This is a genomic window from Streptomyces sp. NPDC096176 (assembly GCF_044763255.1).
GTDB lineage: Bacteria > Actinomycetota > Actinomycetes > Streptomycetales > Streptomycetaceae > Streptomyces.
This window is the reverse complement of record NZ_JBIWFV010000022.1, coordinates 1-46,620: the sequence shown is the minus strand read 5'-3', so window position 1 is coordinate 46,620 and position 46,620 is coordinate 1. Positions and strand designations below refer to the sequence as shown.

The 46,620-nt window shown below is 69.7% G+C and carries 44 protein-coding genes; 12 read left to right on the top strand and 32 right to left on the bottom strand.

Features of this window, described 5'->3' with window-relative positions:
- Positions 1–149: 149 nt before the first annotated feature.
- Entirely contained in the window at positions 150–287 is a 138-nt protein-coding gene (locus tag ACIQ7Q_RS34045; protein WP_403871042.1) for a hypothetical protein, read from the top strand.
- Between the two features lie 22 nt (positions 288–309).
- On the opposite strand, the gene ACIQ7Q_RS34040 is transcribed toward ACIQ7Q_RS34045, so the two are convergent.
- From ACIQ7Q_RS34040 to ACIQ7Q_RS34020, 5 genes are all read right to left on the bottom strand, one after another.
- Positions 310–846 (bottom strand): GNAT family N-acetyltransferase, encoded by a 537-nt coding sequence (locus tag ACIQ7Q_RS34040; RefSeq protein ID WP_403871039.1) that lies wholly within the window; start codon positions 844–846, stop codon positions 310–312.
- Positions 847–1,045: 199 nt separating this feature from the next.
- Positions 1,046–2,035 (bottom strand): DUF2510 domain-containing protein, encoded by a 990-nt coding sequence (locus ACIQ7Q_RS34035; protein ID WP_403871036.1) that lies wholly within the window; start codon positions 2,033–2,035, stop codon positions 1,046–1,048.
- 31 nt (positions 2,036–2,066) lie between these two features.
- Positions 2,067–2,849, bottom strand: coding sequence for a 3-oxoacyl-ACP reductase (locus ACIQ7Q_RS34030; protein ID WP_403871033.1), 783 nt, complete (start codon positions 2,847–2,849; stop codon positions 2,067–2,069).
- 6 nt (positions 2,850–2,855) lie between these two features.
- Positions 2,856–4,262 carry an aldehyde dehydrogenase family protein gene (locus tag ACIQ7Q_RS34025; protein WP_403871060.1) on the bottom strand — a complete coding sequence of 469 codons (1,407 nt, stop codon included), beginning with the start codon at positions 4,260–4,262 and terminating at the stop codon, positions 2,856–2,858.
- Positions 4,229–5,593 (bottom strand): glutamine synthetase family protein, encoded by a 1,365-nt coding sequence (locus ACIQ7Q_RS34020; RefSeq protein WP_403871030.1) that lies wholly within the window; start codon positions 5,591–5,593, stop codon positions 4,229–4,231. The genes ACIQ7Q_RS34025 and ACIQ7Q_RS34020 overlap by 34 nt, the downstream gene beginning before the upstream one ends.
- A 43-nt stretch (positions 5,594–5,636) precedes the next feature.
- Here ACIQ7Q_RS34020 and ACIQ7Q_RS34015 point away from each other — a divergent pair, with 43 nt between their 5' ends.
- The 3 genes from ACIQ7Q_RS34015 to ACIQ7Q_RS34005 all read left to right on the top strand — a co-directional run bounded on the left by ACIQ7Q_RS34015 (position 5,637) and on the right by ACIQ7Q_RS34005 (position 8,859).
- Positions 5,637–6,416, top strand: coding sequence for a FadR/GntR family transcriptional regulator (locus ACIQ7Q_RS34015; protein ID WP_403871027.1), 780 nt, complete (start codon positions 5,637–5,639; stop codon positions 6,414–6,416).
- A gap of 257 nt (positions 6,417–6,673) precedes the next feature.
- Positions 6,674–8,143, top strand: coding sequence for an ethanolamine permease (gene eat / locus ACIQ7Q_RS34010; RefSeq protein ID WP_403871024.1), 1,470 nt, complete (start codon positions 6,674–6,676; stop codon positions 8,141–8,143).
- A 35-nt stretch (positions 8,144–8,178) separates the two neighbouring features.
- On the top strand, positions 8,179–8,859 hold the full coding sequence (locus tag ACIQ7Q_RS34005) for a gamma-glutamyl-gamma-aminobutyrate hydrolase family protein (protein ID WP_403871057.1): 681 nt from the start codon (positions 8,179–8,181) through the stop codon (positions 8,857–8,859).
- A 332-nt stretch (positions 8,860–9,191) separates the two neighbouring features.
- Here ACIQ7Q_RS34005 and ACIQ7Q_RS34000 read toward each other — a convergent pair whose 3' ends face one another.
- On the bottom strand, positions 9,192–10,112 hold the full coding sequence (locus ACIQ7Q_RS34000; RefSeq protein ID WP_403871021.1) for a LysR family transcriptional regulator: 921 nt from the start codon (positions 10,110–10,112) through the stop codon (positions 9,192–9,194).
- 70 nt (positions 10,113–10,182) lie between these two features.
- Between ACIQ7Q_RS34000 and ACIQ7Q_RS33995 the strand changes: the two genes are divergently transcribed.
- Positions 10,183–11,340 (top strand): TDT family transporter, encoded by a 1,158-nt coding sequence (locus ACIQ7Q_RS33995; protein ID WP_403871055.1) that lies wholly within the window; start codon positions 10,183–10,185, stop codon positions 11,338–11,340.
- On the opposite strand, the gene ACIQ7Q_RS33990 is transcribed toward ACIQ7Q_RS33995, so the two are convergent.
- The 4 genes from ACIQ7Q_RS33990 to ACIQ7Q_RS33975 all read right to left on the bottom strand — a co-directional run bounded on the left by ACIQ7Q_RS33990 (position 11,291) and on the right by ACIQ7Q_RS33975 (position 16,591).
- Entirely contained in the window at positions 11,291–12,025 is a 735-nt protein-coding gene (locus tag ACIQ7Q_RS33990) for a helical backbone metal receptor (RefSeq protein WP_403871018.1), read from the bottom strand. The genes ACIQ7Q_RS33995 and ACIQ7Q_RS33990 overlap by 50 nt on opposite strands.
- An 8-nt stretch (positions 12,026–12,033) precedes the next feature.
- The gene (locus tag ACIQ7Q_RS33985; RefSeq protein WP_403871015.1) at positions 12,034–12,627 is read right to left on the bottom strand and encodes a helix-turn-helix domain-containing protein; all 594 of its coding nucleotides are present in this window, start codon (positions 12,625–12,627) and stop codon (positions 12,034–12,036) included.
- A 192-nt stretch (positions 12,628–12,819) separates the two neighbouring features.
- On the bottom strand, positions 12,820–15,444 hold the full coding sequence (locus ACIQ7Q_RS33980; RefSeq protein ID WP_403871012.1) for an ABC transporter permease/substrate binding protein: 2,625 nt from the start codon (positions 15,442–15,444) through the stop codon (positions 12,820–12,822).
- Entirely contained in the window at positions 15,437–16,591 is a 1,155-nt protein-coding gene (locus tag ACIQ7Q_RS33975) for a glycine betaine/L-proline ABC transporter ATP-binding protein (RefSeq protein ID WP_403871052.1), read from the bottom strand. Before ACIQ7Q_RS33975 ends, ACIQ7Q_RS33980 begins: the two co-directional genes overlap by 8 nt.
- Positions 16,592–16,846: 255 nt before the next feature.
- Here ACIQ7Q_RS33975 and ACIQ7Q_RS33970 point away from each other — a divergent pair, with 255 nt between their 5' ends.
- From ACIQ7Q_RS33970 to ACIQ7Q_RS33960, 3 genes are all read left to right on the top strand, one after another.
- Positions 16,847–17,752 (top strand): 5'-3' exonuclease H3TH domain-containing protein, encoded by a 906-nt coding sequence (locus ACIQ7Q_RS33970; protein WP_403871049.1) that lies wholly within the window; start codon positions 16,847–16,849, stop codon positions 17,750–17,752.
- Between the two features lie 70 nt (positions 17,753–17,822).
- A complete protein-coding gene (locus ACIQ7Q_RS33965; RefSeq protein ID WP_403871009.1) occupies positions 17,823–18,674 on the top strand; it encodes a siderophore-interacting protein in 852 nt (283 codons plus the stop codon).
- A gap of 117 nt (positions 18,675–18,791) precedes the next feature.
- Positions 18,792–19,187 carry a nuclear transport factor 2 family protein gene (locus ACIQ7Q_RS33960; protein WP_403871006.1) on the top strand — a complete coding sequence of 132 codons (396 nt, stop codon included), beginning with the start codon at positions 18,792–18,794 and terminating at the stop codon, positions 19,185–19,187.
- 100 nt (positions 19,188–19,287) lie between these two features.
- Here the strand turns inward: ACIQ7Q_RS33960 and ACIQ7Q_RS33955 are convergent, their stop codons facing one another.
- From ACIQ7Q_RS33955 to ACIQ7Q_RS33905, 11 genes are all read right to left on the bottom strand, one after another.
- Entirely contained in the window at positions 19,288–22,116 is a 2,829-nt protein-coding gene (locus ACIQ7Q_RS33955; RefSeq protein ID WP_403871047.1) for a DEAD/DEAH box helicase, read from the bottom strand.
- 157 nt (positions 22,117–22,273) lie between these two features.
- Positions 22,274–23,179, bottom strand: a complete 906-nt coding sequence (gene tatC, locus ACIQ7Q_RS33950; protein WP_403871045.1) for a twin-arginine translocase subunit TatC — start codon at positions 23,177–23,179, stop codon at positions 22,274–22,276.
- Between the two features lie 101 nt (positions 23,180–23,280).
- Positions 23,281–23,571 carry a Sec-independent protein translocase subunit TatA gene (tatA, locus tag ACIQ7Q_RS33945; protein WP_356637611.1) on the bottom strand — a complete coding sequence of 97 codons (291 nt, stop codon included), beginning with the start codon at positions 23,569–23,571 and terminating at the stop codon, positions 23,281–23,283.
- Positions 23,572–23,819: 248 nt separating this feature from the next.
- Positions 23,820–24,017 (bottom strand): hypothetical protein, encoded by a 198-nt coding sequence (locus tag ACIQ7Q_RS33940; protein WP_403871001.1) that lies wholly within the window; start codon positions 24,015–24,017, stop codon positions 23,820–23,822.
- Positions 24,018–24,062: 45 nt separating this feature from the next.
- The gene (locus tag ACIQ7Q_RS33935; protein ID WP_403870998.1) at positions 24,063–24,335 is read right to left on the bottom strand and encodes a hypothetical protein; all 273 of its coding nucleotides are present in this window, start codon (positions 24,333–24,335) and stop codon (positions 24,063–24,065) included.
- On the bottom strand, positions 24,332–25,405 hold the full coding sequence (locus tag ACIQ7Q_RS33930; RefSeq protein WP_403870995.1) for a helix-turn-helix transcriptional regulator: 1,074 nt from the start codon (positions 25,403–25,405) through the stop codon (positions 24,332–24,334). The genes ACIQ7Q_RS33935 and ACIQ7Q_RS33930 overlap by 4 nt, the downstream gene beginning before the upstream one ends.
- Before the next feature lie 15 nt (positions 25,406–25,420).
- Positions 25,421–26,377, bottom strand: coding sequence for a helix-turn-helix transcriptional regulator (locus ACIQ7Q_RS33925; RefSeq protein ID WP_403870992.1), 957 nt, complete (start codon positions 26,375–26,377; stop codon positions 25,421–25,423).
- Positions 26,378–26,503: 126 nt separating this feature from the next.
- Positions 26,504–26,875 carry an FKBP-type peptidyl-prolyl cis-trans isomerase gene (locus ACIQ7Q_RS33920; protein WP_403870989.1) on the bottom strand — a complete coding sequence of 124 codons (372 nt, stop codon included), beginning with the start codon at positions 26,873–26,875 and terminating at the stop codon, positions 26,504–26,506.
- Positions 26,876–26,939: 64 nt separating this feature from the next.
- On the bottom strand, positions 26,940–27,881 hold the full coding sequence (locus ACIQ7Q_RS33915; protein WP_403870986.1) for an FKBP-type peptidyl-prolyl cis-trans isomerase: 942 nt from the start codon (positions 27,879–27,881) through the stop codon (positions 26,940–26,942).
- Between the two features lie 132 nt (positions 27,882–28,013).
- A complete protein-coding gene (gene pafA, locus ACIQ7Q_RS33910) occupies positions 28,014–29,375 on the bottom strand; it encodes a Pup--protein ligase (protein WP_356637603.1) in 1,362 nt (453 codons plus the stop codon).
- Between the two features lie 9 nt (positions 29,376–29,384).
- Positions 29,385–30,656: an MFS transporter gene (locus ACIQ7Q_RS33905; protein WP_403870982.1), complete on the bottom strand. Its 1,272-nt coding sequence runs from the start codon at positions 30,654–30,656 to the stop codon at positions 29,385–29,387.
- Between the two features lie 144 nt (positions 30,657–30,800).
- Here ACIQ7Q_RS33905 and ACIQ7Q_RS33900 point away from each other — a divergent pair, with 144 nt between their 5' ends.
- Entirely contained in the window at positions 30,801–31,850 is a 1,050-nt protein-coding gene (locus ACIQ7Q_RS33900; protein ID WP_403870979.1) for a LacI family DNA-binding transcriptional regulator, read from the top strand.
- A 96-nt stretch (positions 31,851–31,946) separates the two neighbouring features.
- On the opposite strand, the gene prcA is transcribed toward ACIQ7Q_RS33900, so the two are convergent.
- The 5 genes from prcA to arc all read right to left on the bottom strand — a co-directional run bounded on the left by prcA (position 31,947) and on the right by arc (position 37,624).
- Positions 31,947–32,717: a proteasome subunit alpha gene (prcA, locus tag ACIQ7Q_RS33895; RefSeq protein ID WP_403870976.1), complete on the bottom strand. Its 771-nt coding sequence runs from the start codon at positions 32,715–32,717 to the stop codon at positions 31,947–31,949.
- Positions 32,718–32,760: 43 nt separating this feature from the next.
- Positions 32,761–33,606, bottom strand: a complete 846-nt coding sequence (gene prcB, locus ACIQ7Q_RS33890; protein WP_403870973.1) for a proteasome subunit beta — start codon at positions 33,604–33,606, stop codon at positions 32,761–32,763.
- A gap of 142 nt (positions 33,607–33,748) precedes the next feature.
- The gene (locus ACIQ7Q_RS33885) at positions 33,749–33,967 is read right to left on the bottom strand and encodes a ubiquitin-like protein Pup (protein ID WP_037777052.1); all 219 of its coding nucleotides are present in this window, start codon (positions 33,965–33,967) and stop codon (positions 33,749–33,751) included.
- A 120-nt stretch (positions 33,968–34,087) separates the two neighbouring features.
- Entirely contained in the window at positions 34,088–35,599 is a 1,512-nt protein-coding gene (dop, locus tag ACIQ7Q_RS33880; protein WP_403870970.1) for a depupylase/deamidase Dop, read from the bottom strand.
- 258 nt (positions 35,600–35,857) lie between these two features.
- Positions 35,858–37,624 carry a proteasome ATPase gene (arc, locus tag ACIQ7Q_RS33875; RefSeq protein ID WP_403870967.1) on the bottom strand — a complete coding sequence of 589 codons (1,767 nt, stop codon included), beginning with the start codon at positions 37,622–37,624 and terminating at the stop codon, positions 35,858–35,860.
- Between the two features lie 264 nt (positions 37,625–37,888).
- Here arc and ACIQ7Q_RS33870 point away from each other — a divergent pair, with 264 nt between their 5' ends.
- Positions 37,889–38,200, top strand: a complete 312-nt coding sequence (locus ACIQ7Q_RS33870) for a ferredoxin (protein ID WP_403870964.1) — start codon at positions 37,889–37,891, stop codon at positions 38,198–38,200.
- A gap of 4 nt (positions 38,201–38,204) precedes the next feature.
- Here the strand turns inward: ACIQ7Q_RS33870 and ACIQ7Q_RS33865 are convergent, their stop codons facing one another.
- From ACIQ7Q_RS33865 to ACIQ7Q_RS33855, 3 genes are all read right to left on the bottom strand, one after another.
- A complete protein-coding gene (locus ACIQ7Q_RS33865; RefSeq protein WP_403870961.1) occupies positions 38,205–38,786 on the bottom strand; it encodes a hypothetical protein in 582 nt (193 codons plus the stop codon).
- A gap of 219 nt (positions 38,787–39,005) precedes the next feature.
- Positions 39,006–39,893 (bottom strand): tRNA (adenine-N1)-methyltransferase, encoded by an 888-nt coding sequence (locus ACIQ7Q_RS33860; RefSeq protein WP_403870958.1) that lies wholly within the window; start codon positions 39,891–39,893, stop codon positions 39,006–39,008.
- 18 nt (positions 39,894–39,911) lie between these two features.
- Positions 39,912–41,144 (bottom strand): site-2 protease family protein, encoded by a 1,233-nt coding sequence (locus ACIQ7Q_RS33855; protein ID WP_403870955.1) that lies wholly within the window; start codon positions 41,142–41,144, stop codon positions 39,912–39,914.
- Positions 41,145–41,268: 124 nt separating this feature from the next.
- Here ACIQ7Q_RS33855 and ACIQ7Q_RS33850 point away from each other — a divergent pair, with 124 nt between their 5' ends.
- Together ACIQ7Q_RS33850 and ACIQ7Q_RS33845 are read left to right on the top strand one after the other, a co-directional pair.
- Complete coding sequence (locus ACIQ7Q_RS33850; protein ID WP_403870952.1) at positions 41,269–42,291, top strand: RecB family exonuclease; 1,023 nt, start codon at positions 41,269–41,271, stop codon at positions 42,289–42,291.
- A 13-nt stretch (positions 42,292–42,304) separates the two neighbouring features.
- A complete protein-coding gene (locus ACIQ7Q_RS33845; RefSeq protein ID WP_356638780.1) occupies positions 42,305–42,976 on the top strand; it encodes a response regulator transcription factor in 672 nt (223 codons plus the stop codon).
- 89 nt (positions 42,977–43,065) lie between these two features.
- Here ACIQ7Q_RS33845 and ACIQ7Q_RS33840 read toward each other — a convergent pair whose 3' ends face one another.
- The 3 genes from ACIQ7Q_RS33840 to ACIQ7Q_RS33830 all read right to left on the bottom strand — a co-directional run.
- On the bottom strand, positions 43,066–44,664 hold the full coding sequence (locus ACIQ7Q_RS33840; RefSeq protein ID WP_403870947.1) for an ABC transporter substrate-binding protein: 1,599 nt from the start codon (positions 44,662–44,664) through the stop codon (positions 43,066–43,068).
- A gap of 503 nt (positions 44,665–45,167) precedes the next feature.
- The gene (locus tag ACIQ7Q_RS33835; RefSeq protein WP_403870945.1) at positions 45,168–45,869 is read right to left on the bottom strand and encodes an HAD family hydrolase; all 702 of its coding nucleotides are present in this window, start codon (positions 45,867–45,869) and stop codon (positions 45,168–45,170) included.
- Between the two features lie 109 nt (positions 45,870–45,978).
- Positions 45,979–46,620 (bottom strand): vitamin B12 dependent-methionine synthase activation domain-containing protein (locus ACIQ7Q_RS33830; protein WP_403870942.1); only part of this gene is annotated, 642 nt, incomplete at its 5' end.

Below are 46,620 nucleotides of genomic sequence, written 5' to 3'. Positions count from 1 at the left end.
CAAGAATCAACGCGCATCTCCAGCAGCACGAGCACCACAACCCGGCGGTCTGAAAATCGCTGGATACACGGGCAGTCCAGGCGAAAACGACCTCTGAGTAGGTGTTTTTGATCCCTGGCCGTGAGGTGGGTACGGCTGGATGATCTCTCATGGCCGACGTGGCCGACCGGACCCAGCACACCGAAGCCCACCTGAACTGGGCACTCATCACCACGATGACCCGACGCCTCACCCGCAAGAGCCCCCGCACCGACAACTGGACCAAGAAGCGCGGCTCCACTTCGTGAACCGACCTTCTCTGCGTCGGTATCACTCCGAGTCTTCAGCACGCCATTCCTCTTCGAGAATGCTGAACGTCAGGGAGTCCCGCCAGCCGTCCCGTATCCATGCCGTGTGTCGAAGGCGCCCCTCGTACGTCATACCGAGCTTGGCCAGCACTCGGGCGGAGCCGAGATTCCGCGGGTCACAGGTGGCGATGATTCGATGAAGCCCCAACTGACCGAAGCCGCGTGAGAGAAGCCGGCGCCCGATTCCTGTGCCAATGCCTTGCCCCCATACCCGAGGATGCACAATGTAGGAGATCTCGCCTTGGCGCTGCGTGTGACTGCGGACATGCAGCTCGCCCACACCGACAACGTCGTCCCCGAAGCGCGCTACATGGGCGAACCTTTGCTGGGGTGTGCTCGACCAAGCCTCGACTGCGGCCTTCACGAAATCGCGTGTCTGGTCCTCAGTGTTTGGTCCCCAAAGCTGGAAACGACAAGCCTCTGGGAGACAGGCCCACGAGTGAATGGCCTGCCAGTCATCAAACGCGATCTTGTCCAAGGACACCGAGTGCTGACTCATGGGTTGATCTTGTCATCTGGAAGTCAGACAGGGCCACGGGTTCAAAAACACCTACTTGAGGGACGGGGGCATGGGCGTCGCGGAGATCGCCGAGCGGCTGACCGTCAGATCGGGCAAGAACGCCGGGCTGCACCCTTCGGTCGCCTCGCTCTGCCGACCGCTTTCCCAGGACCGGGGTCCTGGGCAGCCGTGGCGACCGTCAGCCGGGGCCGATGCTGCTGCCGACGCCGCCACCCGTGGCGTCGCCGATGGGGCGGATGCTCGCCGCGATCTTGTCCATCACGTCGAGGCCGGGCGCCGACGACGGGGCCGCGTCGAAGGCGAAGCGGACGACCATCAGGGAGCCGGTTCCGACCGGCGAGGGGAAGGCGATCGTCTGCACGTATCCCCCCGGGCCCTCTCCTGTCGTGACGCGCCAGCGCACCAGATAGCCGGCCTTGCCCGCGACGGCGAAGTTCTCCGACTTGAGGACCTTGTGGGACTCGATGCCGCCGTGGGGGCGGTTGCCGAGCGTGTCCTCGCCGTAGACGTCGTCCGCGGCTTGTTCGATGTCCTTCTTGGCCAGCGCCTCGGGCGAGGTGTCCGCCGACTGGACGTTGGCCGAGATGGACGACACACGGGCCTGCCGGCAGCGGGACGAGCCGCCGGCGGGACAGTCGTAGGTGTCGTCCGTGTACATCGTCGCGCCCGGCTCGAGGGAGGTGTTCGCCCGGACCCAGCCGTCGGGGATGGGGATGGTGATGCCGTTGAGCTGGTCCTCCAGGTCGGTCGCGTCCTCCGCGGCGGTGGGCGAGGGACTGGTGCCGGCACTCGGGTCGGTGGTCGCAGAGGCCGGTTGCCCGCTGCTGCTCGGCGCCGCCTCGGGCGTGGCGCCCTCGTCGTCCCTGCCGAGGAGCACGGCGCCGGCGGCGATGGCCGCGACGAGCACCACGCCCGCCGTGGCCAGCGCCAACAGGCGCCGGTTGCCGCCGGTTGCCGGCGGGGTCGGGAAGGTCTGCGGCAGCGGGGCGACCGGCTGCTGGAGACCGGCGCCGTACGCCTGTCCCACCGCGTACGGCGGCTGCCCCTGCGCACCGGCCGCGGCCTGGGCCGCGCGGGAGTGCGCGGTCCAGGCCGTACCGTCCCACCAGCGTTCGCTCTGAGGCGCGTTGGGGTCCGGATACCAGCCGGGCGGGGTCGTCATGCTCATCCGGCAACCTTATGGGCGGGGCGGGCCCGGGCTACAGAGGGGTGACGTACGCACCCGAGATGCCGCCGTCGACCAGGAAGTCCGTCGCGTTGACGAACGACGAGTCGTCGCTGGCGAGGAAGGCCACGGCGGCGGCGATCTCGTCCGCCTCCGCGAAGCGCCCGGCGGGGATGTGCACCAGTCGCCGCGCGGCCCGCTCGGGGTCCTTGGCGAACAGTTCCTGCAGCAGCGGGGTGTTGACGGGGCCGGGGCACAGGGCGTTGACCCGGATGCCCTCGCGCGCGAACTGCACGCCGAGTTCGCGCGACATGGCGAGCACCCCGCCCTTGGAGGCGGTGTACGAGATCTGGGAGGTGGCGGCGCCCATGATCGCCACGAAGGAGGCGGTGTTGATGATGGAGCCGCGTCCCTGGCGCTGCATGTAGGGAATGGCTGCCTTGCAGCACAGATAGACAGAGGTGAGGTTGACCTCTTGGACCCGCTTCCATGCGTCGAGGCCGGTGGTGAGGATCGAGTCGTCGTCGGGGGGCGAGATACCGGCGTTGTTGAAGGCGACGTCGACGCTGCCGTAGGTGTCGTACGCGGCCTTGAACAGCGCCTCGACCTGCTCGGGGTCGGTGACATCGACGCGTACGAACGTGCCGCCGACCTCGTCGGCCGCGGCCTTGCCCGCGGTCTCGTCGATGTCGCCGCAGACGACGTTCGCGCCCTCCGCGGCGAGGCGGCGCGCGGCGGCGAGGCCGATGCCGCTGCCGGCGCCGGTGATGACTGCGGTACGGCCGGCCAGACGGCGGCACACAGGGGTCTCGGTCATGGTGGTTCAGGCCTCCGTGCTGATGAAGACGTTCTTGGTCTCGGTGAAAGCGGTCAGTGCGTCGGGTCCCAGCTCGCGTCCCAGGCCGGACTGCTTGTAACCGCCGAACGGAGTCCAGTAGCGGACGCTGGAGTGGGAGTTGACGGACAGGTTGCCCGCCCTGACGGCGCCGGAGACGCGCAGGGCGCGGCCGACGTCACGGGTCCAGATCGAGCCGGACAGGCCGTACTCGGTGGCGTTGGCGAGCCGGACGGCGTCCTCCTCGTCCTCGAAGGGGAGGACAGCGGCGACAGGTCCGAACACCTCTTCGCATGCGGCGGGCGCGTCGGGGTCGATGTCGGTGAGGACGGTCGGCGGAAACCAGAAACCGGGCCCGTCGGGGGCCGTGCCCCGGATCGCCTTGGCGTCGTCGGGGACGTAGCCGCGCACCCGTTCCAGCTGGGCACGGGAGATCAGCGGCCCCATCTGCGTCTTCTCGTCACCGGGGTCGCCGACGACGATCGACTCGATGGCGGGGGCGAGCAGATCGAGGAAGCGGTCGTACACCGACGCCTGCACCAGGATCCGGGTCCGCGCACAGCAGTCCTGGCCGCTGTTGTCGAGGAACGACATGGGGGTGGCTGCCACGGCGGCGTCGAGGTCGGAATCGGCGAAGACGATGTTCGGGCTCTTGCCGCCGAGTTCGAGGGTCACCCGCTTCACGCGGTCGGCGCACTTGGCCATGATGCTCTTGCCGACCCGGGTGGATCCGGTGAAGACGATCTTCGCCACGCCGGGGTGCTGGACCAGGGCGTCGCCCGCCACCGCGCCGGCGCCGGGGAGTACCTGGAAGAGATGCTCCGGAAGCCCTGCCTCCAGAGCGAGTTCGGCCAGGCGCAGGGCGGTGAGTGGTGTGGTCTCCGCGGGCTTGAGGAGGACGGCGTTGCCGGCGGCCAGGGCCGGGGCGGTGCCCCAGGCGGCGATCGGCATGGGGAAGTTCCAGGGCGCGATCACGCCGACGACGCCGAGCGGTTCGAGGATGGTGATGTCGAGTCCGCCCGGGACAGGAATCTGGCGGCCGTTGAGACGTTCCACTCCCCCGGCGGCGTAGTCGAGCAGGTCGCGGACGTTGCCGGCTTCCCATCGGGCGTTGCCGATGGTGTGTCCTGCCTCGAGGACCTCCAGCCGGGCCAGTTCCTCGACGTGGTCGTCGACGACGGCGGCGAAGCGGCGCAGCAGCCTGGCCCGGTCGGCGGGGGCGGCTGACGCCCACCCGCGCTGGGCCTTGGCGGCGCGGGTGACGGCGGCGTCGACCTCGGCGGCCGTTGTCGCGGGGACGGTCCGTACGACCTCTTCGGTGGCGGGGTTCAGTACGTGGTGCGGGACGGTCAAGGAGGGCCTCACATGCGTTCGAAGGAGCGGCGGAGCTCCCAGTCGGTCACCGCGGCGTCGAAGGCTTCGAGTTCGACACGCGCCATGTTTCGGTAGTGGGCGACGACCTCGTCGCCGAAGGCGGCCTTGGCGACAGGGCTGTTCTCCCAGAGCTCCGCGGCCTCGCGCAGGGTGGTGGGGACGTGCTCGTACTCGGCGGAGTAGGCGTTCCCCGTGCAGGCGTCCGGCAGTTCGAGGCGCTGCTCGATGCCGTACAGGCCGGCGGCCACCAATCCCGCGACGGCGAGGTACGGATTGACGTCGCCGCCGGGGAGGCGGTTCTCGAAGCGCATCGAGCGGCCGTGGCCGACGACACGAAGGGAGCACGTGCGGTTGTCGTAGCCCCATGCCACGGCGGTCGGCGCGAAGGAACCCGGTTGGAAACGCTTGTAGGAGTTGATGTTCGGCGCGTACAGCAGGGAGAAGTCGCGCAGCGCGACGAGCTGGCCGGCCAGGAAGTGGCGCATGACGGGCGACATCCCGCCGGGGCCGTCACCGGCCATCACGTTGCGGCCGTCGGCGTCCTGGAGGGAGAGGTGGATGTGGCAGGAATTGCCCTCCCGCTCGTTGTACTTGGCCATGAAGGTGAGCGAGACGCCTTCCTGGGACGCGATCTCCTTCGCACCGGTCTTGTAGACGGAGTGCTGGTCGCAGGTGACCAGCGCCTCGTCGTACTTGAAGGCGATCTCGTGCTGGCCGGGGTTGCACTCGCCCTTCGCGGACTCGACGGTCATGCCTGCCGCGGCCATCTCGTTGCGGATGCGGCGCAGCAGGGGCTCGATGCGGCCGGTGCCGAGGACCGAGTAGTCGATGTTGTACTGGTTGGCGGGGGTGAGGCCGCGGTAGCCGCTGTCCCAGGCCTGCTCGTAGGTGTCCTTGAAGACGATGAACTCGAGCTCCGTGCCGACGTGCGCCGTGTAGCCGTGCTCGGCGAGGCGCTCCAGCTGGCGGCGGAGGATCTGACGAGGGGCTGCGGCGACGGGCGAGCCGTCGTTCCACGCGAGGTCGGCGACGAGCAGCGCGGTGCCCTCGTTCCAGGGGACTCGGCGCAGCGTGGTGAGATCGGGGCGCATGGCGAAGTCGCCGTAGCCGCGCTCCCAGGAGGACATCTCGTATCCGTCGACCGTGTTCATCTCGGTGTCGACGGCGAGCAGGTAGTTGCAGCCCTCGGTGCCGTGCTCGGCGACCTCTTCGAGGAAGAAGGGGGCGGCGAACCGCTTGCCCTGGAGGCGTCCCTGCATATCGGGGAAGGCCAGGACGACGGTGTCGATCTCGCCGCTCGCGACGAGGACGCGAAGTTCCTCGAGGGTGAGCGGGGGTGTGCGGTCTGCCACGGGGTCAGGGCCTTTCTCTCGGATCAGCCGGGAGTCATAAGGTATGGGTGAAGACCATTGCTTGGGAAGGGGAAACCGCGAGGTGGCGAAGACAGGTGGGACGGCGGGCGACGCGACGGACCGGCTGACGCCGGTGCTGCGGCCCGTACGCGCGGGCAACGGCTTCGAGGAGGCACTCGAGCAGATCCTCCAGCTGCTGCGGCTCGGTCTGGTCCCCGGCGGCGAACGGCTGCCCGCGGAGCGGGAGCTGGCCGAGCGCATGGGCATCAGCCGGGTCACCCTCCGCGAGGTGCTCAAGGTCCTCACCGACCAGGGCCTGGTCGAGAGCCGGCGCGGCCGCTACGGCGGAACGTTCGTGCGGCACCGCCCCGACGGCCACGGCGAGGAGGAACTGCGCCGGCGGGTCGCGGACGTGGACGTGGAGGACACCCTGCGCTTCCGCGAGGTGCTGGAGGTGGGGGCGGCGGGGCTGTGCGCGGCGCACGGCCTGACCGAAGAGGAGGCGCGGCGGCTGCGTACGGCACTGGCGGCGACGCACGACGCGCCGCTGACCGAGTACCGCAGGCAGGACACGCTGCTGCACCTGACCCTGGCCGAACTGTCCGGCTCCCCCTCGCTCACCGCACAGTACGCGGCGGTGCGGGCCAGGCTGAACGAGCTGCTGGACTGCATCCCGCTGCTGGTGCGGAACCTGGAGCACTCCCAGCACCAGCACACAGCGCTCGTGGAGGCGGTACTGGACGGCGACCCGGACGCGGCGCGCGAGGTGATGCGGGAGCACTGCGAGGGGACGGCGGCGCTGCTGCGGGGGTTCCTGCCCTGAGGCCGTGACGGTGGTTCCTGTCCTCAGGCTGCCGCGAGGTTCTTGCCCCTGAGGCTGCCGCGGGGGTTCTGCCCCTGAGGCTGCCGCGGGGGTTCCTGTGCGCGGATACGCGACCGATCCGTAACCCGGGCTTTACGCACAGGGCTTGCGCCCGCGCCACGGCTGACGCAAAGGTGTTCGCGCAAACCTTTGAACCTGAAGGGCCTGTGAACCTGAAGGACCTGGAACGCCGAACCTTTGACTGCCAGGAGCGACTCATGGCCGAAGGCACCACCCCACGCACCCACACGCCGGTCGAGCCCACGTCCGTCCCGCCGGAGGACGACGCCTATCTGCACCGGCGCACGCTGCGCAGGGGCAGCGCCGGGTGGCTGCTGCTGACCGGCCTCGGCGTCGCGTACGTCGTGTCCGGAGACTTCTCCGGCTGGAACATCGGACTCGCCAAGGGCGGGTTCGGCGGCCTCGCGATCGCCGCGCTGCTGATGGGCGCGATGTACGCCTGCCTGGTCTTCGCCCTCGCCGAACTCTCGGCGATCCTGCCCACCGCCGGCGGCGGCTACGGATTCGCCCGCCGCGCGCTCGGTACGTGGGGCGGTTTCCTCACCGGCACCGCGATCCTCATCGAGTACATCCTCGCGCCCGCCGCGATCGCCATCTTCATCGGCGACTACGTCGAGTCCCTGGGCCTCTTCGGCCTGGAGTCGGGCTGGCCGGTCTACCTGGCCTGCTTCGCGATCTTCATCGGCATCCACCTGTGGGGTGTCGGCGAGGCACTGCGGTTCAGCCTGGTGGTGACGGCGATCGCGGTCGCGGCGCTCCTCATCTTCGCGGTGGGCGCGTTGACCGACTTCCAAGCCGGCGGCCTCAACGACATCCCTGTCGACACCGAGGCGTTCGGCGCGAGTTCATGGCTGCCGTTCGGTCTGCTGGGCATCTGGGCGGCGTTCCCGTTCGGCATGTGGTTCTTCCTCGGCGTCGAGGGCGTACCGCTGGCGGCGGAGGAGGCCAAGGACCCCGTGCGGTCCATGCCGAAGGCACTGGCGATCTCCATGGGCATCCTGGCCCTGCTGGCTCTGCTGACGTTCTTCGCGGCGAGCGGCGCCCGCGGGTCGGCCGCCATCCAGGAAGCCGGCAACCCGCTGGTGGTCGCCCTCCAGGGCGACGGAGAACCCACCCCGCTCAGCCGCTTCGTGAACTACGCCGGCCTCGCCGGACTCGTCGCCTCCTTCTTCTCACTCATCTACGCGGGCTCCCGGCAGCTCTTCGCGCTCTCCCGCGCCGGCTATCTGCCACGTTTCCTGTCGCTGACCAGCCGCCGCAAGTCCCCCTACCTGGGGCTGCTGATCCCCGGCGCGCTCGGCTTCGCGCTGGCGGCCGGCTCGGGCAACGGCGCGCGCATGCTGAACATCGCCGTCTTCGGCGCGACCATCAGCTACGCGCTGATGGCGCTCTCCCACATCGTGCTGCGCCGCCGCGAGCCGGAACTCCCGCGCCCCTACCGCACGCCCGGCGGGGTTGCCACGTCGTCGGTCGCCTTCGTGCTCGCCCTGTCGGCGCTGGTGGCGACGTTCCTCGTGGACAAGGACGCGGCGTTCATGGCGCTCGGCGTGTACGCCGTGGCGCTCGCCTACTTCGCGCTCTACAGCCGACACCATCTGGTGGCACGGGCGCCGGAGGAAGAGTTCGCGGCGCTCGCGGCGGCCGAGGCCGAACTGGAACGAAACTGATCGGAACGGAACCGAACGGAGGCGTTGTCGTGTCGATGCCGCTCATCGGGGTGAGCACCTACTGGGAGACATCCGCCCGGTGGGGCGTGTGGGAGCTGCCCGCCGCCCTGCTGCCCGCCGGCTATCCCCGCCTCGTCCAGGCGGCGGGCGGGCTCGCCGCGATGCTTCCCCCGGACGAGCCGTCGCTGGCCGAAGCGGTGGTGGCCCGCCTCGACGGCGTCGTCGTGGCGGGCGGCCCGGACGTCGACCCGGCTCGGTACGGGGAACCCCGCTCGCCGCGCACCGGGCCGCCGGCACCGGAACGTGACGCCTGGGAGCTGGCCCTGATCCGGGCCGCGCTGGCATCGGGGACACCACTGCTCGGCATCTGCCGCGGCATGCAGCTGTTGAACGTCGCCCTGGGCGGGACGCTGGTGCAGCACCTCGACGGGCATGTCGCCGGCGTCGGGGTCTTCGGCGAGCACCCGGTGAAGCCCGTCCCCGGCACGCTCTACGGGTCGATCGTGCCGGAGGCCTCCCCCGTCCCGACCTACCACCACCAGTCCGTGGACCGCCTGGGCGAGGGCCTCACACCGAGCGCGTACGCGGAGGACGGGACGGTGGAGGCGATCGAGCGGCCGGGCGCGGAGGGGTGGGTGCTGGGGGTGCAGTGGCACCCGGAGATGGGGTCGGACACACGCCTGATGTCGGCGCTGGTCCGGGCGGCCGACGGGTAGTCCGGCTCTTCGATGCGGGCGGCGGACGGACCCGGCGGAGCTCGCTGCCTCGGGGCTCGACGCCTCTGACACCCGCCGGCCCGAACCGGGCAGCCTCATCGGGGGCGCCGCCCCCGAACCACACCCCACACGCCGGCGAGGCCGGAACAGCCGACCTAGCCCCCGGCTCCACGCAGTGCCCCAGGGAGAACCCCACCCCGGACGCCACGCCTCTGACACCCGCCGGCCCGAACCGGGCAGCCTCGTCCGGGCGCCGCCCCCAAACCCACACCCCACACACCGGCCGGGCATGGTCGCCGGCCTGGCGGCGGACGTTCGCGGGGCCGGACCGGCTACCCCCGCGTCAGGCCCAGCAGGTCCCGTGCCGGGCCCGTCGGGCGCTGGGCGTGTGGCCAGACCGCCCGCAGGTCGCGTTCCAGCGCCACCCCCGCCACCGGCACCCGCATCAGGCGCCGCGACGACAGTTCCTCCGTGACCGCGAGTTCGCTCAGGACGGCGGGGCCCGCTCCGCTGACCGCCGCCGCCTTCACCGCCGTTGTGGAGGCGAGCTCCATCAAGGGAGCGGAGAGCCCTCCGTACCGGGAGAGCGCCGAGTCGAGCACCTGTCGCGTGCCGGAGCCGCGCTCGCGCAGGACGAGCGGTGTACCCGCCAGTTCCTCCGGCGTCACGGGCGACCGTCGTCGCCGTGCCCAGGCGTGGCTGGGCGCGGCGACGACGAACAGCCGGTCGTGTCCGATGACCGCGCCGTCGAGGCCCTCCGGTACGGAGAGGCCCTCGACGAACCCCAGGTCGGCCTCGCCCGACAGCAGCCGCTGGGCGACGGCCGACGAGTTGCCGGCGATCAGGGAGACCGCGGTGTCGGGGCGTTCCGCCCGCAGGGCGATGAGCCAGCCCGGCAGGAGGTACTCGGCGATCGTCATGCTCGCCGCCACCCGCAGCCGCGAGTCACGCCGCCCCCGCAGCGCCTGGGCGCCGGCGTCGAACGCCTCTGCGGCTTCCACGATGCGCCGCGCCCAGTCGGTGACCAGCGACCCCGCTTCCGTCAGCTCGGAGCCACGAGGGGAACGGTCGACGAGGGCGACGCCCAGTTGGCGTTCCATGGAGCGGATACGGCTGCTGGCGGCGGGCTGGGTGATGCCGATCTCCCGGGCGGCGCGCCCCAGGCTTCCGTGGCGAGCCACGGCGAGCAGCAGTTCCAGCGCGCCCAGTTCGGGGACCCGGTGGGCCAGCGGCACGCGTTGCTCATCGCTCATAAGACCAGCTTATGAGGTGATAGAGGGAAGGTCCCTGGTGGGGGCGTCGGCCCTGGGCGAACGTGAGGCCATGGTCACCGCCGTCCAGCCTCGTCACGGCTCCCCGGAGCCGGCCCTCTTCTCCCCGGAGCCGGCCCACGTCACCGCCGTCGCGCTGCCCCGGCTTCCGTCCGTCCGGCATCTCGGCCCGAACTGGTACGCCCCTGTGATGGGGACGGCGGCGGTCGCGAGCGCCGGTGTCGCGCTGCCCGGGGAGGCCCCGGGGTTGCGGGCGGCCTGCACCGGAGTGTGGGCGCTGTCCACGGTGCTCCTGGCGCTCGTGCTGGCGGCGCGGACCGCCCACTGGGTCCACCACAGGCACCAGGCACGGGCGCATCTCCTCGATCCGGCCATGGCCCCGTTCTACGGCTGCCTGTCGATGGCGCTGCTCGCTGTCGGCGTGGCCACCCTCACCGCCGGCAGGACCGTCATCGGTGAAGGCCCCGCCCTGGCGGGTGCGTTCGTCCTGTACGGGGCCGGCACGGCCGTCGGGCTGGTGGCCGCCGTCGTCGTGCCCTACCTCATGGTCGTCCGCCACCGGATCAGGCCCGGCAGCGCGTCGCCGGTGTGGCTGCTGCCCGTCGTCGCTCCGATGGTCTCCGCCGCGTTCGGTCCGCTTCTGGTGCCGTATCTGCCGCCGGGCCAGTGGCGGGAGTCGCTGCTGCTCGCGAGCTACGCGATGTTCGCTCTGAGCCTGCTGGCCACGCTGCTGATCCTGCCCGTGGTCTTCGCCCGCCTCGCCCACCACGGCCCGCTGCCCCTCGCGCTCACCCCGGCCCTGTTCCTCGTGCTCGGCCCGCTCGGCCAGTCGACCACCGCGGTGAACAAGCTGGCGGACGCGGCGCCCGGTGCGATCGGCGCCCCCTATGTGACCGGCCTCGGTGCGCTCGCCGTCGTCTACGGTGTGCCCGTGATGGGCTTCGCGCTGCTGTGGCTGGCACTGGCCGCCGCGATGGTGCTGCGGGCGGCGCGGCACGGCATGCCGTTCACGATGGGCTGGTGGGCCTTCACCTTCCCGGTCGGCACCTGCGTGACCGGGGCCGAGTCGCTGGCGCGCCACACCGGTCTGGTGGCGTACGACTGGCTGGCCGTCGCCCTCTACACCTTCCTCGTCGCAGCCTGGGCGGTCGCGGGGGCTCTCACCCTGCGCGGCCTGCTGCGCCGAGAGCTGCTCGCAGCGCCGCGCTGAGCGCCTGCGGCGCCTCGACGAGGGACGGGCCGTACCAGGTCAGGTCCCGCCCGTCGACGAGAGCCGCGGGAAGGCCGGGGAAGGCCTCCGGCCCGTCGTCCGGGGTGAAGCGGTACGGCTCGTCGGGCAGTACGACGGCCTGGGCACCGCTCGCCCGCAGTTCCTCCACGGGGATGCGCGGGTAGCGCTCGGCGTGCCCGGCGTACACGTTGACGACGCCGAGCCGGGCGAGCAGGTCCCCGGCGAAGGTGTCGCGACCGAGCACCATCCACGGTCGCCGCCATACCGGGACGACGGCCTTGATCTGCGGCAGCGGCTCGACGGCTGCCCATGCCTCTTCCGCCCGGTCCAGCCAGCGCGGGCGGGCGAGGGAGCAACCGGTCACCAGCACCCGCTCCAGCTCGCGGAACGCCTGGTCGAGGCTCCGTACCTCGGTGACCAGCACGTCGACGCCCGCCTGGCGCAGCGCGGCGAGATCGGGCTCGCGGTTCTCCTCCTCGTTGGCGATCACGAGATCGGGGCGCAGCCGCAGCACGGCGGTGATGTCGGGATTCTTGGTGCCGCCGATGCGTGCGGCCGTAAGGCCGGGCGGGTGGGTGCACCAGTCGGTGACGCCGACCAGCAGCCCGGGGGCGGTGACGGCGACGGCTTCGGTCAGCGAAGGCACCAGGGAGACGACGCGCACCGGCCGCCTCAGCCGCGCGGGTCGCGTGTCGTCGCGATGTGGTCGGAGACCGCGACGACGAGGATGCGGGTGTCGGAGGTGGTGGCGCGCCAGCGGTGCCGCACGCCGCCGGACAGGAACAGCGCGTCGCCGGGGCCGAGCCGGTAGGCCCGGCCCTCCGCCTCGACCTCGACGGCTCCGTCCGCCACGTACAGCAGCTCGTCGTTGCGGTGCTCGAACTCGCGGCCGGTCTCCTGTTCGCCGCTGAATTCGAGGGCGTGCAGCTGGTGCTGTCCGCGTACCAGCGCTCGGATGCCCTCTGCGGGGCCGGCTGACCTGGCGTCGTCCCCGGCTCGTACGACGTCGACCGTACGGGCGGCGTCGGATGCGGCGAGCAGCCGCTCCGCCGTGGTGTCGAGGGCGTCGGCGACGCCTTTGAGCGAGCGCATGCTGGGGCGGGCGCGCTCGTTCTCGATCTGGCTGAGGAAGGGCACCGAGAGGCCGCTGCGCGCCGAGACGGCGGCAAGCGTGAGTCCGAGGGCCCTGCGGCGTTTGCGCACGGCCGCTCCCACCCGGAGGGGCTCTTCCCTCTCCTTGGTGTTCTTCGCGTCCTTCGCGTCCATGGGCCGGGCTCCCCTCCCCTGGGTCCTGTCTCACCATACGCACCATCCGCCCACCCGTACTCGACAAGCGCATGAGCTCGGGGTCCACAGGGGGCGGACCGGCCGAAAGCGACACCGGAAAGGGGTGGGTCCCGCCGGTTCGGCGGGACCCACCCCTTCGCGTGATCGATGAGGCTAGACGTGTCCGGGCGACTACTGAGGAGCGATCTCGTCCGCGATGCCCGGGTTCTGCTCCTCCATCCAGGCCTTCACCGCCGCTTCCTCGTGCCCGGTCCCACGCTTCTGGATTGCGTTCTCCAGGCCCGCCAGCTGCTTCTCGCTGAGCTTGAAGTCCTTGAACCACTTGGTGAGCTGCGGGTACTGCCGGGGGAAGTCCTCGGAGGCGACGGTGTGGATCTCGTCGCCCGTGCCGAAGGACTTCTTCGGGTCGGCGAGCTTGGTGAGCCCGTACTCGCTGTACGCCCAGTGCGGGGTCCACAGCATGACCGCGATGGGCTCCTTCTTGGCGTACGCGCGCTTCAGCTCGGCGAGCATGCCGGGCGTGGAGCTGTCGACGATCTTGTACTCCTCGTCGAGCCCGTAGTCCGGCAGGACCTTGTTCTTGAGGATGTTCATGGTCTCGGTACCGGGCTCGATGCCGACGACGCGGCCCTCGAACTCGTCACCGCGGCCCTTGAGATCGTCGAGGGAGTCGACCCCCTCGACATACGAGGGAACGGCGATCTCGAGGGACGTGGGTCCGTACCAGGAGCCGAGGTCGGTGAGCTTGTCTCCGTACTTGTCCCAGTACTTCTTCTGTGTGGTCGGCAGCCAGCCGTCGAACTGCACGTCGATCTGGCCGCGGGAGAGCGCGGTGTACATCGGGCCGACCTCGAACTGCTTGAGGTTCATCGTGTAGCCGCGTTCCTCGAGGACCGCCTTCCACAGGTACGTGGCGGCGATGTCCTCCTCCCACGGGAACCAGGCGACCTCCAGGGGACGGTCGCGTTCGTCCTTGCCGCCCTTGGCCGCCTTGCCGCCCTTGCCGGCGGGCGCCCACTTGTCCGCGAGACCGGGGTTGTCCTTCAGCCAGGCACGGACGGCTTCCTGCTCGTTGCCCTTGCCGGTCTCCTGGATCTTCGCCTCGAGACCGGTGAGCTGCTCCTCGGTCATCTTGAAGTTCTTGAGCCACTTGCCTACCTCGGGGTTCTCCGCGGAGAAGCCCTTGCGCGCGAGCGTGTGCACGCCGTCGCCCTTGCCCCAGGAACCCTCGGGGTCCTTGAGCTTCTTCAGGTCGTAGGTGCTGTAGGCCCAGTGCGGCGACCACAGGGTGGTGACGATGGGTTCCTTCTTGTCGTACGCGCGCTTCAGCTCGGCCAGCATGCCGGGCGTCGAGCCGTCGACGACCTTGTACTCCCCCTCGAGGCCGTAGTCCTTCAGGACCTTGTCCTTGAGGATGCCCATCATTCCGGCGCTCGGCTCGATGCCGACGATCCGGCCCTTGAACTGGTCCGACTTGCCCTTGAGGTCCTCGAGGGAGTCGATGCCCTTCATGTACGAGGGGACGGACAGCTCCAGCGACGTGGGGCCGAACCAGGAACCCAGGTCCTCGAGCTTGTCCTGGTACTTCTCCATGTACGAGGCGTGGGTGACCGGCAGCCAGGCGTCGGTCTGGAAGTCGATTTGGCCGCCCGCGAGGCCGGTGTACAGAGAGCCGGCCTCCAGCTGCTTGGTGTCGACCTCGAAGCCGCGCTGCTCCAGCAGCTCCTTCCACAGGAAGGTGGAGGCGATGCCCTCGTCCCATGGGATGTAGCCGATCGACACCTTCTTGCCGTCCCCGATCCGGGGCGCGTCGGCGGTGTCCGTCTTGGCGCCGCCGAACATGCCCATGCCGCCCGCGACGAGCGCGAGGACGACGATGCCGACGACAGCGACGGCGGGCTGCGGACGGTGGTCCCAGATCTTCAGCCGGCCGGTCATGGCGCGCGCCTTGGCGAGGGCGCGGCGGCCGAGCGGCGAGACCTGGCGGCCCAGCGCGCCGGTGATCCGGTCCAGGTACATCGCGAGGATCACGATGGAGACGCCCGCCTCGAAGCCGAGGCCGATGTCGACGTTGCCGATGGCCCGGTAGACGGCCCCGCCGAGACCGCCACCGCCGACCATGCCGGCGATGACGACCATGGACAGGCCCAGCATGATGACCTGGTTGATGCCGGCCATGATCGTGGGCAGGGCGAGCGGGAGCTGCACACCGAGCAGCGTGTTACGGGGCGTGGTGCCGAAGGCCTCCGCGGCCTCGACGAGCTCCTCGTCGACCTGACGGATACCGAGTTCGGTCATCCGGACGCCCGGCGGCAGCGCGAAGACGATGGTGGCGATGATGCCGGGGACGACGCCGACGCCGAAGAAGATGATGCCGGGGATCAGGTAGACCATCGCCGGCATGGTCTGCATGAAGTCGAGCACCGGCCGGATGATCGTGCTGACCGTCCTGGACCGCGAGGCCCAGATGCCGAGCGGGACGGCAATCACCAGCGTCACTATGGTGGCGACCAACACCAGCGACAGGGTCGACATGGCGTCTTCCCATAGCTCGATGGAGTCGATCAGCACGAATCCCGCGAAGGCGAGCACACCGGCGAGCAGCCCGCGCAGCCACCAGGCGACAACCGCGAGAATGCCGGCGAAGAGCAGCGGTTCGGGCGCGGAGAGGGCCGCGTCGATGCCGTCGTACATCCCGGTGACGAGCGAGCTGATCGCGTCGAACAGCCAGGAAAGATGGCGCTGGAGCCAGTCGACACCGTTGTCGACCCAGTCGCCGAGGTGGAGCCTAGGCACTGGCCACCGCCTTGTCCGCCGTGACGGCGGGCGTCACGGCGGCGGGTGTGGACTGCGCCGCCACGGTGGGCGCGGTCGGGCTCATGGGCTCGCCGAGAACGGCGAGCAGCCGGGCACGCGGTACGACCCCGATCAGTTCGCCCTCGTCGTCGGCGACGGCGACAGCGACCCCGCTCGTGGAGCAGGGCGTGAACAGTTCGATGATCGGCGTGTCCGCCGCGACGGTGGCGGGCGCGGCGGCCAGCACGTCCTTGGCGTTGCGCAGTTCCTTGCCGCTGTCCGTCCTCGCGCCGTACGCCGTCTCGGGGTCGGCCATGATCGCGCCGGCGGTGAGCACACGGGAGCGGTCGACGTCCTGGGTGAAGGAGGCGACGTAGTCGTTGGCGGGGGTGACGAGGATGTCCTCGGCGGTGCCGAGCTGGACGATCCGGCCGTCGCGCATCACCGCGATCGAGTCGCCGAGACGCATGGCCTCGTTGAGGTCGTGGGTGATGAAGACGATGGTCTTCTTGAGGCGCTTCTGCAGCTCCAGCAGCTGATCCTGCATGTCGCGGCGGATCAGCGGGTCGAGGGCGCTGAAGGACTCGTCCATCAGCAGCAGGTCGGCGTCCGTGGCGAGCGCGCGGGCGAGGCCGACGCGCTGCTGCATGCCGCCGGAGAGCTCGTCGGGCCAGGAGTTCTCCCAGCCGGCGAGTCCGGCCAGCTCGAGTGCCTCCGCGGCGCGCTTGTCGCGCTCGGCGCGGGGGACTCCCTGGACCTCGAGGCCGTAGCCGGCGTTCTCGAGAACGCTTCGGTGCGGGAAGAGCGCGAAGTGCTGGAACACCATGCTGATCTTGGTGGAGCGCACGGTGCGCAGTTCGCGGGCGCTCAGCGCGGTCAGGTCCTGGCCGTCGAACAGCACACGTCCGGCGGTCGGCTCCAGCAGCCCGTTGAGCATGCGGAGCAGGGTGGACTTGCCGGATCCGGACAGACCCATGACGACGAATATCTGACCCGGTTCGACGGTGAAGGAGGCGTCGATGACCGCGGCGGTCGTTCCTTCTTCACGCAGCTCGTCGCGGTCGGCGCCGCTTTCGAGCCTGGAGACCGCTTCGTCGGGTCGTCTGCCGAACACTTTGTACAAGTGCTCGGCCTGCAGCCTGGACACATACACCTCACGGGTCGGACCGAAACGGCCCGCCACCCCCGCGGGCAGGCCGTGGAGCGTGAGGGGTCTGCCCATTGCCCGATGCAATTGTTGAAATCGATACCGGGTCCGCTCCGGGCGCGCACCTGCCCCGACCTGCACAGGTCAAACGGAAGTGTGATCCAGTTCACCAGGGAGTCGTTTTCCGGCCTCGGGGCGGGCCGCGGGTCACTGTCGGTGGTGTGCGGCATCATCGTGCCTGTGACGCGACGCCTGATGCTCCTCGACACCGCTTCCCTCTATTTCCGCGCCTACTACGGAGTCCCCGACTCGGTGCGGGCGCCCGACGGCACACCGGTCAACGCGGTGCGCGGGCTGCTCGACTTCATTGCGCGACTGGTCCAGGACCACCGGCCGGACGACGTTGTTGCCTGCTGGGACAACGACTGGCGCCCGCAGTGGCGGGTGGATCTCATCCCCTCGTACAAGGCGCACCGTGTCGCGGAGGAGCACGAGCTCGGCCCGGACGAGGAGGAGGTCCCCGACACCCTCACTCCCCAGATCCCGGTGATCGAGGCCGTGCTGGCGGCGGTCGGCATCGCCCGCGTGGGCGCCGACGGTTACGAGGCGGACGACATCATCGGCACCCTGACCGCGCGGGCCACCGGCCCCGTGGACATCGTGACCGGCGACCGCGACCTGTTCCAGCTCGTCGACGACGCGCGGGAGCGGCGGGTGCTGTATCCGCTCAAGGGGGTCGGCACACTCCAGGCGACGGACGAGGCGTGGCTGCGCCAGAAGTACGGCGTGGACGGTCCTGGTTACGTCGACCTGGCCCTGCTGCGCGGTGACCCGAGCGACGGGCTGCCCGGCGTGCCCGGGATCGGCGAGAAGACCGCGGCCAAGCTGCTCGACGCGTACGGCGACCTGGACGGGATCATGGCGGCGGTCGGCGACCGCACGTCCAGGCTGACGCCCGCGCAGCGCCGCCGACTGGACGAGGCGAGGGCGTACATCGCCGTCGCACCGAAGGTCGTCAGGGTCGCCGCCGACGTGGCACTGCCCGACTTCGACGCCTCACTGCCGAGCGCTCCCCGCGATCCGGTCGCGCTCGAGGAGCTGGCGGAGCGGTGGGGGCTGGGCGGGGCAGTGGTGCGATTGGTGTCGGCTCTGCGGCGTTGAGACGCATCTCCTCCGGGCGGGATGTTAACTTAGGCAAGCCTAAGCAACGATCGTCCAGGGGAGTAGCACCGTGGCAGACCGAGCGGAACGACCGGCCCGCACGTCACCGAAGGTCCACGAGGCGAAGGTGGTGCGCACCGAGCGGGTCAGCCCGCACATGGTGCGGGTGGTCCTGGGCGGTGAGGGACTGGCCGCGTTCGAACTCGGCGAGTTCACGGACCACTACGTCAAGCTGATCTTCCCGGCCGAGGGCGTCCGCTACCCGGAGCCGTTCGACATGGACCGCATCCGTCAGGAACTCCCGCGTGACCAGTGGCCCGCGAACCGCACGTACACGGTGCGGAGCTGGGACGCCGTCCACCGCGAGCTGACCATCGACTTCGTCGTCCACGGGGACGAGGGCCTCGCGGGCCCGTGGGCGGCCCGGGCACAGGTCGGCGAGACCATGCGGTTCCTGGGCCCCGGCGGGGGCTACGCCCCTGCGCCCGAGGCGGACTGGCACCTGCTCGCCGGCGACGAGAGCGCCCTGCCCGCGATCGCGGCAGCGCTGGAGCGGATGCCGGCGGGCACGACCGCCCACGCCTTCGTGGAGGTCGACGGCCCGGACGACGAGCAGAAGATCGCCGCCCCGGACGGCGTCGACATCACCTGGCTCCACCGGGGCGACCGTCCGGTCGGCGAGGCCCTGGTCGCGGCGGTGACGGCGCTGGACTTTCCGGAGGGACGCGTCTGCGCGTTCGTGCACGGCGAGGCGGCCTGCGTGAAGGACCTGCGGCGACTGCTGCGGGTGGACCGCGGGATCCCGCAGGAGCAGCTGTCGATCTCGGGGTACTGGCGGCTGGGCAAGACGGACGAGGCGTGGCGCGCGGTGAAGCGGGAGTGGAACGAGCAGGTGGAGCGGGAGCAGGAACGCGCGTCCTGACAAGGAGCGTTCCTCCAGCTCGTCGCTCCGGCCGCAGCACCGTCCGTGGACAGTGGATCTGGCGCAGCGGATGATGAGATGGAACGGGAAATCTAGGGACGGAAGGTATGGATCGCCATGTCTGAGCATCCTGATTGCGCCCTGGTCCGCCGGGGCTACACCGCGTTCGTCGCCGACGACATGGACACACTCGGCAGCCTGATGACCGCCGACGCCGTCTACCACGTACCCGGCAACAACCTGCTCTCCGGACACCACAAGGGCCGGGACGCCATCCTGGATGTGTACCGGCGCATGGGCCAGGAGACCAACGGCACCATGCAGATCCAGGTCGAGGCGGTGCTCGCTGACGGGCGCGGCCATGTCATGTCGTTCCACACGGTCCGGGCCGACCGCGGCGACCGCGGGATCGAGGTCCGCGTAGGGCTGTTCTTCACGATCGTGGGCGGCAAGGTCACCGACATCGACGAGTGCACGGAGGATCTCGACGAGGTGGACGCCTTCTGGAGCTGACGAGCTGACAGCCGAGGAGCTGAGCCGACGTCAGTCGGAGACTTTCGAATCGAGCCCACGGCCCCGGCGGTGCGCCGGGGCCGTGGGCTCGAGGCGAGGTTCAGCCGACCGAGCTGTACGCCACCACGCCGCGCAGCAGCCCGTCGACCGCCTTGCGGGCGTTCTTCGCGACGGTGCTGTTCTCCCTGGGCGCGGCCGCGGCGATCTGGCCGAGCACGTCGATGACCTGCTTGCACCAGCGCACGAAGTCGCCCGCGGGCATCTCCGCCTCGCGCAGCACCTCGTCCAGCCCCTTGTCGGACGCCCACTGATGGACGGCCCAGGCGAAGCCGAGATCCGGCTCCCGCTGCCCTACGCCCTCCGCCTGGTTGATCCTGAACTCCTCCTCCAGGGCGTCCAGCCTGCCCCAGATGCGGACCATCTCGCCCAGCGCCGCCTTCGCTTTGCCGGCGGGGACCTTGGGCGCCACCGCGTCGTCCGACTGGCGCGCCTCGTAGACCAACGCGGAGACGCACGCGGCCAGTTCGGCGGGATTCAGTCCTTCCCAGACGCCCTCCCGCAGGCACTCGCTGGCCAGCAGGTCCAACTCGCCGTACAGCCGGGCCAGGCGCTTGCCGTGCTCGGTGACCTCGTCGTCGCGGAGGTAGTCCATCTCGGTGAGCAGAGCGACGATCCGGTCGAAGGTCCGGGCGATCGTGTTCGTCCGGCCCTCGATACGGCGCTCCAGCTGGCGGGTGTCCCGCTGAAGGCGGTGGTAGCGCTCGGCCCAACGGGCGTGGTCCTCACGCTCGTCGCACCCGTGGCAGGGGTGGGCGCGCAGCTCCGCGCGCAGCCTGTTGATCTCACGGTCGTCGGCGGCGGCGGACCGCTGCCTGCGGTGCCGCTCCGGCTCGATGTGCCCGGCCTTGGTCCGCAGCGCGGACGCGAGGTCCCGACGTGACTGCGGGGAGCGGGGGTTGAAGGACTTCGGGACGCGCATCCGCTCCAACGCCTCGACCGGAACCGGGAAGTCGATGGACGCCAGCCGCTTGACCTGCCGCTCGGCGGTCAGCACGAGCGGCCGGGGCCCGTCATGGTACTCGAAGCCGCGGTGGCCGTTGGTCCGGCCGGCCGGGACACCGGGGTCGAGCACCAGCGCCAGACCGGCGAACTTGCCCGTCGGGACGTGGATGACGTCTCCCGGCTTCAGCTTCTCCAGCGACGCGGCGGCGGCCGCGCGGCGCTGCGCGGCGCCCTGCTTGGCCAGTTCGGTCTCACGGTCCTTCAGGTCCCGGCGCAGCCGCGCGTACTCCTCGAAGTCGCCGAGGTGGCAGGTCATGCCCTCGCGGTAGCCCTGGAGCCCCTCCTCGTTGCGCTGCACCTGACGGGAGATGCCGACGACCGACTTGTCCGCCTGGAACTGGGCGAACGAGGTCTCCAGCAGCTCGCGCGAGCGGTGCCGCCCGAACTGCTGCACCAGGTTGACCGCCATGTTGTACGACGGCTTGAAGCTGGAGCGCAGCGGATACGTGCGTGTGCCGGCGAGTCCGGCGAGGGCGCCGGGGTCCATGGCCCGCTGCCACAGGACCACCGCATGGCCCTCGACGTCGATGCCGCGGCGGCCGGCGCGGCCGGTCAACTGGGTGTACTCACCTGGGGTGATGTCGGCGTGCTGCTCGCCGTTCCATTTGACGAGCTTCTCCAACACGACGGAACGGGCAGGCATGTTGATGCCGAGAGCCAGCGTCTCCGTGGCGAACACGGCCTTCACCAGGCCCCGCACGAACAGCTCCTCCACGACCTCCTTGAAGGTCGGCAGCATGCCGGCGTGGTGCGCGGCGATGCCCCTCTCCAGGCCTTCCAGCCATTCGTAGTAGCCGAGGACATGGAGGTCCTCGCGCGGGATGGAGGACGTACGCTCCTCGACGATCTCACGCACCTTCGTGCGCGCGTCCTCGTCGTTGAGCCGCAGGCCGGCGGAGAGGCACTGCTGCACGGCGGCCTCGCAGGCCGCGCGGCTGAAGATGAACGTGATGGCCGGCAGCAGCCCTTCGGCGTCGAGCCGGTCGATGACCTCGGGCCGGCCCGGCGTCCAGATGCGGTTGCGCTGCCGCCGCTCCCGCTCCCGGTCCGCCTCGCGCACCATCTTTCCGCGGCGGCGGTCTCGCGGGTTGTACGTGCGCTGGTTCTCCATCCGGGCCAGACGGACCAGGTCCGGGTTGACCTCGCGGCGGGCGACACCGCGGCCGCCGTGGTCGGTCTCCTCCTCGAAGAGGTCGTACATCCTCCGCCCTGCCATGACGTGCTGCCACAGGGGGACGGGACGGTGTTCGGAGACGATGACCTCGGTGTCGCCGCGGACGGTGTCGAGCCAGTCCCCGAACTCCTCCGCGTTCGACACGGTCGCCGAGAGTGACACCAGGGTCACCGACTCGGGGAGGTGGATGATGACTTCCTCCCAGACGGCGCCGCGGAAGCGGTCGGAGAGATAGTGCACCTCGTCCATGACGACATGGCCGAGGCCCAGCAGCGCCTGCGAGCCCGCGTACAGCATGTTGCGCAGCACCTCGGTGGTCATGACGACCACCGGTGCGTCGGAGTTGACGCTGTTGTCTCCGGTCAGCAGGCCGACCTTCTCGGCGCCGTACCGCTTGACCAGGTCGGCGTACTTCTGGTTCGACAGTGCCTTGATCGGCGTCGTGTAGAAGCATTTGCGGCCCTGCTGCAGGGCGAGATGGACGGCGAACTCGCCGACGATGGTCTTGCCGGAGCCGGTGGGCGCCGCGACGAGCACACCCTTGCCCGCCTCCAGGGCCTGGCATGCCTCGATCTGGAAGGGATCGAGATCGAAGTCGTACATCGCGCGGAAGGGGGCCAACGCGGTGGCCTCCTCGACGGCGCGGATCCGGGCGGCGGCGTAGCGCTCTGCGGGAGAGAGGTCCTCGGTCATCTTGTTCATGAGCCTACCCGCCGCCTCTGACAGTGAGCGGATCTTTAATCGGACCAGGCATCTACCGGATGGGATACCCGGCGGGGACGGGGCGAAGCATGCGAAAAGCGGGGCCCGCCGCCTCGGCGGGCCCCGCTTCTGTCCTGTCGGCTGCGCCTCAGGTGATGTCGTCGTAGCCGTTCAACCGGTGCGAGCGCCCACCGTCGGCCTCGCCGGTGGCCTGCTCGGGGAGGGCACGGGCGGTGGCCGAGACGGACTCCACCTCGCCGAGGGCGGCGGGGGTGAGATCGAGGTCGGAGGCCTCGTCGTCGTCGAGGTCCGCGTCGGGGTTGTTGCGGCGGCGGCGTCGGTCGTTCAGCAGCGAGAACCCGACGGCCAGGAAGTAGAGCAGGATGATCGGCCCGGAGAGAGCGATCATGCCGAGCGGGTCGGTCGACGGGGTGGCGATCGCTCCGAAGACGAAGATGCCCATGACGGACCCGCGCCACCAGCCGAGCATCCGGCGGCCCGTCACCACACCTGCCGCGTTCAGCATGATCAGGATGAGCGGCAGTTCGAACGAGAAACCGAAGATCAGCACCATACGGACGGCGAAGTCCAGGATGGTGTCGACCTCGAGGATGTTCGCGGCGGTCTCCGGGGTGATGCTCAGCAGCACCTTCATGCTGACCGGCATGATCAGGAACGCCATGTAGGCGCCGGCCACGAAGAGAGGGATGGCCGCGGCGGCGAAGTAGTACGTGTACTTCTTCTCGGTCTTGTGCAGCCCGGGCGCCACGAAGGCCCACAGCTGGTAGAGCCAGACCGGACAGGACACGATGATGCCCGCCATGAGGACCACCTTGACCGTGGTGGTGAAGGGCGAAAGCAGATTGCTGTACGCGATGACCGCGCACTTGCCGCCGGTGGTGAGATCCCCCTTCTCGCATGCGGGGACCGGCGACGCGAGGAGGTCCATCAGCTCCTGGCTGTAGAAGGCGGCGACCACAGAGGTGATCACAATCGCCAGCATCGCCTTCGCGAGCCGGTTGCGGAGCTCACGGAGATGGTCCGCGAGCGGCATCCGCCCCTCGGGGTCCTTCTCCTTAAGTTTCGAGCGGGCAGGCTTGAGCAACCCACGTCCTCATCTCGTGCGGCAGGCCATGGTCGAACGGCCTTGGGGCGTCAGCGCTGGGGGGTGTCGGTGGGCTCGTTCACGGGACGGGCGCTGGTGACATCGCCGGGCGCGGCCTGGATGGTGCGGGACGGCGGGGTCTGGCCCTGCGCCGGGTCCTTGGGCTCTGCCGGGGTGGCCGCAGGCTGACCCTCGGACTTCATCGCCTTGGCCTCGCTCTTGAGGATCCGCGCGGACTTGCCGAGCGAACGCGCCATGTCCGGGAGCTTCTTGGCGCCGAACAGGAGGAGGATGAGAAGCGCGATGATGATGATCTCGGTGGGGCCGATCTGTCGGAACATAACTGTGTCTACCTTCTCACCGAGGCGGCTTGGGGCTCTTGGCTGCTGACCGCGATGGGGACAGATGTCCGAACCGCGACGGCAGCGATCCTAACTCGCACGGGTAAACGCAGGGCAATCCCTGTGCATACTCACGTCAGCGGTCGGCGCCTCATCACCTGTGCCGCCACCAGCAGCCTACCGCCCGGGCCCGGCCCGCAGGAGGGGGCGACGGCGCTCTCCGGCGGGGGCCGAGGGGAACCCGTGGCTCAGCGCAGGGCCTCTCCGGAGCGGGCGAGACCGGTCGCGGCCCGCTCCAGGTCCTCGGCGGCGCGATTGATACGGGCGGCGGTGCGGGCGACTTCGGAGCCCAGACGCCGGGCCTCGATGAACACCCTGATGCCGAGGACCCCCAGGACGGCGATCCCGAGGAAGCCGAGTGCGATGGCGAGCATGGGCCAGAACATGCGCAGAGCCTAGACCGTTCCTGGAGTCATTTCCGAGCCGGGCCGTCACACGGTCGAGTGCAGACGCAGGGTCCTGACCCCGCCCCCGGTAAGCAGTTCCACGATCCGCTCCCCCGCCGGCTTGCGGACCGCCGAGCCGCACTCGGGGCACGTGAAGGAGTAGAAGGTGGTGCGGCGGCTGCCGCCGATGGCGAGGCGCAGCGCCCCCGCGGAAAGCTCGAAGCGGGCGCGGCAGTCCGGACAGGCAGCCTTGAAGAGGACCGGCCCTACCCGGCTCGGGACCGGGGACATCGAGGGGATCCGTGGCGTCACGGTCATGGGGCGCCGGCTCCTTGTTCCTGACTGCCGTACGGTTCCCGGGCGTCATGCGTGTCCCGGGCATCGTGCGTGTCCCGGGCATCGTGCGTGTCCCGGGCATCGGGTTCCCCGGCGTCGTACGCGGCCAGAGCCTCGCATGCCGCCGTGCGCGCGCTGTCCGCGAGTTCTTGCGGGGAGACGATCCGCCCGTCCCTGCCCAGTCGCAACGCCAGGCGGCGCAACGAGGACGGCATCGGCGTACGCAGCGTGATGCGCAGACCACCGTCCGGCAGTTCCTCGGCACGATCGTGCGGGTAGTACTCCGCGACCCAGCGTCCACCGGGCGCCACCTCGACCACCACCTCCGGATCGTCCGGCGACGGCTGGACCAGGCCTTCCGACAGGTCGCGCAGCTCGATCTCGGGGGGCGCCGCCGGGGCGTCGAGCAGCCGGATCTCCGCGACGCGGTCGAGGCGGAAGGTCCGGCGCGCCTCCGAGAGGCGGCACCAGGCCTCCATGTACGTGTGGCCGACGGCGAAGAGCCGGATCGGATCGACCTCGCGCTCGGTCAGCTCGTCACGGGCGGGCGAGTAGTACCGCAGCCAGAGCCGCCGCCGCTCGGAGATCGCCCGGTCGACGTCGGCGAAGACCCCGCCCTCGGACTCGAAGGTCACCGAGAGCCGGGAGCTGGCGCCCGCGGCCTCGCCTGCGGCCGCCTCCAGCTTCGCCGTGGCCCGCAGCAGCGCCTCGCGGTCGCCTTCGCGCAGGCCGGGAAGCGTCGCGACGGCACGCGCAGCGACCAGCAGTGCCGTCGCCTCGTCGGCGGCGAGCCGCAGCGGCTCCGCGGTGGACTCCCCGGACGCGTCGGGGTTGCGCCACCAGATCCGCTCGCCGTCGGTGTCGATGTCCAGCAGATCACCGCCCCGGAAACTGGTCCCGCACATGGGCAGCACATCGAGGTCGGAGATCAGCTCGTCCTCGGTGATGCCGAAGGCGCGGGCGACATCGGCGATACGGGCGCCGGGGCGCTCGCGCAGATACGTCACCAGCGACAGCATCCGCCGGGTCTGGTCGATGGCGTTCGCGGCCATGTCGTCTCGGTCCTCTCAGCCCTTGGCCACGGCGCGCAGCCGGTCGACCACATCGGCCCGCAGGTCCGCGGGCTCCAGTACGACGACGTCCGGACCGAACTCGACGAGCCAGGCGTCCAGCCCGTGCCCGTACGGAATCTCCAACTCGTCCCACCCGTCGCCGAGTTCCCGTACGGCGGTGGCCCGCGAACGCAGCGGATATCCGCAGCCGGCACGCAGCCTGATCCGCGCGGAGCGGGTCGCCGTCTCGCCGGCCCAGCTCTCCACGGTCTCGCGGACGGTGACGACATCCGGCACGGGGGCGGTGAACGAGCCCGCGCGCGAACGGACCTTGCCGGTGATACGGGACAGCCGGAACACCCGCTCCGCACCGCGGCCCCGGTCGAAGCCGGCGAGATACCAGTGACCGCGCCAGCATTCGAGCGTCCACGGTTCGACATGGCGCTGCTCGGGCCGGGCGGAGTTCGCCTTGCGGTAGTCGAAGACGACCGGGCGGCGGTCGCGGCAGGCGAGCATCAGCGGTTCGAAGGCCGCCTCATGGACGGGAATGCGCGGTTCGAGGGCGCTGTGCTGGACCTCGTACGCGTCCTCGGTCTCCGGCATGCCGGCCGCGCGCAGCTTCTGGAGGGCGCCGCTGGCGGCCCCGGCGAGGCGCGCCTGCTGCCACACCTTGGCGGCCAGGCCCAGCGCGGCGGCTTCCTCCGCGTCCAGGGTGATGGGGGGCAGCCGGTTGCTGTCGCGGCGCGCGAGGTAGCCGATGTCGCCGTCGAGGGACTCCACCGTCTCGATCACCAGGCCGAGTTCGCGCAGATCATCCTTGTCGCGCTCGAACATCCGGTTGAAGGAGTCGTCGGAACCGGCCTCCAGGTAGGCCTCGATGGACCCGCGCAGCTCGCGCTTGCTGAGCGGCCGCCGGGTCCCGAGCAGACACAGCGCCAGATTCATCAGCCGCTCGGCCTTGGCAATGGCCATCGACGCCCTTCGCCTCCATATGAAGTCCGTTACGCCCGTCGACCGTACCGCCCCGGGGTGTCCGGACAAAAGCGAGGGCCCGTGCCACCAGGCACGGGCCCTCGCACTACCGCTCGATGATCGGCCTCAGACGCCCATCAGGTCGCAGACGAAGATCAGCGTCTCGCCGGGGGCGATACGGCCGCCTGCGCCGCGGTCGCCGTAGGCCAGGTGCGCGGGGATGGTCAGCTGGCGGCGGCCGCCGACCTTCATGCCCTGCACGCCCTGGTCCCAGCCGGAGATGACCTGGCCGACACCCAGCTGGAATCGCAGCGGGGTGCCGCGGTTCCACGACGCGTCGAACTCCTCACCGGTGGAGAAGGCCACGCCCACGTAGTGGACGGAGACGGTGTCGCCCGCCTTCGCCACCGGGCCGTCGCCCTCCCAGATGTCCTTGATCTCCAGGTCGGCCGGCGGCTCGCCACCCGGGAAGTCGATCTCGGGCTTCTCGATGCTCACGGTGTTGCTCCTTGCGTTCTCTGTGCGATCAACCGGGACAGTCTCGCAGAATGCCCCGGCCTGCCTACTGAACGGCCAGGATGTCGACCGAGAAGACCAGGGTGGATTTGGCCGGGATGCCCTGCTGCTCCTTGTCGCCATACGCCATGTCCGGCGGGATGACGAGCAGCACACGGCTGCCGACCTTCTTGCCTTCCAGCCCCTTCTGCCAGCCCGGGATGACCTGGGCGAGCGGGAAGCTCACCGGGGCGTTGCCCCTGGCGTAGCTGCTGTCGAACTCCTTGCCGTCCTTCCACAGGACGCCCTTGTACTTCACCGAAAGCGTGTCCGTGGCCTTGACCGCGGGGCCGGAGCCCTCGATCACGTAGTTCGAGACCAGCTTGGCCGGCGCGTCCTTCTTGGGCACTGTCAGCGACGGCGCCTCGCCGTCGGTGTTCGTGCCGACCTTCGGAAGGTCGATGTTGTCCTGCGCGACCTCGCTGCCCTTCGCGGACGTCGGGAGCGTGGTGCCCTTGACGATGTCCATGACGAACACCAGCGTGGAGTTGGCCGGGATGCCCTGCTGCTCCTGTGGGCCGTAGGCGAGGTCCGGCGGGATCGACACCTCGAGGCGGCTGCCGACCTTCTGGCCGTCGAGCGCCTTCTGCCAGCCCTCGATGACACCGCCGCCGCCGAGGGTGACGGGGAACGGCTCTCCTCGGTCGAAGCTGTTGTCGAACGGCTCCTCGCCGTCCCAGACCTGGCCCAGATAGTCGACCTGGGCGACGTCGCCCTTCTTGAGCTTCTGGCCCTTGCCCTCGCTGACGACGTTGACCTTGAGGTCCTTGGGAGGCTCACCCTCACCCTTGGCGAGGGTCGGCTTCTCCCCGAACTTCGCACCCTCGGTGATGGTGGGCAGCCCGTTCGTCATCGACGTGGAGGCGGAATCGGAGCCCTTGTCGTCGCCGCACGCCGCTGTCGTCAACAGCAGCAGGGGTACGACGAGCAGGCCGGCAAGTCGGCGCACGTGTTCCTCAGATCTCTAACGGCTCGGTAGATGCGGACACTCTAGGGCGTGCCGAGGGCCCCGCACGTGAAACGTACGGGGCCCGGGTGACGTTCCGACACTCATGCGACCGCGACGGCGACGCCCGTGCCGCTACATGCCGGCGATCAGTTTTTCGACGCGGTCGTCGACCGAACGGAAGGGGTCCTTGCACAGCACGGTGCGCTGCGCCTGGTCGTTGAGCTTGAGGTGCACCCAGTCGACCGTGAAGTCCCGGCGCTGCTCCTGCGCCCGGCGGATGAAGTCGCCGCGCAGCCGCGCCCTGGTGGTCTGCGGGGGCACCGATTTGCCCTCGAAGATCTTGAGGTCGTTGCAGATACGGGCGGCCTGTCCCTTGCGCTCCAAGAGGTAGTACAGCCCGCGCCTGCGGTGGATGTCGTGGTAGGCGAGGTCTATCTGGGCGACCCGCGGATGGGACATGGACATGTTGTGCTTGGCGCGATAGCGCTCCAGCAGCTTGTACTTCATGACCCAGTCGATCTCGGTGCCGATCCGGTCGAGGTCCTCCGCCTCGATCGCGTCGAGCGTGCGGCCCCACAGCTCCAGGACCTGCTCGACCGTTCCGGTGCGGATGCCGCGGCGGTCGACGAAGTCGACAGCCTTCTCGTAGTACTCGCGCTGGACCTCGAGGGCAGAGGCCTCCCGGCCGCTGGCCAGGCGGACCTTGCGCTGCCCGGTGATGTCGTGGCTGACCTCGCGGATGGCCCGGATCGGGTTCTCCAGCGTGAGGTCGCGCATCACGGTGCCGGCTTCGATCATGCGCAGCACCAGGTCGGTCGCGCCGACCTTCAGCAGCATCGTCGTCTCCGACATGTTCGAGTCGCCGACGATGACATGCAGCCGGCGGTAGCGCTCGGCGTCCGCGTGCGGCTCGTCGCGGGTGTTGATGATGGGGCGCGAACGCGTGGTGGCGGAGCTGACGCCCTCCCAGATGTGCTCGGCCCGCTGGCTGACGCAGTAGACCGCTCCCCGCGGCGTCTGCAGCACCTTGCCCGCGCCGCAGAGCAGCTGCCTGGTGACGAGGAACGGAATGAGGATGTCCGCCAGCCGGGAGAACTCGCCGTGGCGCGCTACGAGATAGTTCTCGTGGCAGCCGTAGGAGTTTCCCGCCGAGTCGGTGTTGTTCTTGAACAGATAGACGTCGCCCGCGATTCCCTCCTCGTGCAGGCGGCGTTCGGCGTCGACGAGGAGGCCTTCGAGAATGCGCTCGCCCGCCTTGTCGTGCGTGACCAGCTCGGTCACATTGTCGCATTCGGGTGTTGCGTATTCCGGATGCGAACCCACGTCGAGGTAGAGGCGGGCGCCGTTCCGCAGAAAGACATTGCTGCTGCGGCCCCATGACACGACACGGCGGAAGAGGTAGCGCGCCACTTCGTCAGGTGACAGTCGGCGCTGTCCCCTGAACGTGCACGTGACGCCGTACTCGTTCTCCAGCCCGAAAATGCGGCGGTCCATGTCTGAACATTACGCCTCACGGCCTGAGCTGAAACCGGGTTGGGCGGCACCGTTTCGATCATTTTCCGATGTCTGGGGGCCAAACCCCTTGATGCCCTCGGTACGAGCAGGATTAGCGAGTACCCGCTGAGTGGCCGTCAGAACCAGCAGGGCGGCGATTCCGCCGGCGCCCGCGACGGCGAAACTCCATGCGGTACCGCCGATCTCGACCGCCGGCCCCGCCACGGCCGTACCGACGGCCGCGCCGACACCGAAGGTGGTCACCAGCCAGGAGAACGCCTCCGTCACCGTGCCGCGCGGCGCGTGCCGGTCGACGACGATGAACGCGCAGGCGATCGCGGGCGCGAGGAACACACCGGCGACCGCCGCCAGCGCCGTCATCGCGGCCACGCCCGGCGTGAGGATCAGCGGGAGGTAGCCGACGGCCAGCAGGCCGACGATGATGCGCAGCCGGCGTTCGGGCGGCCCGGCCCACTGCCGCGCGCCGTAGGCGACGCCGCCGACCAGGGCACCGAGGCCCAGCGCGGCCATCAGCCACCCGTAAACGGCCTCCCGGCCGTGGTCGTCGGCGTAGGCCACGCCGGCGACCGTGATCGAGCCGAGGGCCATCCCGACGAAGAAGAACGCGCCGAGCAGCGCGAGCAGTCCCGGTGAGCGCAGCGCGCCCAGCCAGTGCGCCTCGCGGGGAGCGGAACGCCAGTCACGGGACGGCTGGGACATCACGACTGACAGGGCGCCCACGACCCCTATGACGTTGATCACGAACAGCGCCGCACCGGGCGACCACAGGGACACGAGCAGGGTGACGAGCAGCGGACCGACCGTGAACATGATCTCCTGGGCCACCGCGTCCATGGCGTACGCCCGGTGCACCCGGTCCTCCCGCCCCAGCACGCTCGGCCACAGGGCCCGCAGGCCGCCCTCCAGCGGCGGGGTGAAAAGTCCGGCGACGATCACGGCGGCGTAGGCGACGAGCAGCGACCCGGTACCGGCAGCGGCCAGCAGGAACATGCCGAGCGCGGAGACGACGGCTGCGGGCAGCTGCACCCGGGGCTGGCCGAAGAGGTCGACGGCCCGACCCAGCAGCGGCTGACCGACGGCGGTGGCGAGGCCGTACACGGCGGCGAGCACGCCCGCGAGGGTGTAGCTGCCGCCCTCGGCGCGGGTGAAGAGCACGATGGCGATGTGGGCCGTCGCGTTGGGAAGCCGGCCGACCAGGGTGCCGGTGAGCAGCCGAGCGGCGTGCGGCGCCTTGAGAATGTCTGCGTACCCGCCGGCCATGCCGTCTCCTTCTCCCTCGGCTTCCGTCGAGGTTTTACGTATAACGTCGCGCTCCATACGTACCATGTCGACAGTCCGCGGGTCCACAGCGCCGCCGCCCCCGGACCCCGTGACACCCCGACGGGCGGCCGAGGACGGCACCCCATGGCTCACCGGTCCCGGCAGGACCGACCCCTCACCGCCGGAGTGGAGTCCACTCGCCCCACCAGCAGGGACGTGGCCCGCGCCGCCGGTGTCTCCCAGGCGACCGTCTCCCTGGTACTCGGCGACAAGTGGCGCGGCCGCGTCTCGGAACGCACCGCCACCGTGGTGCGCGAGGCCGCGCAGGAACTCGGCTACCGGCCCAACCTCGCCGCCCGCAACCTCCGCCTCGGCCGCACCAGGACCGCCCTCCTTGTCGTCCCGGCGCTCACCAACGAATTCTTCGCGCGCGTCTACACAGGCGCCGCCACGGTCGCCGCCCGGCACGATTTCGGCGTCGTCCTCTACCCCTCGCCCGAAGGCGTCGGCCCCGCCAAGGACCCCTTCGCCTCCGCGCGCGCCGCTCTCGACGGCGTCATCGCGTCCTCCATGGCCGCCCAGGCACTCGCCGCCATCCGCGGCTCGGACCTCCCCCTGGTGATGCTCGACAGCGACCCCGCGGACACCGCCGCCGCCGCACACGTCAACCTCGACATCGCCGACGGCATGCGCCAGGTGACGGACCACCTGCTCGCGCTCGGCCACCGGCGCATCGTGCACCTCGCGTCCGCCGTCACCTCGTGGACCTTCGACGTCCGCGCCCGCGCGCTCCACACCGCACTGGACGGCGTCGTCGACGCCCACGTCCGTACCGTCCCCGCGCCTCTCGACGTCGACGGCGCCCGCGAAGCTGCCGTACGCGCGCTCACCGTCCCCGGACCGCGCGCCACAGCCATCGTCTGCGACGACGACATCCTCGCTGCCGGGGCCTGCAAAGCCGCCCGCCGGCTGCGACTGCGGGTGCCCGAGGACGTCACCGTCACCGGTTTCGACGACCTCGCCCTCGCCACCGCCGTCGAACCCGAGCTCACCACCGTCCACCTGCCTGCGGAGAAAGTGGGCGAACGCGGCATGGCCGCCCTGCTCGCCGTCCTCGACGGACGCCGCCCCGAAGGGGGCGACCTCCCCGTGGAGCTTGTCGTCCGCGGCTCCTCGGCGCCCCCTGCCGCCTGACCCGCGCCGCAGGGGGTGCGCGCACCCCCTGCGGCCACACGACGGCGCCCCGGAACCGCGCGAGCGGTCCAGGGCGCCGTCGAACAGCCGCAGGGGCTACTCCCCGTCCTGTGACTCCTCCGGCTCCTCGATGTCCGAAGGGGCGTCCGTCGGCGTCGCCGCGCCCTCCTCGGCCTCCAGCAGCCGCGCCAGCTGCCGGCCGACGATCCGCTTGAACTTCCGCTGCTGAGGCCTCGTGCGGTCCAGGACCGCCACCTCCAGGCGGTCGGCCGGGATCTCCCGGTCATTGCCGTTCGCCTGGCTGGAAAGGGCCTGAACGGCAAGCTTCAGAGCCTCCGCCAGCGACATGCCGTCGCGGTGCCGCTGATCCAGGAACCCGCTGATCTGCTCCGCGTTGCCACCCACCGCGACCGAGCCGTGCTCGTCGACGATGGAACCGTCGTGCGGCAGCCGGTAGATCTGGTCGCCCTCCGGCGAGGCACCCACCTCGGCGACGACCAACTCCACCTCGTACGGCTTCTCACCGGCGCTCGAGAAGATGGTGCCCAGCGTCTGCGCGTAGACGTTCGCCAGCCCACGGGCCGTCACATCGTCGCGGTCGTAGGTGTAGCCGCGCAGATCCGCGTAACGAACGCCGCCGATCCGCAGATTCTCGTACTCGTTGTACTTGCCGGCCGCGGCGAAGCCGATGCGGTCGTAGATCTCACTGAACTTGTGCAACGCACGGGACGGGTTCTCGCCGACGAAGACAATGCCGTCGGCGTACTGCAGCACGACCAGGCTGCGGCCACGGGCGATGCCCTTACGGGCGTATTCCGCCCGGTCGGCCATGGCTTGCTGGGGTGAGACATAGAACGGCGTCGACACCGGCTATCCGTCCCTTTCTGTCAGAGGCGAGTACATCGGGGCGTCACAGCAGCGCGGCGCGCGGGCCGTCGGGCCGGCTGAGGCGGCCCTCGAGGATCGCTCGCGCGATCTCGGAGGTCTCGGCCTCGGTGAGCCGGCGGAAGCCCTCGTCCGTGATCACGGTGACGATCGGATAGATCCGCCGGGCCACGTCCGGACCGCCCGTCGCCGAGTCGTCGTCCGCCGCGTCGTACAGCGCCTGGATCACCAGCGTGGTGGCCTGCTGCTCGGTCAGGTCCTCGTGGTAGAGCTTCTTCATCGCCCCGCGCGCGAAGATCGAACCCGAGCCGGTCGCCGCATAGCCGAGCTCCTCGGAACGACCGCCCGTCACGTCGTACGAGAAGATGCGGCCCTTCTCGCGGTCGAGGTCGTATCCGGCGAAGAGCGGGACGACGGCGAGGCCCTGCATGGCCATGCCGAGGTTGCTGCGGATCATCGTGGACAGGCGGTTGGCCTTGCCCTCGAGGGAGAGCTGGGCGCCCTCGACCTTCTCGAAGTGCTCCAGCTCCAGCTGGAACAGCTTGACCATCTCCACCGCGAGACCGGCGGTGCCCGCGATGCCCACCGCCGAGTACTCGTCGGCCGGAAAGACCTTCTCGATGTCGCGCTGGGCGATCATGTTCCCCATCGTGGCCCGCCGGTCGCCGGCGAGCACCACGCCACCGGGGAACGTCGTGGCCACAATGGTCGTCCCGTGCGGCGCCTCGATGGCCCCCTGCAGAGGCGGCAGGACCCGCTTGCCCGGCAGCAGGTCCGGCGAGTGCTCGCCGAGGAAGTCCATGAACGAGGACGAGCCGGGCGTCAGGAAGGCTGCCGGCAGACGCCCGGTGCTACGAGGGTTGGCTTCCACGCGTTTCCTTCCGGGTAGGCGGCGGCCCGCCTCTTCGCAACGCGGACCGATCTTTCTGTGCACGGACCTTACCCGCGCCGTCACCGGTCATCCGCCCCGGTGCCCCCGGCTTTCGCCGACGGCACCGGGAGGACAACCAGGGCTACTCTCCGCCCTTTTGCACGAACGAGCGCACGAAGTCCTCGGCGTTCTCCTCGAGGACGTCGTCGATCTCGTCCAGTACGGAGTCGACGTCGTCCGAGAGCTTTTCCTGACGCTCCTTGAGGTCCTCCGCAGCCTGCGCTTCCTGCGCCTGCTCCTCGACCTCCTCGGTGGAACGCGTCGCCTTCTGCTGTCCGCCGCCGGTGTCCTTGGTCGCCATACACCTCACCCCGCTCGGTTCGACGTTCTTGATCAGACCCTACTCGGGGGGTCCGACATCGGCCCCGACTTTCCAGATACGTCCGGGGCTCACCTCCATGATTCCCGGACGGAGGTCGTTTCAGCCCCCGGAGAGCACCCGGACCAGGTCTTCCGCATTGCGGCAGCGGTCCAGCAGCTCCTTGACGTGGTTGCGGGTGCCCCGCAGGGGCTCCAGCGTCGGAACTCGTTGCAGAGAGTCACGGCCGGGCAGATCAAAGATGACCGAGTCCCAGGAGGCCGCGGCCACGTCGTCCGCGTACTGCTCGAGGCAGCGGCCGCGGAAGTACGCCCTGGTGTCCTCCGGAGGCTTGGTCTCGGCCCGTTCCACCGCGGTCTCGTCCAGCAGCCGCTTCATCTTGCCGCGGGCCGCCAGGCGGTTGTACAGGCCCTTGTCGGGGCGCACGTCCGCGTACTGCAGGTCCACGAGGTGCAGACGGGGCGCGTCCCAGTCCAGGGTGTCGCGCCGGCGGTAGCCCTCCATGAGCTCACGCTTGGCGACCCAGTCCAGTTCGCCGGAGAGGCTCATCGGGTCGTTCTCGAGCCGGTTGAGCGTGTCCTCCCAGCGAATCAGGACGTCCTTGGTCTGCTCGTCTGCGTCGGCTCCGAAACGCTCCTCGACATACTTCCGCGCCAGCTCGAAGTACTCCATCTGCAGTTGAACGGCGGTGAGTGTCCGGCCGCTGCGCAGTGTGACGAGACGCTTGAGGCCCGGGTCGTGCGAGACCTCGTGCAAGGTGCGCACGGGCTGCTCGACGGCCAGGTCGACCGCGATGAACCCGTCCTCGATCATCGACAGCACCAGGGCGGTGGTACCCAGCTTGAGGTACGTCGAGATCTCGGAGAGGTTCGCGTCGCCGATGATCACATGGAGGCGACGGTACTTCTCGGCGTCCGAGTGGGGCTCGTCGCGGGTGTTGATGATCGGGCGCTTGAGCGTCGTCTCGAGGCCGACCTCGACCTCGAAGTAGTCGGCCCGCTGGCTGAGCTGGAACCCGTGCTCGTGGCCGTCCTGGCCGATTCCGACCCGCCCCGCGCCGGTGACGACCTGCCGGGACACGAAGAACGGCGTCAGATGGCGCACGATGTCCGAGAACGGGGTCTCCCGCTTCATCAGGTAGTTCTCGTGGGTCCCGTAGGACGCGCCCTTGTTGTCGGTGTTGTTCTTGTACAGGTGGATCGGCTGCGCGCCCGGGAGCTGGGCCGCCCGCTCGGCGGCCTCGGCCATGATCCGCTCGCCGGCCTTGTCCCACAGGACCGCGTCCCGCGGATTGGTCACCTCGGGCGAGCTGTACTCGGGGTGCGCGTGGTCGACGTAGAGACGTGCGCCGTTGGTGAGGATCACATTGGCCAGGCCGATGTCCTCGTCGGTGAGCTGGCTGGAGTCGGCGGCCTCGCGAGCGAGGTCGAAGCCGCGGGCGTCCCGCAGCGGATTCTCCTCCTCGAAGTCCCAGCGGGCGCGGCGCGCCCGGTGCATCGCCGCCGCGTAGGCGTTGACGATCTGGGACGAGGTGAGCATGGCATTGGCGTTCGGGTGGCCGGGGACGGAGATCCCGTACTCCGTCTCGATGCCCATTACTCGCCGTACGGTCATGCGGCCCTCCTTGCCCGGCGGCGTTCCCCGCCGGGAACGGCGCTCAAGTACCGCGGGTGCTCCGGTGCGCTTGCGGTGCCCGGCCCCGCACTGCGCGACCCGTCGGTACGAAAGAGCCTAGAACGCCGCTGCGTGGCTGGGGAGATCAATTTCGTCATTGCTGCGTCCTGGTCGGACCTGTCCGGAAAGCAACCGGCTGCGGATGCCTGTCCCCTCGCACGGGCGGGGGGACGGCCGACATCCGCAGCCGGTGTGCCTTTACAGGTATTGACCGGTGTTCGCCACCGTGTCGATGGACCGGCCGGTGTCCGCGCCCTGCTTTCCGGTGACGAGCGTGCGGATGAAGACGATCCGCTCGCCCTTCTTGCCGGAGATGCGAGCCCAGTCGTCCGGGTTGGTGGTGTTGGGCAGGTCCTCGTTCTCCTTGAACTCGTCCACGCATGCCTGGAGGAGGTGGGAGACCCGAAGGCCCTTCTGGTTGTGATCGAGGAAGGCCTTGATGGCCATCTTTTTCGCTCGGTCGACGATGTTCTGGATCATCGCGCCGGAGTTGAAGTCCTTGAAGTACAGGACTTCCTTGTCGCCGTTGGCGTACGTGACCTCGAGGAAGCGGTTCTCCTCGGACTCCGCGTACATCTGCTCCACGACCGACTGGATCATCGCCAGGACCGCGGCCGCCTTCGACCCGCTGTGCTCGCTGAGGTCGTCGGAGTGCAGCGGGAGGGAGGCGGTCAGGTACTTCGCGAAGATGTCCTTGGCTGCCTCCGCGTCCGGACGCTCGATCTTGATCTTGACGTCGAGCCGGCCGGGCCGCAGGATCGCGGGGTCGATCATGTCCTCGCGGTTGGAGGCGCCGATGACGATCACGTTCTCCAGGCCCTCCACACCGTCGATCTCGGCGAGGAGCTGCGGGACGATGGTGTTCTCCACGTCCGAGCTCACACCGGACCCACGGGTGCGGAAGAGGGACTCCATCTCGTCGAAGAAGACGATGACGGGGGTGCCCTCACTGGCCTTCTCACGGGCACGCTGGAAGACCAGGCGGATGTGCCGCTCGGTCTCGCCGACGTACTTGTTGAGGAGCTCGGGGCCCTTGATGTTGAGGAAGTAGCTCTTCCCCGCGGGCTGGCCGGTCACCTCGGCGACCTTCTTGGCAAGGGAGTTGGCGACCGCCTTGGCGATCAGCGTCTTGCCGCATCCGGGCGGACCGTAGAGCAGGATGCCCTTCGGTGGCCGCAGTTCGTGCTCCTTGAAGAGGTCGGGGTAGAGGTACGGCAGCTCGACCGCGTCACGGATCATCTCGATCTGGCCGCCGAGTCCACCGATCTTGTCGTAGTCGACGTCCGGGACTTCTTCGAGGACGAGCTCCTCGACCTCGCTCTTCGGGATGACCTCGTAGACGTACCCGGAGCGGGGCTCGAGCAGGAGGGCGTCACCGGGACGGATGGTCGCTGCCAGCAGCGGCTCCGCGAGCCGCACCACCCGCTCCTCGTCTGTGTGACCGAGCACCAGGGCACGCTCGCCGTCCTCGAGGATCTCCTTGAGGGTGACGATCTCCCCGGCGCGCTCGAACTCCATGGCCTCGACCACGTTGAGCGCTTCGTTGAGCATGACTTCCTGGCCGCGCCGGAGCTCTTCCGGATCGACGCTGGGGCTGACGTTCACCCGGAGCTTGCGGCCCCCGGTGAAGATGTCGCAGGTGCCGTCCTCGTTGGCCTGCAGGAAGACACCGAAGCCGGCCGGCGGCTGCGCGAGCCGGTCGACCTCCTCCTTGAGGGCCACGATCTGGTCGCGGGCCTCACGGAGTGTGTTGGCGAGTCGCTCGTTCTGTGCGGACACGCCGGCCAGGTTGGTCTGCAGCTCGACGATCCGCTCTTCGAGAATCCTCGTGTGTCGCGGAGAGTCGGCGAGCTTGCGGCGCAGGACGGCGATTTCCTGCTCGAGATAGGCAACCTGGCCGGCTGGGTCTTCAGACCCCCGCCCCGGCCGGATGCCGCGGTTGATGTCGTCGTCGTGGGCTGCCACGGTCCTCACCTCCTCCAAGGGGAGCTGGACGCTTCCTGACCCTACCTGTGTGGGTGGTGATTGAAACCCCTAGATCACAAAGACGGAAGGGGTGTGTCCGATCTTCACCCTTGCGCTCTTACCTCTGCGAGGGGAATACCCACGGGATACCCACCCAGCAACATCGGAAAGCGGGCGGTTGTATCGTCGAAGCGTTCAACACCCGTCAGAGGTGGCACGACTTGCTTCACAGAGCTACACCCGACGAAGGAAACGGCAGGAGATATGACCGTGCAGCACGAGGTTCCCACCGAAGGCGCCGCCGACGCGCTCGAGGTCTGGATCGACCAGGACCTCTGCACAGGGGACGGAATCTGCGCGCAGTACGCTCCCGAGGTCTTCGAGCTGGACATCGACGGCCTGGCGTACGTGAAGTCGGCCGACGACGAACTGCTGCAGGACGCGGGGGCGACGACGCCCGTCCCGTTGCCGCTGCTCAACGACGTGGTGGATTCGGCCAAGGAGTGCCCGGGCGACTGCATCCACGTACGTCGGGTTTCGGACAGGGTCGAGGTCTACGGCCCCGACGCGGAGTGACGGATCACATACTGCGCGCTTCGGCGGGGCTGCTGCGGACGAACTTCCCGCCCTGCCACTGCCACTTGATCTCTTCCCGCTCGTCGGGACAGCAGCTGGGCACTTCGGCCGACGAGTAGCCGAGCAGCGTCGCGACGACCGCCCCGTCCCGTACGGCGAGGGCGCCCACGCTCTGCTTCAGCGCGGGGTCCACGAGGGTGGCGACCACCCTGGCATCGCTGTCGGGGCCCGCGGACAGCACGTAGAGACCGCTGGGCGGCGTGCCGGATCCCGCGTCGCAGCGGGCGGCCACCACGGTCTCCGGGCCGCCGTCGCCGTCGAGGTCGCCCGAGGCCTTCTTGGTGACCACGTTGCCGAGGCTGCCGCACTCGATGGGCAACTCCACCGTCGCGGGGTCCGGTGCGGGCGCCGGAGCCGCGGCCGTCGTGGTCCTCTGGCCGCCGCCCGGCTGGGAGGCGGTGGCCGCTTCTGGTTGCAGCATTCCCGCACCCGCCATGACCGCGGCCATCGCCGCCGCCGTGGCCAGCCAGTGCACCGGGCGGGCGTGAGTGTGCGCGAGGTCCGGGACGGCGGCGGAGTTCTGCACGCGAGGGGTCTCCTGAGGGGACTGTACCGGTGGGGGTGGCCAGCATCGTGCCATACGTCACACCCGACCGGAACAGCGGGGTCCGTAAGGCTCCGGTAAAGACACCCGGTCGGTGCCGGCCTCGGAGGTCAACATGAAGACGCCGCCGCCGAGTTCCGTGCGGGGCACAGGAACTCGGCGGCGGCGTCGGTGCGTTGTACGGGCGGCCGCGTGGGCGGCTCAGCCCTTGTTGGGGCCCTCGTAGTCCTCGCCGTAGGCACCCTTCGCGGGCCGGCGGCGGCGCATGGGGGGCTCCACGCCGTCGGCGAGACGGCGGGCGGTGACCAGGAAGCCGGTGTGGCCGATCATCCGGTGGTCGGGGCGCACGGCGAGGCCCTCGACGTGCCAGTTGCGGATCATCGACTCCCACGGCTGCGGCTCCGCGAAGCAACCGATCTCGCGGATCGACTCGACCGTCCGCGCGAGCTGGGTGGTCGTGGCGACGTAGCAGCACAGGATGCCGCCGGGGACGAGCGCCTTGGAGACGGCCTCGAGGCACTCCCAGGGAGCCAGCATGTCGAGGATGACCCGGTCGACGTCGGCGTCGGTCAGGTTGTCCTGGAGGTCGCCGACGGTGAGCTGCCAGGCAGGGTGGGGGCCGCCGAAGTAGCGCTCCACGTTCTGCTGGGCGATCTCGGCGAAGTCCGCGCGGCGCTCGTAGGAGTGCAGCATTCCGTGGTCGCCGATGGCGCGCAGGAGGAAGCTGCTGAGCGAACCCGAGCCCACCCCCGCCTCCACGACGCGTGCGCCGGGGAAGATGTCGGCGAAGGCCAGGATCTGCCCCGCGTCCTTGGGGTAGACCACGGCGGCGCCGCGGGGCATGGACAGGACGTAGTCGGGGAGCAGGGGGCGCAGCGCGAGGTAGGCGACGTTTCCCGTGGTTCGGACAACACTGCCCTCGGGAGCGCCGATCAGCTCGTCGTGCGGGAAGGAACCCTTGTGGGTGTGGAAGTTCTTCCCGGCCTCGAGCGTGAACGTGTAGTGGCGTCCCTTGGGGTCGGTGAGCTGGACCTGGTCCCCGACCTTGAAGGGCCCGCGACGGCGGGCGGCACCGGTCGGTTCGGACATACGACCAGTGTATGGGCTTCAGGAACCGGGCCGTGCCATGGCTGCGACGAAGGCCCGCTCGACATCCGCGGCGGACAGGACGCCGTAGATCTCACCGGTCTCCTCCACCACCAGGTACTCGGTGGCCGGAGTGGCCCGGAGCGCGTCCAGGAGGGTTTCGCCCGCCAGTTCGGCGGGCACCTTCATGCCTTCCTCGAGGTCCTGCGCGAGGGTGCTGACGGCCACCCAGGGCCGGCGGTGCTGCGGGACGCCGACGATGGCCGCTTCGCGGACCAGCGCGGTCGGCTCCCCGCGGCCGTCGACGACGACGAGGGCGCGGGCTCCGGCCTCGTTGGCGCGGCGCAGGGCCTCGGAGAGGGGGGTGGTGGCCTCGACGGGCACGGCACGCCGGGTCAGCACCCTGGCGGCCAGTTCCGGCAGGTGCTCGCGCAGCCGGGCCATGCGCAGGCTGTTGCCGGCTCCGGTCCAGATGATGGCAGCGAGGATGGCCGCGAGCAGGGCGTCGGTGACGGTCTCCACGCCGCCGATGTCCTCGGTGGAGTTGCCGAGGGCGCCGGTGTGGGTGAGCAGCGGGAGGCCGATGAGGACGGCGACGGCAAGCGCCCGGCCGACCCAGGCGGCGGCGACCGTGCCCGCCATGGGCCTGCCGGTCATCTTCCAGACGACGGCGCGCAGCATCCGGCCGCCGTCTAGAGGAAGCCCGGGCAGCAGGTTGAAGATCGCCACGATCAGGTTGGAGATCATCAGGCCGAAGATGAGGACGCCGGGTACGGTGTCGGGCTCGACGGCGTACAGGCCGAGGTAGAACAGGCCGGCAAGGGCGAGGGAGAAGAGCGGTCCGACGAACGCGAGCCAGAACTCGCGTCCGGGGGTCTCGGTCTCCTTCTCGATCTCCGAGACGCCTCCGAAGAACTGGAGCTGGATGCGGCGGACCGGGAGTTTGAAGCGGAGCGCGACGACGGTGTGGGCCAGTTCGTGGACGAGCACGGAGGCGTAGAAGGCGACGGCGAAAAACAGCGAGACGAGGTAACGCGCGCCGCCGAGCTCGGGCAGCACACGGTCGAGCTGTCCGCCGAAGACCCAGGTGATCAGGGCCGCGACGACGAACCAGCTGGGGGCGACGTAGACGGGCACACCGAAGGGGCGGCCCATGAGGAGGCCGCCGCCGGGTTCGGCGGGACGCCGCGGTCTGCCGTTGCCGGAGTCCGCTTTGTCCACCCCGGACCGCGCGCGTTCGCGCTCATCCCTCATGTCGTCCTCGTTCACGGGTTCCCTTCGTTGCGAATGCGTCGCTCGCTCGAAATCATGCAGTGCTGAGGGTCTGTCGTCGATGGTATGCCGCTCGCTGTCAGTGGCGGGCCGTAGGGTCTGAGTCATGAGTACGAGTCAGCAGCCCGAACCGACGGGTTCCGCCGCGCAGGACGCCCCCGCCGTGTCCGCGACCGCCGTTGTGCCCGCCCAGGCGGCGGAGGCTGCGACCGCCGACGCCTCCGTGGCCGCGAACGGGGCGCGGCAGGCTGCCGGCGACGGAGCGGCGGAGCCGCGGAGCGCGCGGCCCGCGTCGCTGTCGCCCTCGCGCGCCGGCGACTTCATGCAGTGTCCGCTGCTGTACCGGTTCCGGGTGATCGACAGGCTGCCCGAGAAGCCCAGCGAGGCGGCGACACGCGGGACGCTGGTGCACGCCGTGCTCGAGCGGCTCTTCGACGATCCGGCGGCCGAGCGGACGGTGCCGCGGGCGAAGGCGATGATTCCCGGCCAGTGGAGCCGCCTGCTGGAGTCCAGGCCGGAGCTGGGCGAGCTGTTCGCGGAGGACTCGGGGGGCGAGCGGCTGTCGCGCTGGCTGGGCGAGGCTGAGCAGCTGGTCGAGCGCTGGTTCACGCTGGAGGACCCGACGCGGCTGGAGCCGGCCGAGCGGGAGATGTTCGTGGAGACGGAGCTGGAGTCGGGGCTGCGGCTGCGCGGAGTGATCGACCGGGTGGACATCGCGCCGACCGGTGACGTACGGATCGTCGATTACAAGACGGGCAAGGCCCCGCGCCCCGAGTACAGCGAGGGCGCGCTGTTCCAGATGAAGTTCTACGCGCTGGTGATCTGGCGCCTGAAGCAGGTCGTGCCGCGCAGACTGCAGCTGGTGTACCTGGGCAGCGGCGACGTATTGACGTACGACCCGGTGCCGGCGGATCTGGAGCGCATGGAGCGCAAACTGCTCGCGCTCTGGGAGGCGATCCGGCACGCCACCGAGACGGGTGACTGGCGGCCCCGGCCGACGAAGCTGTGCGGCTGGTGCGACCACCAGTCGGTGTGTCCTGAATTCGGCGGCACTCCCCCGGTTTATCCGCTGAGCGTTTCCCCGCCCGCGTCGGCAGAGGATGGTCAGGGCAGAATGGGCCCGGTCTAAAGAAGGAGTACCCGTGGCTATCCGCGTCCTACTGGTCGACGACCAGCCGCTGCTGCGTACCGGTTTCCGGATGATCCTCGAGGCCGAGCAGGACATCGCGGTGGTCGGCGAGGCCGGGGACGGCCTTCAGGCACTCGACCAGGTGCGGGCGTTGCAGCCCGACGTGGTGCTGATGGACATCCGGATGCCCCGGATGGACGGCGTCGAGGCGACCCGGCAGATCACCGGCCCGGGCCGTGACGGTCCGGCGAAGGTCCTGGTCCTGACGACCTTCGACCTCGACGAGTACGTGGTGGAGGCGCTGCGTGCCGGCGCGAGCGGGTTCCTTCTGAAGGACGCTCCGGCGAACGAACTGGTGCAGGCGATCCGGGTGGTGGCGGCCGGCGAGGCGATGCTCGCACCGAGCATCACGCGCAGACTCCTCGACAAGTACGCGGACCATCTGCCGTCCGGCGAGGAGCCGCTCCCCGACACGCTGAACACGCTGACCGACCGCGAGGTGGAAGTGCTCAAGCTGGTCGCGCGCGGTCTGTCCAACGCGGAGATCGCGGCGGATCTCTTCGTCAGCGAGACCACGGTCAAGACGCACGTGGGCCATGTGCTGACGAAGCTGAGCCTGCGCGACCGCGTGCAGGCCGCGGTGTACGCCTACGAGAGCGGCTTGGTGCGCCCCGGCGCCCAGTAGCGGGCCTCGGCCACGCAAATGGGCCGGTGCCCGGCAGCTTGCGCAGCTGCCGGGCACCGGCCTTCTGTCGTTCGTGTGGACCGCGAGGATCAGGCGGTTCCGCGGAACAGCTCCCACAACTGGAGGTCGGAGCTGGAGTTGAGCGCCCACTCGACGCCGCTGACGTTCTCGCGTGCCGCGACGTACTGCTTGCCCTGCCACAGCGGCAGGACGGGCACGTCGTTCGCGACGATGTCCTGGATTTGCTTGAAGGCCGGCGACGCCGCGGTGCGGTCGGCCTCACGGCGCGACTGCGGGATCAGTTCGAGGGCCTTGTCACTGACGTAGGGCGAGTTGAGGAAGTTCCCCTTGTCGAGGAACGGCGCGGTGTAGTTGTCCGGGTCCGGGAAGTCGGGGAACCAGCCCAGCCCGTAGACGGCGTAGTCGCCGCGTTTCTGGGCGGGACGGAACTTGGACCACTCGGCGCCCTCGATCTTGACGTCGAACAGCTTGCTCGCGTTGAGCTGGTCGCGGAGCGCCTCGAACTCCTTGGCCGTGCCCTCGCCGTAGTGGTCCGTGGTGTAGTGCAGCGTGAGCTTGACCGGCGTGTTGATGCCGGCGTTGCTCAGGAGGCTCGCGGCGTTCGCGCGGCTGGGCTCGCCGTACTTGTTGAAGAACGAGTTCGTGTGCGCGGAGATGCTCGACGGGATGAGCGAGTAGAGGGGCTCGGCGGTGGCGCCGTACACCTCCTGAGTGATCTGTCCGCGGTCGACGAGCGACGCGATGGCCTGGCGGACGGCCTTGTCCTTGACCGCCGGGGCGGTGGTGTTGAAGGCGAGGTAGCGGATCTCAAGGCCCGGCATCTCGGTGAGCTCGATGCCTTCCTTCGGGTTCTCCAGCAGGTTCCTGATCTGCTCCGGCGACATGGCACGGGTCATCAGGTCGATGTCGCCCGCCTCGAGCGCGTTGCCCATGGAGGCTGCGTCGGTGAACGTACGCAGCACGATCTTGTCGTTGTGGAGCTTGAGATCGCCCTTGTAGTTCGGGTTCTTGCTGAAGACGACCTGGGAGATGTGGTCGCCCTCGGTCTCGGTCTTCATGGTGTACGGGCCCGAGCCGTCGACCTGGAAGCCCTCGCGCAGCTTCTTCCCCTCGTACTTCTCCTTGCTGACGATGCCGGCGACGGGCGTCGAGAGCTTGTACGGGAAGGTGGCGTCGGGCGTGGCCAGGTGGAAGATGATCTCGTCCTCGCCCTTGGTCTCGATCGTGTCGATGTTCGAGAGCAGGGCGGCCGTGCCGTTGTCCGCGTCGATGTCCAGGACGCGCTGGACGGAGAACTTGACGTCCTGGGCGGTCACGGGCGTGCCGTCGGCGAACGTGAGACCGCTGCGCAGCTTGCAGCGGTAGCTCTCGCTCGCGTTGTCCGTGAAGATGCAGGACTCGGCGGCGTCCGGGACAGGCTCGCCACCGCCGCGCGGGGCGTGCATCAGGGTCTGGAGGGTCTGCCGCAGGACGTTCCAGGCGCCGGTGTCGTAGGCGTACGCCGGGTCCAGGGGTGCGGGGGCGTCCGCGCCTGCGACGAACTGGTCCGTCGTGCCCACGACTATGGCGTCGCCGCCGTCGGACCCGCTGTCCGTACTGCCGCAGGCGACGAGCACGGGCGCGAGCAGGCCGACCACGGCCGACAGCACCAAAGTCTTACGGTTCATCCTGGACGTTCTCCCTCATCCCAACCGGCACTGTGTTGCAGCGATGCGTGTCAGACACTCCGCCGCCTCCGCCCGGTCGGGGCGGCGCGATCGGGCCGGGATACAGAGCGATCGGTCCTGGGTTTCCGTCGGCTGGGTGGTCGGCGGAACACCACGGTGATGCGGCGAAGTCTCGCGACGAGATTAGTCGGCAACGCCAGGAAAGGGTGACGGGGCCCGAGTTGATGCGTAAACACTGAGTGATCATCAATGCCTGTGGGTGGATGGCCATGCCACGGAAGATTCGTAAACTCTCCCATCAATCCGGACACATGGAAGCGACCGGCACCCCCGAACGGGGCATCGGACGCAAGTCACCCCTCGCCGGGACGACACACACAGTGACGAAGGTCACCCCGGGAACATATTGGCGATCACGTGGCGATCGATCCGGCGGTCACGGAAAAAGCATGCCCGGATGCCGTGAGTTTCCTTTGCATTCGAGAAACACGGACGTACACGTATCACTGCTTCGAGCTGATGAGAGTGCGCAGGAATACGACGTCGACTTCCTCGAGGGACCGAACGACGACTCGGCCGACAGCAGGATGGATCGGGCTCACGGAGGGGACCGCCACCACTCGGCAGCCCGCCGCCTCCGCCGACGCCACACCAGTCGCCGTGTCCTCCACGACGGCGCATCTCGCGGGCTCCGCCCCCAGCCCCTGGGCGGCGAGGAGATACGGGTCCGGATGCGGCTTGGTGCGGGGTACCTCGTCACCCGCGACCGAGAGGGCGAAGTGCTGGGGGCCCAAGGAGTGGAGGATCCGGTCGATGATGCGGCGGTGCGACGCGGAGACCAGCGCTGTGGGCACGTTGTGTGCGGCAAGCTCCGACAGCAGCCGGGCGGCTCCGGGCATCATGGGCACACCCCGCCCGATGCGTTCCTCGAACTTGTCGTTGAGCAGCACGGTCAGCTCCGCGAGGCTGATGTCGGCGCCGGTGGCCTCGATGAGATAGCCCGCGCTGCGCGTCATGGGGCCGCCCACCACGACGTCTCGCCATGCCTCGTCCAACCGGTGGCCGAGGTCGGCGAAGACCTCAACCTCCGCGTCCCACCAGAAGCCCTCCGTGTCGACAAGGGTGCCGTCCATGTCGAGAAATACGGCCTGCAGGGCGGCCGCTTCGGCCGAACGGGTCAGCGACGCGGGGACCGTGCTGGTCATGGGCGCACCTCCATCAGGGACGAGAAGGCCGGCCACCTCTCCCAGCGGCTTTTCCCGCAGGGACAGGCGACCGGCCTGCACTGGACCGACCAGTGTACGACGCACTCGATCAGCGCGCGTTGAAATACTTCGCCTCGGGGTGGTGGATGACGATGGCGTCGGTGGACTGCTCGGGGTGGAGCTGGAACTCCTCGGACAGCTGGACGCCGATGCGTTCCGGCCGGAGCAGCTCCGCGATCTTGGCCCGGTCCTCGAGATCCGGGCACGCCCCGTAGCCGAGCGAGAACCTGGCGCCGCGGTACTTCAGCGCGAACATGTCCTCCACGTCGGCCGGGTCCTCGCCGCCGAAGCCGAGTTCGGCGCGCACCCGGGCGTGCCAGTACTCGGCGAGCGCCTCCGCGAGCTGGACGGAGAGACCGTGCAGCTCCAGGTAGTCGCGGTAGGCGTTGGCCTCGAAGAGCTTGGCGGTCTCCTCCCCGATCTTCGAGCCGACGGTGACGACCTGCAGGCCGACGACGTCCGTCTCGCCGGACTCCTCGGGGCGGAAGAAGTCCGCCAGGCACAGGCGACGGCCACGGCGCTGACGCGGGAAGGTGAAGCGGGTCCGCTCCGAGCCGTCCTCGTTCAGCAGGATCAGGTCGTCGCCCTTGGAAACACAGGGGAAGTAGCCGTGGACGACGGCCGCTTCGAGGAGGTTGTCGGTCTGCAGGCGGTCCAGCAGGCCGCGCAGCCGGGGGCGACCCTCACTCTC

What these genes read in the sequence shown, in the direction of transcription:
- eat (WP_403871024.1), top strand. Translation starts at nt 6,674, where the DNA reads ATGGCCGAAGGCACCACCCCACGCACCCACACGCCGGTCGAGCCCACG.
- ACIQ7Q_RS33955 (WP_403871047.1), bottom strand. Translation starts at nt 22,116, where the DNA reads ATGACCGAGGACCTCTCTCCCGCAGAGCGCTACGCCGCCGCCCGGATC.
- pafA (WP_356637603.1), bottom strand. Translation starts at nt 29,375, where the DNA reads ATGGACCGCCGCATTTTCGGGCTGGAGAACGAGTACGGCGTCACGTGC.
- ACIQ7Q_RS34045 (WP_403871042.1), top strand. Translation starts at nt 150, where the DNA reads ATGGCCGACGTGGCCGACCGGACCCAGCACACCGAAGCCCACCTGAAC.
- tatC (WP_403871045.1), bottom strand. Translation starts at nt 23,179, where the DNA reads ATGCCGCTCGCGGACCATCTCCGTGAGCTCCGCAACCGGCTCGCGAAG.
- ACIQ7Q_RS33970 (WP_403871049.1), top strand. Translation starts at nt 16,847, where the DNA reads ATGCTCCTCGACACCGCTTCCCTCTATTTCCGCGCCTACTACGGAGTC.
- ACIQ7Q_RS33860 (WP_403870958.1), bottom strand. Translation starts at nt 39,893, where the DNA reads ATGTCCGAACCGACCGGTGCCGCCCGCCGTCGCGGGCCCTTCAAGGTC.
- ACIQ7Q_RS33885 (WP_037777052.1), bottom strand. Translation starts at nt 33,967, where the DNA reads ATGGCGACCAAGGACACCGGCGGCGGACAGCAGAAGGCGACGCGTTCC.
- ACIQ7Q_RS33870 (WP_403870964.1), top strand. Translation starts at nt 37,889, where the DNA reads ATGACCGTGCAGCACGAGGTTCCCACCGAAGGCGCCGCCGACGCGCTC.
- ACIQ7Q_RS33835 (WP_403870945.1), bottom strand. Translation starts at nt 45,869, where the DNA reads ATGACCAGCACGGTCCCCGCGTCGCTGACCCGTTCGGCCGAAGCGGCC.
- ACIQ7Q_RS33855 (WP_403870955.1), bottom strand. Translation starts at nt 41,144, where the DNA reads ATGAGGGATGAGCGCGAACGCGCGCGGTCCGGGGTGGACAAAGCGGAC.
- ACIQ7Q_RS34015 (WP_403871027.1), top strand. Translation starts at nt 5,637, where the DNA reads ATGGGTGAAGACCATTGCTTGGGAAGGGGAAACCGCGAGGTGGCGAAG.
- ACIQ7Q_RS33900 (WP_403870979.1), top strand. Translation starts at nt 30,801, where the DNA reads ATGGCTCACCGGTCCCGGCAGGACCGACCCCTCACCGCCGGAGTGGAG.
- ACIQ7Q_RS33985 (WP_403871015.1), bottom strand. Translation starts at nt 12,627, where the DNA reads ATGGACGCGAAGGACGCGAAGAACACCAAGGAGAGGGAAGAGCCCCTC.
- ACIQ7Q_RS33940 (WP_403871001.1), bottom strand. Translation starts at nt 24,017, where the DNA reads ATGTTCTGGCCCATGCTCGCCATCGCACTCGGCTTCCTCGGGATCGCC.
- dop (WP_403870970.1), bottom strand. Translation starts at nt 35,599, where the DNA reads ATGACCGTACGGCGAGTAATGGGCATCGAGACGGAGTACGGGATCTCC.
- ACIQ7Q_RS34005 (WP_403871057.1), top strand. Translation starts at nt 8,179, where the DNA reads ATGCCGCTCATCGGGGTGAGCACCTACTGGGAGACATCCGCCCGGTGG.
- ACIQ7Q_RS33925 (WP_403870992.1), bottom strand. Translation starts at nt 26,377, where the DNA reads ATGGCCATTGCCAAGGCCGAGCGGCTGATGAATCTGGCGCTGTGTCTG.
- ACIQ7Q_RS34030 (WP_403871033.1), bottom strand. Translation starts at nt 2,849, where the DNA reads ATGACCGAGACCCCTGTGTGCCGCCGTCTGGCCGGCCGTACCGCAGTC.
- ACIQ7Q_RS33905 (WP_403870982.1), bottom strand. Translation starts at nt 30,656, where the DNA reads ATGGCCGGCGGGTACGCAGACATTCTCAAGGCGCCGCACGCCGCTCGG.
- ACIQ7Q_RS33850 (WP_403870952.1), top strand. Translation starts at nt 41,269, where the DNA reads ATGAGTACGAGTCAGCAGCCCGAACCGACGGGTTCCGCCGCGCAGGAC.
- ACIQ7Q_RS33995 (WP_403871055.1), top strand. Translation starts at nt 10,183, where the DNA reads ATGGTCACCGCCGTCCAGCCTCGTCACGGCTCCCCGGAGCCGGCCCTC.
- ACIQ7Q_RS34040 (WP_403871039.1), bottom strand. Translation starts at nt 846, where the DNA reads ATGAGTCAGCACTCGGTGTCCTTGGACAAGATCGCGTTTGATGACTGG.
- ACIQ7Q_RS33935 (WP_403870998.1), bottom strand. Translation starts at nt 24,335, where the DNA reads ATGACCGTGACGCCACGGATCCCCTCGATGTCCCCGGTCCCGAGCCGG.
- ACIQ7Q_RS33840 (WP_403870947.1), bottom strand. Translation starts at nt 44,664, where the DNA reads ATGAACCGTAAGACTTTGGTGCTGTCGGCCGTGGTCGGCCTGCTCGCG.
- ACIQ7Q_RS33930 (WP_403870995.1), bottom strand. Translation starts at nt 25,405, where the DNA reads ATGGCCGCGAACGCCATCGACCAGACCCGGCGGATGCTGTCGCTGGTG.
- ACIQ7Q_RS33960 (WP_403871006.1), top strand. Translation starts at nt 18,792, where the DNA reads ATGTCTGAGCATCCTGATTGCGCCCTGGTCCGCCGGGGCTACACCGCG.
- tatA (WP_356637611.1), bottom strand. Translation starts at nt 23,571, where the DNA reads ATGTTCCGACAGATCGGCCCCACCGAGATCATCATCATCGCGCTTCTC.
- ACIQ7Q_RS34035 (WP_403871036.1), bottom strand. Translation starts at nt 2,035, where the DNA reads ATGAGCATGACGACCCCGCCCGGCTGGTATCCGGACCCCAACGCGCCT.
- ACIQ7Q_RS34000 (WP_403871021.1), bottom strand. Translation starts at nt 10,112, where the DNA reads ATGAGCGATGAGCAACGCGTGCCGCTGGCCCACCGGGTCCCCGAACTG.